The sequence below is a fragment of the Shewanella sp. NKUCC01_JLK genome (assembly GCF_019345615.1).
GTDB classification, from domain to species: Bacteria; Pseudomonadota; Gammaproteobacteria; order Enterobacterales; family Shewanellaceae; genus Shewanella; species Shewanella oncorhynchi.
Genome location: NZ_JAHKRD010000026.1, coordinates 1 through 49,573 on the forward strand (window position 1 = coordinate 1; position 49,573 = coordinate 49,573).

A 49,573-nucleotide genomic window follows, 5' to 3' on the forward strand; every position below is an offset into this window, starting at 1 on the left:
GTTGGTTAGAATACCGGCCTGTCACGCCGGGGGTCGCGGGTTCGAGTCCCGTCCGCTCCGCCAACATTAAGAGATAAGCCTCATCGAAAGATGAGGCTTTTTTCGTTATGGCGTCGCGGGTAATTCGTGTCAGTGACGCTAATGCTTCGAGCTCGAAGCACATGGTTATCCTCATACTCGGCTATCATGTAGATGAAATCTTTATCAGAATATGAAGCTTTCGCTTCAATGTTAAAAATCAAAACCTACTTTTTGCCGATCTTTATTCCACTTTATCAATATTGTTTCTTTCACGTTCTGAAAACCTCCTGTGCGCGACTTGGCAGTATTGACCTGTGACACTGATCTCGGACAAATTAAACGGTATAATGCCTTATGTCTTTCATGAGTAACGAAAATGAATTGTCGTCTTGGGTGTGGTGCTTGCTGTATTGCGCCTTCAATAAGCAGCGGTATCCCGGGTATGCCAAAGGGTAAGGCTGCGGGTGAGCGTTGTGTGCAATTGAGCGATGCCAATTTATGTTTGATTTTCGGCTCGCCCGATCGTCCTGCGGTTTGTAGTGATTTCGATGCATCTGAAGATGTTTGTGGTCATTCGAACGAAGAGGCGCTTTGGTTGATTACCCAACTCGAATCTCAGACCTCTCATTAAGTTTATCGCTGACAGGTGAAATATGCAGTTAACTCGTTATACCGATTTTGGCGTTCGTACCCTGATGTATTTAGCGGTTCAGCCAGATAGAACAACTTTATTTAGGATTGCTGAAATTACGCAGGTGTTTGATCTGTCACCAAATCATGTCTCTAAGATAGTGCATCATTTAGGCAAGATGGGTTACCTTGAAACCATCCGCGGTAAGATGGGCGGTTTCCGTTTGGGTAAGCCTGCGAGTGAGATTAACCTAGGCCAGTTAGTTCGAGTATTAGAAAACTCACTCGCCCCGATTGATTGCAGCAAACCTTACTGCCGATTTACACCAGCTTGTAAGCTTAAAGGCGTGTTAGCTCAGGCAGTTGAAGCTTATTTGAATGTGCTGGATCAATATACTTTGCTGGATATTGTGAGTAACCGTGATGAGTTAGTCGCCTTGCTGCCAGACTTTTCTATTTCAGTACTGCAACTGGATTAGTACCACTTTTAAGTGCAATACCGATGGGGAGCAAACTCGATGCTGGCACCAGATCAATCCCCTCGGTTTTAAGTCTGTGTAGGTTAGCCTCCAAGAAGCGCATAGTTTCTGGATAGGGATGGGCAATCGCCACCAAGCTACCTTGGGTATGTGCCTGACTTATCATTAAGTTAAATTGTCTCTCGAGTGCATTAGCACTAGTATCATTGTCTAGAAACAGTTGGCGTTTTAGTAAAGGAATGCCTAGCTTATCTGCGTTATCCCCTGCCTTAGTGAATCGTGTTGTCATGCTATCGACAAAATACAGCTGCTCTTGTTTGAGTGTTTCCATGACCCATAGCATGGGATCGTCCAGTTGAGTTAATAGACTCCCCATGTGGTTATTGGCACCTTTGGCAAAGGGAACGCTGTTAATCGCATCAATAACACTGGTGCGAATTTGTGCCTCAGTCATCGTATTGGTTAACCCCCCCAGCCCTAACGTCTTACCATTAAGCGCCTGCATGGGAAGATGTAGCATAATTTCGTGGCCTTTTTGGTGTCCTGCGTTAGCGAGTTCTTTGCCAAGTGGGGTATGGGGTAATACAGAGAGTGTTATTGTATTGGGCAGTGCCAGCACGGCTTTATCTGTATGACGATAACCTATGTCATCAATAATGAGTGCAAGCTGGGCTGCATAGCTTTGAGAAATGCTTAGGGCCAATAGGGCTAAGGAATAAAGTAAGCGCACAATTTCTTCTTATTCATCATGGTGCTGTATCCATGCAATGGCAGAGGTCACTTGATGATCTTGGGCCAGTGATGCATGGGCTGATAGGGCGTCGATTATAGCTAAATTACCAACGCCGGAACCAGTTTCGGCGGCAATTTTTATGTCGGGGATGATCCCTATGTTGTGAATGTTTTCACCTCTAGGAGTATTGTACTGGGCAATGGTGAGTTTAATCGCGTTACCATCTTCTAAAATGGGGATCAGGCTTTGTACTGTACCTTTGCCAAAACTGGTCTCACCTAAGAGTTTAGCACGACCATTTTCTTGTAATGCGGCGGCGAGAACTTCGGATGCAGAGGCCGAGCCTTTGTTGATTAACACTAGCATAGGCACGTTAGTCAGCATGGTTTGCGGTGAGGCATAGTAGTCAGAGTTGGCGTCGAAGAAGCGGCCAGAGGTTGAGACTATGCGTCCTTTAGCGAGAAATAGATCCGCAATTTTAACCGCTTGGTCGAGTAGGCCGCCGGGATTATTACGTAGATCTAAGATAAGTCCTGTGAGTGGTTTGTTTTGCCATTGGCTGAGCGAGCGCACCATATCTTCGGTAGAGTTTTCTTGGAAGTTGCTTAATCTGACATAGCCAATATTGCCATCAAGCAGTTGAGTGCTGACCGACTCTATAGTGATATTGCTTGGCTTGAGTGACACTTTAAAGGTGGCATCGTCATTACTGTGTTTTAGCTCTAAGTTAATACTCTGATTATTGAGACTATGTCTTTTTATTTCAGTAAGGATATCGGCTAGATTCGTTTCAGTCGCCAGGGTGTTGTTAAGTTTAATAATAATATCGCCCGCACGTATTCCCGCTTGCTCTGCGGGAGAATGGGCAAAGGGGGCTATGATGCTGATGTGGTCTTTTTGGGCCGCGACTTCGAAACCGAAACCAAAATACTCACCGCGATTAGAATCTTTAAGATCGAGTAATTCTTGATGATTCAAGAAGCTGGAATAGGGGTCGAGATGTTCAAAAATGCCTTTGATGGCGGCCTGCACTAGCTCTTCTTTGGGAACGGTTTTGATATAGTAAGTTTCAACCGTTTCAAGTACATCTTGTAGTAATGGATAGTCAAAGTTGTCGCGGTAGGATTTCGCGTTCTCTTGGCTGGAGAGGCTGATGGATAGGCCTAAAGTGAGACCTAATCCAACGCAACTGATATAGCGGATCATGTATTTCATAACGGTCCCCTGTGATAAGGGGACCGTTATGATTAGCGACAGTATTTCGCTGGATCGACGGCTTGCCCTTTATGCCTTATTTCAAAGTATAGGCCAGGCTCGCTCTGTCCACCTGAACGTCCGACTAAAGCAATCGCTTCACCGCTTTTTACCATCTCACCAGGGCTTTTTAGTAGGGTTTGAGCGTGACCGTAAAGACTCATATAACCTTTCCCGTGATCGATGACCATAACAAGACCAAAACCGCGTAACCAGTCGGCATAAATGACTTTACCACCTGAAACGGCTCGAATATTTTGCCCTTCTGGTGCAGACAACATAGTGCCTTTCCACACTACTTGACCGGAGCGTTGGCTACCAAAGCTAGCACTCACACGACCTTTTGTCGGCCATTTAAGTTTGCCACTTTGTTTACCAAAGCCTTCCATCGAGGGATTATCTTTCATGGCCCGCAGCGCTTGTTCAACGACGCGCTTTAAGCTGGCCTCTTCAATTTGCAACTGCTCAAGCTCTGCACCCTTAGAATTTAAGGTTCGTTGCAGCTCTTTGATGGTCAGTTGACGCTGATCTTGCTCTTGGCTCAAACGTTTAGCTTGTACTTGTTGTTCGGCGACGAGTTTGGTTAATTGCTTTTGCTTACTCGTTTGCGACACCTTGATCTCATCTAGCTCGGTCAAGGTTTGCTTTAATTCGTTGATTGACTTCATCCGCGCTTTATTGAGGTATTGGTAATAAGCCAACATACGCTCGATAGTGGCGGGACTTTGCTGATTAAGTATCATCTTAGTGTAATCGTGATTACCGGCAAGATAGGCGCTCGACAGCTGTTTCGACAGTGTTTGTTGTTGAGTCACTTTAAGCGTTTCTAACTCATCTTGACGTTGTTTTAGCTCGGCAAGTTTAGTGTCGATTTGCGCTAAGCTATTTTTGGTGCTGTTGACTTTTTTGGCAGCTGACGCAATCGCTTCTTCATCGCTACGCAGCAATGACAGCAGTTTTTCTCTTTGTTTACTGGTGGTTTTTAATGCGCTTTGTTGTTGATTTATTTGCGTTTGGATTGATTTTAACTCGGACTTACGCTTCTCCAAATCAGAAGCGTGTGCCGAGAAAGATAACATCATAAAGCCAGCAATAATGCTGGCTTTAACAAGGAGTCGAGTGCTCACTAGGTAACGGTTACTCTTTTATGTGGATTAAGGGTTTGCCCGTCATCTCAGCTGGAATGGCTTCGCCGATCAAGGTCAAGATGGTTGGTGCAACATCGCTGAGTTTACCACCTTCATCTATGGTCGCATCGCGTCCAACAAAGACGAAAGGCACGAGTTCACTGGTGTGGGCCGTGTGAGCCTGACCTGTGGTTTCGTCGGTCATTTGCTCGGCATTGCCGTGGTCGGCGGTAATAATACATTCTCCGCCCACTTTCGCCAGCGCATCAACCACACGGCCGATACAAGCGTCGACAGCTTCACAAGCTTTAACTGCGGCATCGAAATTACCCGTGTGGCCAACCATGTCACCATTGGGGTAGTTACAGATGATCACGTCGTACTTAGTTGATTCAATTGCTGCGACTAACTTGTCAGTCAGCTCAGCTGAACTCATCTCAGGCTGTAGATCGTAAGTTGCCACTTTAGGCGAGTTGATTAGGATGCGATCTTCTCCCTCGAATGGCTCTTCTTTACCGCCGTTAAAGAAGAAAGTCACATGGGCGTATTTCTCAGTTTCAGAGATACGCAGCTGAGTACGACCTTGTTTCTGCAGCACTTCACCTAAGGTATTCACTAAGTTTTCAGATGGATAAGCGATAGGTGCTGTGATGTCGCCAGCATACTCAGTCAAAGTGACGAAGTGCATTTTCGGCATAACAGCGCGTTCGAAACCATCGAAGTCTGGGTGAATAAAGCTACGGGTGATTTGACGGGCGCGGTCAGCACGGAAGTTCATAAAAATCAGGGCATCGCCGTCTTTTAAGGTCGCAACTTGACCGTTGGCATCTGTGATCGCAGATGAAGAGACGAATTCGTCGTTTTCGTTACGCTCGTAAGCCGCTTCTAATGCTGTAACGGCATTGTCGTATTGGAATTTTGACTTGCCTTGGGTGATTAAATCGTAGGCTTGTGACACGCGATCCCAACGATTATCCCTGTCCATAGCAAAGTAACGACCAATAATCGATGCGATACGGCCATGGCCTAATGTAGTAAACAGATCATCAAAATGGCTCAAGCTACCCTTAGCACTGCGCGGTGGCGTATCGCGGCCGTCGAGGAAAGCGTGCAGATAAACCTGAGTTGCACCGCGCGCAACGGCCATACGGCACATAGCTTCGATATGCTCTTCATGGCTGTGGACGCCACCGGGAGAAAGCAAGCCCATAATGTGCACAGCTCCGCCAGCTTTGATGGCTGAGTCTACCGCATCACATAGCGCAGGATTTTTTTCAAACTCATGATCTGCAATGGCTTTACTGATACGAGTGAGTTCTTGATAAACCACACGGCCAGAGCCTAAGTTAATATGGCCAACTTCAGAATTTCCCATCTGGCCATCAGGTAAGCCAACATCTAAGCCAGAACCTGAAATCAAACTATGGGGATATTTAGCGTTGAGACGGTCGAGTACCGGAGTCTTGGCGTGGAAAATCGCATTATTATGCGTGTTTTCACGGTAGCCCCAGCCATCGAGGATCAACAACGCGAGCGGACGTTTAGCAGTCGTCATAGTGATACCTTTAAGTTTTATAGAAGCGATAGAAATCTGAAATTGGTCAAATATTACTACGTTAGCGGGGTATGAAAAAGCGCTTTACCCCGATTAAGGTCATCGAATCACTAATTCGCCCGATTCTGTGAGTGGCTTGTGACAAGTACAGAGTCAATTGCACTAAAAGTGCGATCTCGAACTGTGACTAAACTGCTGCATTCTGCCAAGGCAATCGGTATACTCTGTGCCCTTATCGAATTTTCGCCATTTATGCGGGCAATCATCATGCAAGAATATATCGAATTTTTTAAAGCTCACTCAATGCTCAGTCTGGCTTGGGTGGGATTATTTGTTGTGCTTGTCGCGAGTATCATCAAATCGAGCATGTCAAAAATCAAAAGTATTTCTCATCAAGAATTAACGATTATGGTGAATAGACAGGATGCTAAAGTGGTTGATGTGCGCTCGAATGACGAGTTCCGCAAGGGCCATATTGTTGATGCACTTAACGTTACGCTCGCCGATATTAAAAATAATCAGATATCAGCCCTTGAAAAGTATAAAGCCAGTCCCATTATATTGGTATGCAATGCTGGCATGACCTCGTCTCAAGCCGCTCAGCTTTTGAGTAAGCAAGGTTTTGAAAACCTGTACAACTTGAAAGGTGGTATGGGTGAATGGCAGGCAGCAAATATGCCTGTTTCAAAAAGCAAAAGATAAGTTGTCGGCGGCAGTTATGATTTAAGCTGTACTCAATCCACAGGATAGTGCAGTAATAAAGTCATCATTGTTTGGCATACTGATCCTACGGTCGCTAAGGGCTTAATGTAAGTTTTTAGACTGGTTCGATCGATACCCGAATATGGGTACAAGTTGGGATGATACCGAGATCTGATATAGGCCTTGAGTAACATAAGCCCCGAGCCAATTTACGTTCAAATAGTAATTGGCTTTCAAATAATAATTGGCTTTCAACGAAAAGCCGATACAACATTGATAGGATAGGTAGGAAATTATGGCTGAAGTAGCAAACAACGAACAACAAGCCCCACAATTCAACATCCAACGTGTTTACACTAAAGATGTGTCTTTCGAAACGCCTAACAGCCCAGCGGTATTCCAAAAAGAATGGAACCCAGAAGTTAAGTTAGATTTAGACACGCGCAGCGCTAAATTAGCTGATGATGTGTATGAAGTTGTCCTGTCTTTAACTGTGACTGCACAAAATGGTGGCGACACCGCTTTCCTATGTGAAGTACAACAAGCCGGTATCTTCTCTATCACTGGTCTGACTGAGCCACAATTGGCCCATTCATTAGGTGCATACTGCCCTAACATCCTATTCCCATATGCTCGCGAAACCGTGGGCAGCTTAGTCGGTCGTGGTACTTTCCCACAACTGAACTTAGCACCTGTTAACTTCGACGCGCTGTTTGCCCAATACGTGCAACAACGTCAAGCTGCTGCGACTGCACCAGCTGCCGAAGAAGCTAACGCTTAATTACATGAAAAACTCTGCCGATATCACGGTATTAGGGGCGGGCTCTTATGGCTCCGCCCTTGCCATTTCTTTAGCCAGCAACGGTCATAAGACCTTGTTATGGGGACACGATCCTGTCCACATGCAAACGCTCGCTCAAGACAAGTGCAACCAAGCTTTTTTGCCTGGTATTGCGTTTCCTGATTGTTTACAGATCGAAGCCGATTTAGCCAAAGCCTTAGCCGCCAGCAACAATGTGTTAGTGGTCGTACCAAGCCATGTGTTTGGTACTGTGCTTGAGCAAGCTAAACCGTTACTCCGTAGCGATGCGCGCATCGTATGGGCAACGAAAGGGCTCGAGCCTGAAACCGGACGTTTGCTGCAAGATGTGGCCCGTGATGTGTTAGGTGAGCAATATCCGCTGGCGGTGTTATCTGGGCCGACCTTCGCGAAAGAACTCGCCATGGGTTTACCTACGGCCATTTCGGTTGCGGGCACTTGTCCTACGTTCACTAACGATCTCGTCGAGCTGTTACATAGCCCTAAACGTTTGCGGGTTTACGCCAATGACGACTTTACCGGACTGCAACTGGGCGGCGCGGTAAAGAACGTGATCGCGATTGGCGCGGGCATGTCCGACGGTATCGGCTTTGGTGCGAATGCCAGAACAGCCTTGATTACCCGTGGTTTAGTCGAATTGACGCGTTTAGGCGAAGCCTTAGGTGCCAATGCAGCCACCTTTATGGGAATGGCGGGGTTAGGCGACTTAGTGTTGACCTGTACCGACAACCAATCCCGTAACCGTCGTTTCGGTTTAGCCTTAGGTAAAGGCTGTGATGTGATGACAGCACAGGCTGAAATCGGCCAAGTGGTTGAAGGTTATCGCAATACCAAAGAAGTGTTTACGCTTGCGAAACGCCTCGGGGTTGAAATGCCGATCACTGAGCAGATTTACCAAGTCTTGTATCAAGGCAAAGCGCCAGTTGATGCTGCTAAAGAGCTGCTCAGCAGAGAAAAGAAATCAGAAACGCCTACGCAATAAACCGCGAGCCGTGATGATGCTGTATGCCGAATAAAAGAAAGGGTGCTAAAATAGCGCCCTTTTTTATGCTCGGACTTCTGGTGTGCAAGATGTATCCCCGGTCGCCAGGGCCCTTGATGTTCCCGACATCAGGCGGGCATTTCCTCCATCCCTGGAGGTCAGATGGTGAAAGAGGGGATTTGTGTCTAGCGTTTGAGCTTATCTTTGCTCCGTTTAGCTGTTGCATGACTTGCTTGCTAAAGGTTCGCAAGTCATCAAATTGCCTGTTGGCAGCCAATACCAATCAATTTATCTGTGTGGAGTAAGAGCGTGAAACATCATGATGTCATTATTATCGGAGCCGGCGCCGCGGGATTAATGTGTGCAGCGACCGCAGGTTACCGAGGCCGTGATGTACTCGTTCTCGACAATGCCAAGCAAGCGGGGCGTAAAATCCTCATCAGCGGCGGCGGGCGTTGTAACTTTACCAACCTTAAAGTCGAGCCCGCTAACTTCCTCTGTGGCAATCCCCACTTTGTTAAATCGGCACTCGCGCGTTATCCCTCGCAGCAGTTTATTGAACTGGTCGAGCGCCACGGCATTGAATACCACGAGCGCGATCATGGCCAACTGTTTTGCAATGACTCGGCCAAAGAGATAGTCACTATGCTATTGACCGAGTGTGAATGGGCGGGCGTGACGATTAAGCTGCGTACCGATATTCTGGCCGTTAAAAAGACGGAGGCTGGGCGCTTTGAGCTCAATACCTCTAACGGCGAACTAAGCTGCGACTCACTGGTTATCGCCACGGGTGGCTTATCCATGCCTAAACTCGGCGCCACGCCTTACGGTTATCAACTGGCCGAGCAATTTGGCCTCAAAGTATTGCCAACTCACGCGGGTCTGGTGCCTTTTACTTGGCACAGCGAAGATAAAATTCGCTTCGAGCCTTTGTCTGGCATCGCAGTGCCGAGCCGCATTACCGCCAAAGATGGCACTGCGTTCAGCGAAGCACTGTTATTTACCCACCGCGGCTTATCTGGCCCTGCAATTTTGCAGATTTCCAACTATTGGAAAGCGGGCGAAACCATAGAAATCGATCTTTTGCCGAATATGGATTTGGCGCAATTGCTAGAGCAACAGCTCGCCGCACATCCAAAACAAAGCCTGCGCAACACCCTCAGCCAGTGGTTGCCTAAGCGGCTGGTGGAAGTGTTATTCGCTGAAGCCCTGTTGAATAAAGCGTTAAATCAGCTAGTGCACGCCGAGCGCGCTAAACTGGTGGATGATCTCCACCGCTGGACAGTATTGATGAACGGCACCGAAGGCTACCGCACCGCCGAAGTGACCTTAGGTGGTATTGATAGTAATGAGTTGTCATCTAAAACCATGGAAGCCAGCAAAGTCGCAGGACTCTACTTTATCGGTGAAGTCATGGACGTAAGTGGTTGGTTAGGCGGGTTTAATTTTCAATGGGCCTGGGCATCTGGCGTCGCCGCTGGAAGGGTTGTGTGACAAACGATAGCCTTATATAGATTATGCTTTAGTGTAAGATTATTGCAGTTGTTGATCAAAGCATTTGAAGTAGGTGTACATTTTGTGGTCTAATCGACCCTCGGATTTCAACAAAAATGAAAAGTATGAACTTAGTTGAGTTGAGTGGTCTAAACTGATATCCGTAGAATATCTGTAAACGTTGATATTTTGCTGTATAAATGACTAATGCTTTTCTTCATTTCACTATAGATCTAAAAGGGCTGTTAAAATGACTAGAGAACAACGGAAGGTGACCCTCTGGACTAGCAACTACTCTGATCGTTCAGGATTAGAAAAAGTTAATGTTGAATTACCTATTAGTAATGAGTTGAAAGGAAAGATTCAGGCGGCATTCTCAAGTTCTTCATCTGATGAGCGCATTAAAATGTATGCATCGGTAACTGATAATGCTTCTTTAGCTCGAGTATTCGGCTAACATTTTCTGATAATAAGACATTTTAACCGCCCGATAGTAAAACTAGGAGGCGGTTTTTGTTTATGCAATGTTGCTACGCGGTCGATTGAATTGAATACAAATAAACCTTTAAGATTTTTTGATTTTTCTTCTGCAGATAATCCGCTCGTTGAAATTCAGAGGAGATTGGGATCTCAACAGTCTCGTTATGTATCTAAGTACTTGAATTTCTTGGGCGCAAAAAAAGTATTAGTTGAGGATAATTACTTCGACAGGGACTATCTTAATGAATTCTCGGCATTTTATAGTCTTAGTGCCAAAGGGTATCCAAATATTTGTCAACGCCTTCATTTTTTTTCTACTATGCGACTCGATAGAGAGTTGTTTGTTAGTGCGGTTGGAGGGGACGAAAGGGCTATTGATGAGCTTCAAAATGGTTATTTAGGGTTTATAGTTGTTAGGCCTATTACTGATTCACCTTTTGGTAGAACGGTGTTGAAGTGGTATCCAGATCAAACTCCGGGGACGCCGAGAGTTATACAACCATCTAGAGATTATGTATGCAATGTTGCTGGACTAGAGTTTTGTGTTCATGGATTGGCATGGCAGCAGCAAGATTCTGGCGTCGCTGCATGCGCTACAATTGGTATTTGGAGCATGCTTCACTCCTCAGCATTTAATGAATGTAATGCCATCCCAACAACATCAATGATAACTGAGGCTGCACATTCTTCTGCACTTGTAGGGCGTCCACCTTATCCATCGCATTTCCTTAGAATTGATCAAATACAACATGCGATTATTCAACTTGGTTTTTCACCAGCAATAACTAATGGTGAATTAGTTGGCCAATTCTTTACTACAGCTCGATTTGCAAATACTTGCGCAGCATATCTTCGATCTGGCTATCCTCTCCTAATTGGGGGAGTCCATGGTGATGGTGTACCAGTTGGTCATGCTGTTTGTGCTGTAGGATTTAGGGAGCCAGCTCCTCAACAAGGAGGTGGTATTGCTGAGGTATCTTTACAAGATGATAATATTTCATACCTCTATATTCACGATGATAATATTGGACCAAATGTTAGATTTAAATTAATTACACAAAAAGTCCATGAAGGAACTCCTGAAGAGTATGAACGCTGCGTTATGAAAATGGAGACTCCTGCTTACCTAAATGTTGGTGCGGTTGAAAACCTTGATAATACAACGATTATACCTCAATCCATTATTGCTGCTGTTCATCCTGATCTTAAAATAACTTCAGATAGTTTTTTCCGACATGGTATATCTCTAACTGGAAATTTACATGCCGCATTAAAGGAGTATACGGAAGGAATGAATATTGAACCAACGTCACTTGTTTTTAGCACTCGTTTTGTGATGTTGAAAGATTACTTATCAATTGAACTAAAGAGACAGTTAGGGATCGAGCCTGATTTATTATCTAACACTAGAATTCAGCTCCAAGAAAATGTACCACCAATGAGTCTACATTTAGCGTTACTTAGAATTGCGATGCCAGATGCATCTGTATTAATTGATGTTTTGTTTGATACAACAGATACGGACAAAAACAGATCTGTTTTTTGTCATGTCGTATATGACCTAACATTTGCGAATTTTCTAGACGTACTACAACCTCATGTAAGAGAACGATTTTTAGGGGTATTTGTGAAAGCATATAAATAATTGCAATCCCTTAATTTTATAGCGTTTGTAGGTAATAGAGTTTGGTTCGTTGTATATAAATTAATTCTGGATACTACAATCTATATTTTATAGTTAAATAAGTTATATTGATTATTATTTTTTATAAAATAACTAAGTAAAGACTTACATTAGGAATGAGGTCTAAATTTAAAAGGTATCAACCTTTCTGTTGTTCTTAAATAATGTGATTTACCCAATCGCCAATTTAGTTTCTGCGTAGCGCAGTTTTTTCACCCTTGGATTCGCGAGGAAGTAGGCGAGCATGAGTGGGCCGAGGCGACCCATGAACATTATAAAAATGATGATGGCTTGGCCTAGAGTCGTTAAGTTGCCTGTCAGACCTCGGGACAAACCGACTGTGCCCAGTGCCGATACGGCCTCAAAGACGATATCAATTAACGGTGCGTTTTCACTTAATACCAGTGCGAAGATGGCTAGCCAAGTGACGCCAATGGAGATCATGGTTAGCGCCAAGGCTTTGCTGACAGTGTCTTTGGGGATCTCGCGCTTAAACACATAAATGGCTTCATCGCGGCGTAAGTAGCCATAAGTTGCCAAAATCAGCACCATAAAGGTGACCACCTTAATGCCACTGGCGGTACTTAGGGATCCGCCGCCAATAAACATCAATACCAGCATGAGTAGCGTTGTACCATCTTCGAGTTGGTCAATTGCTAGTGTATTAAAGCCTGCGGTGCGCGGTGTAACGGCTTGAAACCATGATGCTAACCATTTACCGAGTTCGCTTAAGGGCGCCAAGGTATTGGGGTTGTTGTACTCAATAAAGTAAATCGCAATCACGGCGACGGCGTTGATAATCATAGTGCCTGTGATCATCATGCGGCTGTAAACGCTGAGTTTTGACCAACGCTTGTTCCTACGAAGATCTATCCACACCGAAAATCCGAGGCCACCTATGATGAGCAGGCCTGTGATGGTGAGATTAATGACAGGATCGGCAACATAGGGCATTAGGCTGTCGGCACTGAGGGCAAAACCTGCGTTGTTAAAGGCGCTGATGGTGTAGAAAAAACCGTGGAATAAGCTGGTTTGCCAACCGAGTTCCTGACTCCAGTGCACGGAAAGAATGGCCATGCCTACGGCTTCAACCAGCAGAGAAAACACTAACACTGATTTTGCCGTTGACACTAGAGTCGATGTATCTGTTTGATTAAAAGCCTCTTTTGCGACTGTTTGGTGTAAAAAACCAATTCTACCGCCAATGGCGATCAAGGTGACAATGGCGAAGGTCATCAGCCCAAGTCCACCGCATTGGATTAACAGCGCTATGACGATTTGCCCAAAGGGCGTAAAAACAGTGCCAGTATCGACAACAACCAGCCCTGTCACTGTTACCGCCGAGGTGGCCGTGAACAGACTTTGTAGCCAAGTAACAGACGATTCGGTTGCTATCGGCAGTTTGAGTAAGCAAGTGCCTAAGATGATCAACAATGCAAAGCTCACGCTTAGGATAAAGGGCGGTGCGCCTAACAACTTTTTACTCGATTTGGGTTTATGCTCAATCGCCATGATGGAGGGATGCCATTGAACCAAATTACACCAACCTTGGCGCTAGGTATTTGAGCTCAGTACGGCTACCGCAGAGCAGTAAGGCGTCATTCGCTTGTAGGATAAATTGACTATCAATTTTGCTGAAAACCGTCAGATCCCGCTTAACCATAATGGCAGCGACTTTGCCTTTAGGATTGCGTATCACATTGCTTTTTGCATCATCTTTAACATCATCCTGTGCAGCGCCGAGTAGTTGGCTGACAGTGGTTTGATCAAGGTGAGGCTTGATATGGATTTCGACCACATAGAGACCATCACCAATCGGCAGGAAATTGTTCACCATAGGATAGTTGAGTGACTGGGCGACACGTATGCCCATTTCTTCCTCTGGATGTATGATGCGGGCGACGCCGAGTTTAGAGACGATAGTGTGATGGGCTTTAGTGCTGGCCTTGACCCAAATGACTTCTACTCCCAGATTTTTCAGTGCCAAGGTGCACAGCAAACTCGATTGCATATCTTCGCCAATTGCGACCAGTACGGCTTCACTGTTTGCGAGGTCTAGCTCACGTAGTGCGGCTTCGTCGGAACAATCACAAATAACCGCTTCGGTTAAGTCTTCTACGTATTTTTCCACCATTTTAGGGTCACTATCCACGCCAGTGACCGTGTGGCCTAAGTGGATCAATTCTAGGCTAGCGGCGACACCAAATCGCCCTAAGCCAATAACGGTAAAATGTGCCATTAAAATATCCTTTTCTAATTTATAACAGATGCTTATCTATTGTTTGTTAAGCGATAACCTAGGCCCGCTTCTGTCTTAATGAGCTGCTGCTCGCTGCTGTCATTGAGTTTTTTACGTAACTGACTGACTAAGATCCGCAGATAATGACTGTCTTCTTGATGGGTTTTACCCCAAATATCCCGCAGTAATTCAGTTTGTTTAATGAGCTGACCAGGGTGAGACATTAAGGTCTCCATCAGGGCAAACTCCTTTTTGGTTAAGGCGATTTCTTGTTGATCGAGCCAAAGCTGGTGGGTACTTTTTTGCAACTTAAGTGCGCCAAACTGCAGTAAATCACTTAATGGCGGTTCATCGACTAAGTCGCGGACTAAAACCTTGATGCGAGCGATTAACTCCCTGATCCCAAATGGCTTGCTGAGATAGTCATTGGCGCCAGCTTCCAAAAGACGAATTTTTTCTTCCTCTTGATCGCGGGCGGTTAAGATAAGCACCGGCACTTTGTCACTCTGACGTAGGGTTTGCAGCAAGCTGATGCCATCACCATCGGGTAGGCCAAGATCGAGCACTAACACGTGTGGCTGCTGCGCATGATATTGCGCTAGGGCTGACGCAATCGAGGCGGCGCCATGATATTCGAATCCTTCCGCTTCTAACGATATCCGCATAAAAGTGTGGATTTGCGCTTCGTCATCGACGACCAGCACCTTATAAGCCATTTATTCCTCTCCCTTTTTTATTGGCAATGCGATACGAATAAGGCTGCCATGAGCGACAGGTTCGGCGCTGATCTGGCCACCATGGGCGGTAATTATGCCCTTAGCAACAGCAAGCCCAAGGCCAGAGCCACTATCGGTTGAGGGATGCTGGCGATAAAAGAGTTCAAAAATTGCCTGCGCTTGAGCGGGTTCTATGCCAAGACCCTCATCTTGGATATCTAACAGTAACGCATCGCCCTGCTGATACGCTTTTACTATGACTTGCTTATCAGAAGGCGAATAGCGCAGCGCATTATCCAATACATTAAAAATAGCTTGCTCAATCAATGAACTGCAGATCATCAGTGACGGTAGATCGGCGTCACTCTTGATGATAATACGCGGCTGCGTGGCTGGAAAACGGGCAATAGCTTGGTGCAATACATTCATTATGGCGTCTTCACTCAAGCTAAACTTGAGTGCGCCGTGTTGTAACTTAGTGGCTTGCAGCAGGTTTTCGATATATTGGTGCAGGCGATGGCTTTCGGCGGCCGCGCTATCAATCAACTCATCCTTTTGGTCTGGGCTGAGCTTAGGCATGTATTCCTTTAGGGTGGTGAGCGTGCCAATGATAGTGGCGAGTGGGGTGCGTAAATCGTGGGAAACCGACAGCAAAATACTGTTGCGTAACTGAGCTTGTTCGAGAGCATCTTGCTGACGGCGATAGTGTTCGGCTAATTTGCTGGTGGTGAGGGCGACAAGCAGAAACACACTGAGATTGAGAATGTCCTCAAGATTAAACATCTGGAGTGAATAACGTGGTGTGGTAAATAGAAAATTAAAGCTGGTCGCCTCAAACACTGCTGCAAAATAGGCCAAGTTGGCGTTGCATTGTAGGGCTACGGCCACTACGGCCAATTGTAAAATCAGCAGTACGGCGATAGTCGAGTTTGAAAAGTGATCGATAAAGGCGCTGCTGAAAATGGCCGTCACTAGCACTATGAAGGTAAATAAAGTCGGGTGCGAACGCCAGTATTGTGTCATGGGAGCCGCTATGGATGAAGTCATGAATAGAAAGACGCATATAAAGAAAGTGCCTGTACTTTAGCAAAGGCATTTTAAGATAGCGCGTAAAAATGCCGTAAAATTTGTAACCTTGTGAGTGGCTTAGCTTGCACTTAGCTTAGGCAAATCGAGCTTGTTCACATCACACTTTGGGTAAATGATAAGGCTTACCGCATACACTCATGTTGTAAGCCTTAACCCTTGCGCAGGCCATTACGTATGTTGCCAAAGCGCTTATCCAGCCGCTAACCCTGAATCATTGACCTGCCCGTCATTGAGTTGCCCGTCATTGAGCTAAGCATCACCAAGGTATTGGTGGGGGCACTAAGCGTTTGCCACTATAGCCAGTAACGGCGGCGAAGCGGGGATCTTCGGCTTCCCAATCTGCCTGTGCTTTGACTATTTCATCTTTGCTATGGCCAACAAAGTTCCACCAAATGCTGACAGGATCAGCCAATGGCGCGCCGCCAATTAGCAGTATGCGACAACCCGCCTCGAGTTTTATGGTGATGGTTTCGCGTAGCATGCCAAGGTAGGCGAGGTGGTTATTATCAAAACTGTCATCCTCGATTTGGAAGCGGCCTTCCAGTGGCATGAGGGCATATTCGAAACTAGGGTCGAGATTCAGAGTGAGTTCAGCGTCATGGGCGGCAAACAGATCGATGGCAACGATAGGTGAGAAGTGTAATGTGGGCGCCTGTTTATGATGCCAACTGCCAATCAGTAGGGTGAATTCGACGCCTGACTCGTGCCAAGTCGGCAGCTCTGGGTAGTGATCGAATCTCGGAGTGGTATCTTTGTGTTCCAGTGGTAAGGCTATCCATAGTTGGGCTGCGTGCATAGTGTGATGACCCGCTATCGACTCTTCGGTGTGGGCTATGCCGTGTCCGGCTGTCATCAGGTTAACTTGTTTTGGGCGGATCACTTGAGCACTGCCGAGGCTGTCCCTGTGCATGATTTCGCCTTCGAGCATCCAAGTAAAGGTTTGCAATCCAATGTGTGGATGTTGGCCGACGTTTAACTGCGGGCCGTCGGTGATTGGGCCAATATGGTCGAGAAAGCACCAAGGGCCGATAAGGCGGCGCTCTTTTTGTGGAATAGCCCGTGCGACAGGTATGCCGCCGACATCACTGATTTTAGGGGCTATCCGTTGAGCTTGAATGCGGCCATTTTCAATAGGACATTCCTTAGGGCCACCATAAAACTGTGCTTGTAGTTCACTCATGTTCGCTCCTTATTCCATTACTAGGGCATGCTCAGTTCAGTTTGGCTCGGTTCAGCGCAGCTAAGTGTGAACCTAGAATCTCGCATGGGGGCAGATCTCATCTTGCATTCGAGCCGAAGGTTTTAGCTTCGGGTATTCCGGTCAATTTTGCAAATTGTGGCAGTGACCTGATAAAGGGCAACTGCACTTTTTAGTGGTTAACTTAACGTGTCTTAGGTTCTTCAAATTGTCCTTCGATAGTCTTTGATAGCCTAATTCGAGTACGAATGTGTGACTGAGCCCGCGTGAATGGGACTTTTATCTGTCCTTTACTTTAGCAAGCCTGTATTTATGTGGGCATTAGCGTTTGATGTTTTACTCGAGCCTAAATACGAGTGTTTGACAAGTTTGGGGCTCGGTGATTTTTATCATCCACGCGTTAAGTCAGATCTGCAAAATCGAGTCTATCTTTTATGGGAGCTTGTGTTGGCGGCAAAGCCTGTCTTCACCCTAATCCATTCAGCGTACAGGCTTAACACTCATAAATATATCATTGGTAAATATAACGTTGGGCTGTGATTCAGCGTGATAGATCAAGGAGAAAGCGTGCTCGAAAATCAAATGATGTTACTGGCGGTATTTGAACGGGCGGCCTTGATGCTGATGACCTTGTTCTTTTTAACTCGCACTCGACCGTTTCAGCGTTTATTCCAAAAGCGTAATCATACCCCCGCAGAGTTGGTTTCTGTGGCGGCGATATTTTGCTTATTTGCAGTGTTTAGTACTTATACCGGCATTGAGGTTGAAGGCGCGTTGGTCAACGTGCGGATTATCGCAATTATTTCTGGCGGGATTCTATTTGGCCCTTGGGTTGGTATTCCTGCGGGCGTGCTGTCGGGGCTGCATAGATATCTTATTGATATGGATGGCGATACCTCTATTCCGTGTTTAATCGCTAGCATTATTGCCGGCCTTATGGCGACGTGGATTTATTACAAATGTCCCAAATCTAAGTTGTGGATTTATGGCATTGTGGCGGGCATGTTGTGCGAAACGCTGACCATGTTGTTGATTTGGTTGCTGACAGAGCCACACGAGGTGGGCGTTGAGATAGTAAGTCATATTGCCTATCCCATGATTGCGGGCACTGTGTGTATCGGACTGATTATTAAGTTAGTGCAGGACCTCGACGATGAGAAAGAGTTGATTGCCGCTAAGCAGGCCAAGCTCGCGCTGGATATTGCTAATAAAACCTTACCCTTTTTTCGCAAGATTGATCGCCATGCCTTAGAGCAAGTGTGCGCTGTGATCCGCAATGAAATCCATGCCGATGCTGTGGCGATTACCGATACTCGCGATGTATTAGCCTATATGGGCGTTGGTAAAGATTACTACGAGGTCGATGGTCATCAAGCGATTAGCGAAATGACTCAAAGGGCTATAGAGCAAGATCAAAACATTATTAACAATGACTTACGCCAATATCATTTATCGGATTTTCATTCGGTCATCATAATCCCGCTGCGCGAAAACGGCACTGTGAGTGGCACGCTGAAGATTTACTATCGCAATACCTATCGTATCACTAGCTCGTTGCGGGAGATGGCTGTGGGTTTGTCGCAGCTAATTTCGACCCAGATGGAAGTGTCGCGTATCGAGCAACTGCAAGAGATGACCCGCAAGGCGGAGTTCACTGCGTTGCAGAGCAAGATTAATCCGCACTTTTTGTTTAATGCCCTCAATGCGATTTCTTCTTTGATCCGTATTCGGCCACAGCAGGCGCGGCAGTTGATTGCTAATCTGGCCGATTATCTGCGCTATAACTTGGCTAAAGGCGATGAGCTGATTGATATCCAAGAAGAAGTGAAACAAGTCCGTGATTATGTGGCGATTGAGCAGGCGCGTTTTGGCGACAAGCTTGAAGTGATCTTCGATGTCGACGATGTGCATTTTTGTGTACCTTGCCTCTTGTTACAACCGCTGGTGGAAAACGCGATTTTGCACGGCATTCAACCGCGTAGTGCACCGGGCAGAGTGACCATAGAAGTGAAAAAACTCGATGCAGGCATTCGCGTCGCCGTACGCGATACTGGTTATGGGATCCGCCAAGAGGTGATTGATGGCGTAGCTGCTGGCCGTGTAGAAAGTAGCAGTATTGGGCTGATGAATGTGCACCAGAGAGTGAAGTTATTGTACGGCGAAGGTTTGCAGCTTAAACGGCTCGAGCCGGGGACTGAAGTCAGTTTTTACTTACCGGATAATGAGGCGCAAGTATGTTAAAAGCCATCATAGTTGAAGATGAATATCTTGCCCGTGAGGAGCTAGAGTATTTAGTGAAGAGCCACAGTGAGATAGACATAGTGGCTAGCTTCGAGGATGGCTTAGAGGCCTTTAAATATTTGCAGGATCAAGAGGTTGATGTGGTGTTTTTGGATATCCAAATACCGTCCATCGATGGCCTTTTGTTGGCGAAGAATCTGCATAAATCGACCCATCCTCCCCATGTGGTGTTTGTCACTGCCTATAAAGAATTTGCAGTAGAAGCGTTTGAGCTCGAAGCCTTCGATTATATTCTCAAGCCCTACAATGAACCGCGGATCATCAGCTTATTGCAGAAGATTGAACTGGTGGGGCGGCAAGCACCAAAGCCGCAACATGAGGCCGCGAGTAACACCAGTCGAACCGTGAATTTAGTCAAAGGTGAGCGGATTATCGTCACGCCCTGCGAGCAAATTTATTATGCCGAGGCCGATGAAAAACTCACTTATGTGTACACCCGCACCGACCGTTATGTGATGCAGATGACTATCAGTGAGTTTGTCAGCCGCTTGCCCGCTGAGGGCTTTTTCCGCTGTCACCGTTCCTATTGCGTCAATATCAACAAGATCCGCGAAATCGTGCCTTGGTTTAATAGTACTTACCTGATTAGGTTGCATGATTTGTCGTTCGAGGTGCCCGTTAGCCGTAGTAATATTAAGGCTTTTCGACAGCTGATGAGGCTGTAATTGTCATTCATTCCTGCAGATCTGTATTTCATGCCTTAATTGATCGGCGCGAATCGCATCTCTCTTATAGTGGACTCAATTCCTGATCCCCTAAAGCGAGATGCATCATGACTAAAGAGATGAACCGTACTCGGTACCTGACCTTAGTTGGTACTATTATCACCCAGTTTGCACTCGGCTCAGTTTACACTTGGAGCCTGTTCAATGCGCAGTTGGCCGTTAAGCTCGACGAACCCGTCAGCCAAGTGGCATTTGTGTTTGGTTTGCTGAGTTTGTCTTTGGCCGTGGCATCTTCCATGGCGGGCAAATTACAGGAACGTTTTGGCGTACGTAATGTCACCTTAGGCGCAGGCCTGTTACTCGGCGTTGGATTCTTACTCACTGCCCAAGCCAGTAACTTGATGATGCTTTACCTGTGCGCAGGGATTTTAGTGGGCTTTGCCGATGGCACTGGCTACTTGATGACCTTGTCTAACTGCGTGAAGTGGTTCCCCGAACGCAAAGGGCTGATTTCGGCGTTAGCGATTGGCGCTTATGGTCTAGGTAGCCTCGGATTTAAATACATTAACGTGCAGTTACTCGAAAACACTGGCCTTGAAACCACCTTCCAACTGTGGGGCCTGATCGCCATGGCGCTGGTGTTATGTGGCGGTATGTTGATGAAAGATGCGCCTGCACAATCAGCCGCAAGTCAGCAGGCCGAAAGCCGCGACTTCACCCTCGCAGAAGCCATGCGTAAGCCGCAATACTGGATGCTGGCGCTGATGTTCCTGTCGGCCTGTATGAGTGGTTTGTATGTGATTGGTGTGGCTAAAGATATCGGCGAGAAGATGGTCGACTTGCCTGTACTGGTCGCCGCCAATGCTGTTGCTGTGATTGCTATGGCGAACCTCAGTGGTCGTTTAGTGCTGGGTATACTGTCGGACAAAATCCCCCGCATTCGCGTTATTTCGCTGGCGCAGATCATCACCTTAGTCGGTATGGTGTTACTGTTGTTCATTCCTTTGAATGCTAACCTGTTCTTCGTTGCGGTCGCCTGCGTTGCCTTTAGTTTTGGTGGCACTATTACTGTCTATCCATCACTGGTGAGCGACTTCTTCGGTCTGAATAACCTGACTAAAAACTATGGGGTTATCTACTTAGGTTTCGGTATCGGCAGCATTATTGGTTCGATTGTCGCCTCGTTATTTGGTGGCTTTATTGCAACCTTTAACGTGATTTTAGTACTGCTGGTGGTGGCGTTAGTCATGTCATTAACCATTCGTATGCCAGAGCCCAAAACTCCAGCGTCAGCTAAGAGAGCGACTAAGAGTACGCCTCGCTTAGTGAATATGACGGCTGAATCTGCATAGGCGTAAGCTAAGCTTTTCCTCTTTAGCCAAAAGCTAACACAAAAAATCCGCAGCCAAATGGCTGCGGATTTTTTACTTTTTATCCCGCGTTTTATGGGCGAGGTTGTTATTCATTTAAGGCTCGTTGACTTATCTATGTGATTGCACTTTTGATGTTAGCTCAGTGCTGCCTCTTTTTTATCACACCAACAACAGGTAACTTGATAACCTTAAAGCGTTATTCAGGATGTGTTGATGTTAACGGACCCTCTTTTTTGGTTGGTGGCGATACCCGCAGTCTTGATTACTGGGATTTCTAAATCCGGTTTTGCGGGTGGCGTGGGCGGCTTAACTGTCCCACTATTGGCGCTGGCCATTAGCCCTGCTACAGCGGCGGCAGTCATGTTACCACTGCTGATTTATATGGATTTTTTAAGTGTACGTTCCTGGTGGGGGCAACATAATCCGCGTCATTTATGGATACTATTGCCCGCGGCGGTTGTGGGAGTTTTTATCGCTTATCTGTTGTTCGATCGATTAAACGAAGATTACTTACGGGTGATTCTAGGCTGTGTGTCCTTAGGTTTTGGTTTGTATGGTTTGATCCTTGGGGATAAAACTCAAGCATCACCTTCACCTCTGGTTGGGCGCTTGTGTGGCTTAACCGCCGGCTTTACGAGCTTTGTTGCCCATGCGGGCGGGCCGCCACTCAACGCTTATTTGTTGCCATTGCGTTTAGCTAAGACGGAGTTTTTAGCCACTGCCGTGGTGTTTTTTGCGGTGGTGAATCTGGTTAAACTTGTTCCTTACAGTTTGCTTGGGCAGATTAACCAAGAGAATATTATCGTTTCTCTGTTATTGGTGCCGCTTGCATGGTTAGGGGTAAAGTTAGGTTTGTTCATTCAAGATAAAATTGACGATAGGTTATTTAAACGCATCATCTTGATTTTAATGGTGCTGGTGGGTGTGCGTTTATTGTGGACGGCGTTATAGTTTTAAGCTTTAGGTTATATTAGTCTGCTAGAGTGCGCGGGTGTTGGGGCGTTTTGATCCCCAGCCGCCCTGAATTTACCTGATAAAAACTCAAAATTACGTTACTGTGAAATCTGCCTGCAATGAGTTTGAAGCTATGAAACGATTACTGATAGTTATCTTAGCCTTAGGCCTTGGCGCTTGTGCTAGCGCGCCAGAACCTAAGCCTGTGGTAAAGCAAGTTGAACCCGCCACGGTTTGGAATGATAGCAATATCTCCGAACTGCATTCTGAATGGCGTGGAGTACCTTATCGCCTTGGTGGTGGCACTAAGCGGGGCATAGATTGCTCGGCCTTTGTGTCTGTCGCCTATCAGAAGATGTTGGGTATGACCTTACCGCGCACAGTCGAAGAGCAACAAGCCTTAGGTAAACCCGTGCCGAGAAATCAACTGCGCAAGGGTGACTTGGTATTTTTCAAGACGGGCTGGAGCACACACCATGTCGGCATTTATGTAGGAGGCGATAATTTTCTACATGTTTCCACTAGCCAAGGGGTAAAGATTTCGAGCCTGCATAACAGTTATTGGGCGTCTAAGTATTGGAATGCACGGCGGATTTAGCCCTTTGATCGTTTTTATCTTTTGAATGGCTCAACTTGCAGTGTGAGTGCCTGAGCTAATCTCCCTTTATGGCATGTTTTTATCGGCCCAATGCTGCTTTGCTTTGGGGAAGGCGTTTGTCATCAATGAACAATTTTTAAATTCCGAGTGTCTAAACGGTGTTGCGCGAACTTCATCACGTTTTAGTCGCCCCCTTTTCCGAGCATTTATGCTATTTTAGCTGCGGCTTAAGGTCGAAGCTGTCGCGGCTTCTTCCATGCTTGATGTCGACAATTTTCACTTCGGCATGTTTCATTTCAACATCATTGGGGATTTCCTATGAGCAAAGCAAAAATCGGTATTGTTACGGTCAGCGATCGCGCCAGCGCGGGAATTTATGAAGATATCTCAGGCAAGGCGATTATCGACACGCTCAATGACTATCTCACCAGCGAGTGGGAGCCGATTTATCAAGTGATCCCCGATGAGCAGGATGTGATTGAAGCGACGCTGATCAAGATGGCCGACGAGCAGGATTGCTGCTTGATTGTCACTACCGGCGGCACTGGCCCAGCGAAACGCGATGTCACCCCAGAAGCGACAGAAGCCGTCTGCGATCGCATGATGCCAGGCTTCGGTGAGTTGATGCGCGCCGAGTCATTAAAATTTGTGCCTACCGCCATTTTGTCTCGTCAAACCGCAGGGTTACGTGGCGATTCATTGATTGTGAATTTGCCCGGCAAACCAAAATCGATTCGCGAATGTTTAGATGCCGTGTTTCCCGCCATTCCTTACTGTATCGATTTGATGGAAGGCCCGTATTTAGAGTGCAATGAGTCGGTTATCAAACCATTCAGGCCTAAGGCTAAGTAAGCTTCTATCTAGCTTGTAAAAACAATAAAGCCACTGAAAACTCAGTGGCTTTATTGTTTTGTTCGCTTAGGGGTCATAACTGATTAATCTGTTGCTTTAGCTCGTACTCTGGCTCTGTCACTATTTTTTCAAGCACTTGTACTCGCTCAATTAGTGTTTGGTTTTGTAGGCTGAGTTGAGTCACTTTGTCCTCAAGGTGGCTATTGTCTGCGGTGCCCACTCCAAGTTGGCGCGCCTTTAGATAGTGTTTAAACATTTCAGTGGCGCTGAGGCCAATAATGAAGCTGACCATAATCACCATTAAGATAAATTCGTTTTCCATAACAAACTCCCGTAGCTATTGAGGTTTTCAACTTGGGAGCGACCTAGTTATCGCTCCTCAAGTTTGTCGTCCCCAAGTTTATCAATTGAAGCGCCCTATAAACCGAAGATCACTTTTTCACTCTTGAGCGACCTTTCCATGCCAAAGGCGAGCAATACCGCAATGGCGAGTGTGCCTAAGGTCGAAACCAGTAACTGCAGCATGGGCAAGTCTTTACCTTTGATAAAGTCCATTAATGCCTGTTGCTGACCCGAGACGGGCAACCACTGCAGCATATCTGGCGCTATGTTGTAACTGGCGGCCATCGACAGGGCTAAGGGCACAAACAGCACCATAGTCAGATAGGACTGAGCTTCCTTAAAGGTTTTCGCCATAAAAGACACAAAAAGTTGCAGACAAGCGGCCATTAACGCGACGGGGATGCCGACCACTAACATCAGCAGCATAAATTCTGTGGTGATGTTGACGCTAAAGCCTAATTCCTGCCATGGCACGAAGGCGTAGGCGATTTTAGACACCAGCAAGATCAGCACTAAACCGAGCAGAGCGAACAAGCTCACCGCAATAATTTTTGACAGTACTAATTGGCGAGTGGTCAGCGGATGGCTCAATAGCAGGGCCAAGGAGTTACGTTCGCGCTCACCGGCACTGGTGTCGATAGCTAGGTTCATCCCCGAGATAAATACCGAGTAGATCATAGTGAAAATGGCGATACCTAAGATCATTCCACCCTTAGAGTCTGTGGTGGCTTTGTCTTGCACATTCACCTTGAGTGGCTGAACCACGCGCGGGTCGATACCGCGGGCAATTAAACGTAAACTGCCCATTTCAGCGCTGTAGGCCTGCAGTTGTTTCTCGAGTCTGCGAATCGAGTTCTGCAGTTTCTCCTCAGAGTTATCGGCCACGATAGTGATCTCAGCGCTTTTGCCTTGGTTCATTTGCGCGGCATAGTCGGTGTTGATGATCAGTTCTATTGCTTTAAGGTCTTTGGCGTCAGAGCCATCGGCTGCGCCTTGAGTGATGCCTTTATTCGATAAAAATCTTACTAAATCCGGTGCTTTATCGGGATTTTTAATGGTGATTTTCAAATCATCGGGGCTTGTTAATTGGCCAATTAACACCATAAATAGGCCGCACATGATCAGCGGCGTGCCTATGGCGTAGTAGAGACCCGCCATCACAGAGCGCTTATCGCGGGCGGCATCGATGAGTTCTTTACGAATCATAGCGATTATTTTATTCATGCTGTCATTCCCTTATCCATGATCTTATCTATCTGAGCTTGTACAGTATTGATGCTGCCTGCATTCTTGTTAGTTTGAGTCATCATGCCGCTATCCCTTCATCCGTGCCGATAAGTTGAATAAAGGCTTCTTCGAGCGAGTCTTTGCCTGTTTGAATGCAAAGCTCAGTTGGGCTGCCAATGGCGACGACTCTGCCTTGGGCCATAACGATCACTTGGTCACACAGCGCGGCGACTTCCTGCATCACATGGCTCGAGAACAGCACGCAATGTCCTTGATTTTTAAGATCGATAAGAATGTCACGCAGTAGGCGAGTGCTCATCACATCCAGCCCACGGGTCGGCTCGTCGAGGATAATATTGCTCGGGCTGTGGACGATTGCCTGTGCGAGAGCGGTTTTCATTCTTTGTCCTTGGGAAAAGCCTTTGCAGCGGCGATCGCTAATGTCCTCGAGGCGCAATTTCGCAATCACTTGGCGGGTGGCTTCCTTGGCCTCCTTGGATGATAGGCCGCTTAGCTCGGCAAAATAGCGAATGTATTCCCGTGGTGTTAAGCGTTCGTACAGACCAAAAGGGTCGGGGAATAGCCCGAGTTGCTGCTTAGCGCCAATAGGGTCGATGGCGACATCTATGCCTTCGATTTCAGCCTTGCCGTTATCGGGTTTCAGCAGGCCAAAGATAGTACGTAAACAGGTGGTTTTACCTGCCCCGTTCGGGCCGAGTAATCCTGTGATTTGGCCGTTTTGTGCGACAAAACTTAAGTCATTGAGCGCCTGCACGTCACCGATGCGTTTTGAAAGATTGGATACTTTGATCATGGCTTACTCCTTGGCCCCAGTGCTGGCTTTATCATCTGCGGTGGTTTTTTTGATGTTTGCATCAAGCGGTTCTACCGAGCTGGCATTTAAATAAAAGCTGCGGCGCACATCTTTGTTTAAACATTCGCCGTCGAGATCGTTGACTGAGCCCGAGCGGACGAGATCGGCAATCAGGTTATTAGCGCAGGATTGATAGGCCACGCCGTGGGTCGCGTAGGGCGCAATAAAGTGTTTGGCATTGGTGAGTTTTTCCATGGCTAACTCGCCCCAGCTTGGTGGGGTGGCGGGGTCGATTTCGCCGGATAACAACAAGGTCGGAATGTTGCTGTTGATGGGCTCGCTAAAGTTGTTATCGACCGCAGGGACTTTCCATATTGAACAAGTCGCCTCTAAGCCTTCGAGCATGGTTCTGCCCATAAAGGATTTTTTGGCCTGCTCGTGCATGGTTGGGGTAATGCGGTGCATATCTTCGCCACAGACCACAGAGGCGTGCATGCCCATCGCCATGCCTGCATTGTCGATAGTGAGGGCATAGAGGCCGAGTATAGGTTGGAAGTTGTTTTTCGATGCTTGATGAATCGCATGGGGCAAGAGGGCGCGCACATTGGCTTGATACAGCGCCATGCGGATCGAACCAGAGAATTTACCGCGCGTCATGGTCAACATGGTTTTTTCGCCCGTGACGGGATCGTAAACGTTTTCCATCACAGGGCCAGTGGCGAGCTTAGCGTCGACTCGCTCAAAGTCTGCTTTTAACTGGGGAAATTGACTGTTACAGGCGGCGGTTGCTTGGCAATCCTTAAACAATAAGTCGAAGCCACGATCAATCGCCGAGCCAATTTCTAATACGCTTTGCTGCATGGGCACTATGCCGTCTAAGGTCACTGTGGCTAAGTGCTCTGGATATAAACGCATGTAAAGTTGCGCCATGCGAGTGCCGTAGGAGATGCCGTAAATATGCAGTTTTTTATAGCCTAAGTGCGCACGTACGGCTTCGAAGTCTTTAATCGCATTGAGGCTGCCGTATTGAGTCACGTCGGCATCGATTTTGGCTAAGCATTTTTGCGTTTCGGCTAAGGTATCGACATTATCGTCATCGAAGGACAGTGGAGATTGAGCACCTTCATCGCAGGCCAGCACATTCGAACGGCCTGTGCCCCTTTGATCGATCAGTAAAATATCCCGCTGTTGGCGGACTTTGCTCAGCATGGCATCGAAACCTGCCGCGTTCTCTATGGCCGATTGTCCTGGGCCGCCGGCAATCGCTAGCAAGGCTTCTTCATGGTTGGCATTTTTCACCGCAGGCAAAACAACGTAATGCACTTGGATCTGTTTGCCATCGGGTTTGTTAGGGTTTTCTGGCACAGTCATAAAACCGCAGTTTAGGCGATCGGATACGCCTTCCACATAACAAGTGTCGGTCTTATTCGCGATATCTGCCGTCGCTTGTGTCTCTTGGCTTTTCACCTCACTCGCCCACGTCGCCGTACTTGCCATTGCCAGTATGAGTGCGCTCATTCTCAAAGTACGCGTGCGCCATGTGGCACCATGCCGTGGCTGAGTTGGCACAAGGCGTTGAACTGTGTTGCTTAACTTCCTGTGTGTCATGCTATATATCATGCGCGCTTTCCTTTTTGCATTTCAGGACGAGTGTGTTAATTTAAATACCAGTGTATCGGTGTATCAATGTATTAATACAGTGTGTAAAGGCTAATGTTAGAACTTTTAAATGTCAACCCCAGCAGTGGTGAACCCATTTACAAACAATTACACGAACAAGTCGTGCGTTTAATTGTGGGCGGTCAACTGCAAGTGGAAGACGTATTACCTTCAGTGCGCCAGATTGCCGAGCATTTAGCGGTAAATCCCATGACAGTTTCCCGCGCCATTCAACAGCTGGTTGACCAAGGTTGGCTCGAACGTCGCCGCGGCCAAGCGACAAAAGTTGCGTTGCGAACTGAGACTATGGCATCGGGTATTAGTCTGCTCGAACCCCAGATCTATGCTCTGTTGTCGCAGGCAAAGCAGTTAGGTGTCAGCTTGCCCGAGTTGCTGCAACGGCTAAATGAGCGCTGGCAAGATTAGAAAGTAATGTACCGATAAATAGAATAAAAAGGATGAAATTCGATGGACCCAAAGCGCACGCCAATACTTGAATTTAACCGAGTGAATAAAGTCTTTCGCGGTAAAGGCGCGGGCGAAAAGTGGGCGCTTAAGGATTTATCGTTAACTTTGTCGGCGGGTATGGTGGTGGGGTTATTGGGGCAAAATGGGGCGGGTAAATCGACCCTAATGCGCTGCGCCTTGGGTGTGCTCACACCGGATTCTGGCAGTATTGTTACTTTAGGCGAAACGCCCGAAAACTTAACCTCAAAGGCAAAGGAGCGTTTAGGTTATGTACCGCAGCAACCTTTTGGTTATGAAGGTTTTACTATTGAACGCGCCCTCGATTTACACCGCAGCTTTTATCCCAATTGGGACATGCAATTAGAGCAAGATTGGTTGGTACGTTTCGAGTTAGATGTGACCCAACAGGTGCAGCGTTTATCGGTTGGGCAAAGGCAATCATTAGCGTTAATTATGGCGATGGCCTATCGCCCTGAGTTGTTAATCCTTGATGAGCCCGTTGCCAGCCTCGACCCTATAGTCCGGCGCAAGTTTATGGTCGATTTGTTCGATCTTGCCCTCGAATCTGGATCTGCAGTGCTGTTTTCATCCCATATCACCTCTGATTTAGAGCGAGTTGCCAGCCATGTGGCATTGATTAAACAGGGTGAGTTAGTGCTGTTTAAGGAAATCGATGCCCTGCGTGAAGAAGTGCGTTTGTTAACACTCGCGCCCGAAACTGTTTTGCCCGAGTCAATTACAGTGCTGAGCCGTGTTGGCGATTCGGTGCTGGTGGATTTAGGTGAGCACAGCGCGTCAATATCATGTGTGTTAAAGAATGAAGCTTTAAACTTGGAGCAACTGTTTATGGAGCTACACAGATGAGTGTGGCGCACCATAAGCAGATACAAGTCGCGAAGGGCAAAAGAACGAGCCAGCGAATGAATCCTTTCAAGGGCATGCTGCGCTTTTGGTGTTTTGATATCGGCAGTGTGAGCTTTTTAGGTACGGCTATACTGGGGGTGATCTTAGCTTGTATCGCCGCGGTTTATGGTAAAAATGACAGTGCTGAACTGTTGTTTTCTATGGGGATTATCTCAAGCTCGGCGGCGGTTGCATGGCAACTCATACGTCTGATGGCGAATGAATGCGCACAGTTAATTCCCCATTATCGTCGCCATATCTACATTCAAAGTGTCACTGTTTTAGCTAGCGTTTTTGGCATAGGTGTCTTGTTCTGTTGGGCTTTAGGTTTGACGGCTAGCCTAGCGAGCTTAGTGCTGGCTTTGGTGATGAGTTTAACTTTTATTTGGCTTTGTTTACTCAGTACTCAGTGGTTTTATGCTTCGTTTTTACTTTTTGTCTTAATGCCGTTTATCCCATTGATTGCAGAGCACATTCCCCTTTGGCTAAGTGCTATTGCCCTGCTGATTTTAGGTATGCTGATTGCGCGTGCATGCGGTGTTTTACCTTGGCGCGCTGAGGCGAGGACGGTATATCTCAATGGTCTCGAAATGGGGTGGTTTTGGCTGCCGAATCTGCAATCGATGCGTATCTTGAGTCGCTTCGAGCGTTATTTGCATCCCACCAATTTTTTTATCGGCCCTATGCTCACCATTCTATTGTTATTACTGCCTATATTAGCCTTAGTGCTTGGGCTGTTGTCGCATCAATTTCATTTGAATATCCCTGTATTATTGTTTTTGGCGCAGTTCAGTGTGATTAGTTGTTCGCTGGTGCATTGGAGCCGAGTGCAACGCTCGCGCTCGACAGAAACCTTATTGTTGATGCCAGGGTTTGATGGTCGAAAAGGACTCATAGCGGCATTTTGCCTTGGACAGCAAAGACTCCTGAATGTGGTCGTCGGCATTATGCTGGCGTGTAGTTTGCTGTTGGGCTGGCTCAATGGTGATCTGAATATGCAGTTAGTGGGTCATCTCGTGTTGAGTACTTACTGGGCCTGCGCCTTGACGTTAGGTTTTGGCTGTATGTGTCGCCGAGTTTTGCATATCACGCTCACTATGATGGTCGTCGCGGGGCATTCCCTGTGGGTGTCCATCAGCCTTACGTCTTTAAGTGATGGCGGCAATTTAACTAATTGGTTGTTATGGGATCTACTCTTAATACTGCTTGGGCAAGCGGTGCTGATTTGGGGCAAGAAAACCCTCTGGAAGGGCGATGTTATGAGGGCATGTTGACGTTTCGAGATTAAATTTTGTTCGCTCTGGCAAGTAAGTGAAACTAAGAGTGGTACGTCGCTAAAGGCTATTTACAGCGTGATTTGGGCGACATTTGCACAACATTAGAGCAAAAACTCTTAGTTTTTATTTGGCCTTCAGGTAGAATGCTGCAAAAGCGGTACACTTGTAAGCTAAAAAGGTGAGTCTCTTATGTCTCTCGATCAATATCATGTTATTCGACTACTACAGCAGCAGAGCGAGTCTTTAAAAGACGCAGTAGCGCTGGAAGGTTTTGAAATGGCCGCTCCTTGGTATCAGGTGAGTTGGCAAGCCTTCGACCAAATCAGCAGTAAAATTGCACAAGTGTTGATCGAACTTGGCGTACAAGTGCAAGACCGTTGCGTTATTCTGGCGCAAAACTGCCCGCAGTGGACTTGTGCCGATGTCGGCACTCTCAAAACTCGCGCCGTTGTGGTGCCAATTTATCCCACCAGTACCGTCGAACAGGCGAGCTTTATCGTAAACGACGCCACCGCTAAAGTGATTTTTGTTGACGATGCTAAGCAATACGCCATGGCGTGTGAGTTGCAAGCCTTATGCCCAAGCCTAGAGCATGTGATTGTATTCGATGCCAGCGTGACACTCGCTGCCGATAAGGCCAATCAGCATTGGCATCTAGATACCCTACTGGCGGGTGACACTCAGTTAAACATTGAGCAAGAAGCCGAGCTTAATCAGCGTTTACACGCTGCAAATCTTGATGATTTACTGACCTTAATTTATACCTCCGGCACGACGGGCGATCCTAAGGGCGTGATGCTGGATTACCGTAATATGGCGTCTACCATACGCCAGCACGATCAAAAACTGGCCTTCCATTCTGGCGATGTGTCTTTGGCATTTTTGCCCTTGAGCCATGTGTTTGAGCGCAGTTGGAGTTTCTACGTCTTGTGCCGTGGCGGCCATAACGTCTATCTGCAAAATACCCAAAGAGTGAAAGAGGCGATTAGCGCCGTGCGTCCACATACCTTGTGTGTGGTGCCGCGTTTCCTCGAAAAAGTGTATAGCGCCGTACAAGATAAAGTTGCCAAATCAGCCGACGGTCGTAAGAAGTTGTTTGCATGGGCGATGCGCGTTGGCCAACGTCAGTTCGAAGTCGGCCAAGGTCGTGCTAAGGGCGGATTGTGGTTGTCGCTGCAATGGCGTTTGGCGCACAAGCTGGTGTATAGCAAGCTGCAAGCCGTGCTCGGTGGCCGTTTGAAGTTTATGCCTTGCGGTGGCGCAGCCTTAGATGTGAATGTCGGTAGTTTCTTCCATGCGATTAATATTCCAGTACTTTGTGGGTACGGTATGACAGAAACTAACGCGACTGTGACCTGCAATACCTTAGGTAATCGAGTGCCGGGTTCCAATGGACAACCTTTGCTGGAAACCGAAATTAAGCTAGGTAAGGACGATGAGATTTTAGTCCGCGGCGCGACTGTGATGCGGGGCTATTACAATCGTCCTGAAGATACCGCCGCTGCGTTTGAAGATGGTTGGTTAAAAACCGGTGATGCAGGGCGTTTCGATGCGAACGGCAATTTATTTATTACCGATCGTATTAAAGAATTGATGAAGACCTCCAACGGTAAATATATCGCGCCGCAAAGGGTTGAGGGCGCCGTTGGCTGTTGTCCTTTTATCGAGCAAGTGGCGATTATTGCCGATGCGCGTAATTATGTGACCGCTTTGATTGTGCCAGCGTTTGAGTCACTGGAAGCGTGGGCGAAGGACAAAGGGCTGAAGTATGAGTCACCTTTAGAATTGCTGCGCCATAGTCATGTGGTTGAGCATTTTGAGCAACGCTTAAAGCAGTTACAGCATGAGTTGGCCGGTTTTGAACAGATTAAAAAGTTCACTCTGTTGCCTGAAGCGTTTTCGATGGAAGCGGGTTTAATCACCCCAACGCTCAAGCTGCGCCGCAAGATGATTTACCATAAATATGCCCATGAAATAAATGCTATGTACAACAACTAATTGTTAACTTGTTGTTGCTAAAGGCCGCAGAAGCGGCCTTTTTTTTATCTACTACTTCCTGAAGTGCTTTTCTTCGCTTAAAATTCGCCCCGTTTACTGGTGCGCATGAGGCGCGAGGCGTCGGTATAAAAGGTGTAGTTAAATGGAACTTTCGATTCGTAGTTTATTCACTGCAGCGAGTGCGGTGTTGTTATCTTCTTTAACTGTCATTCCTGCAGCTGACGCTGAGGATTACGACAAAATCGTCCATGGCCCAGTGGACTTGCCTAACGGGCAATGGCTCAATTTCTATCAAAAAGATCATAAAGTGTGGGGCGAAATGCTCTATGGCGATGCGCCCGGCGTGCGTCTTGATGATTATGGTTCTGCTGAAGTGGTTGCGGTTTTTTACCTCGATTTTGATAAAGGTGGCACCAAAGAAGTGGTTGTCATGCTTAAAGATGCCGATGGTCAGCATTTACGGGGCTATGGTTTTGAAGGGGATGATCTCACAAAACTCCCCCGTCTACAGGTTGTGCTCGATGACGTGGCACCAACCTTAACCTCGTTTACCGTGGGTAGCGTTCGTAAAGTACTAAGCCAAATTCCGCCGCAACAATACCGTATGACCTATGATGTTGACGCGATTGAAGATCCCGCCATTAAAGCGATTGTCGATGGTTCTACTAAGCTCAAGCCGACCTTAGTGGGTTATCGTAATTCCGAAGGTTCACCCGTCGATGTGAAGACCGCCGTCGAATATAAATTACGTTATCCACTGACTCGTAAAGATAAAGATGCCCAAGGTAATGAGCATCAATATAGCCTTGTGACCACCTTTGATCGCAGTGGTTATAGCGAAGAAGACGGCAGTTTTGTATTGGTGAGCGTGGCCTTTGAGGCCGATGACTTTGATTGGCTTAAAAGTGGTGGTGCCGTGATCCCTAAAACTGGCCCATCCTACGATTTTATGAGTATGGGCATGGGGAGCACTTGGGCAGGGCTTGCCAGTGAAAGTCATTATGCCCAAGGCGTGCTTGATGGCCCGTATGCGGCCTACGATGGTCGCAATGGTAGCGTGGTTTACTCTGGTAACTACAAACAGGGCAAAAAAGTCGGTAAGTGGATGGAGACAGAGAACCAAGCCATTTATTGGGAAGGCGAATATCTTGACGGTAAAAAGCAAGGTAAATGGATTGCACAGTCGATGTTCGATGAGGCCGATAGCTTTGGTTTTGCCCATTACAATCAGGATGTGCTCGACGGCCCCTACGAAGTCTATGAGCCCGATTATGACTCCAGTGCAGAAGGCGATAAGCGATTAGTGGCAAAAGGCATTTATCTTAATGGCGTAAAAGATGGCGAGTGGCTTGAGGCTGATGGCAGCAAAGGCCAATATCAAAAGGGTGTGAAGCAAGGCGCTTGGGTCGATAAAGTGACGAGCGGACATTTCCGTGATCAAGTTGGTGAAGGCGCCTATCTTGCAGGAAAACGCACTGGCCTTTGGGTATTTAAAGCCGAAGATGGGACTCGTACAGAAGTGAACTATGTCAATGGCTTACGTCAAGGAGAGTCTAAATCATTCGACAAAAATAATCTGATGTTTAATACCCGCCATTATGAACAAGGTCGCCTTAATGGTCAGAGTATTTGGTATTCAAGTCCGAATGTCGTGGTGGATATCGCTAACTACCGCCAAGGAGAGTTTGATGGTCAGCAAATGCGCTTTAATCCCCAGAATGGTGAGCTGACTGAACTCACGAGTTATAAATTCAATGAAGCGGTGACGCTTAAGCCTTCGCACGATGAATGTATTATGCGTGAGAATCCCTACTCAGATGATTGTGAAGGGGTGATTAATGGCAAAAATGAAGCAATTTCATCGATAAAACACGGTGAGCAGCGCGAATATCATAGCAGCGGCTCCCTGTATAAATTGGCTTATTACACCAATGGCGCTGTAGATAAAGAATATCAGTTTGATTCCAATGGCCGTTTATTAAATTTAAAAACGTACAAAGCGGGTAAGGAATACGGCCCAAGCATCAGTTATTCCACTGATGGTGGTTACTCACTCTCCCGATATGGTCACCAAGTGAATAACCGTGTCTCTGGCCCCCATTACAGTTTCTATCCTAATGGCCAATTAAGAAGCCTGTGGAACTACTGCCAGCAAGAAGGCGAAACCTGGAACGGTGAACCTTATTTCTGGGATAACGCCATTGCGCGCTGCGGTATACAGCGCGAGTACTTTGATAATGGTGCCGTGAGTTGTATTGAAGACCTCGATAGCAATTATGCCGTGGATAAAGTGTGTTACGACATGAATGGCAAGATAGCGAATGAAATGCTGCGTATCGATGAACAGCATGTGGTACACAAGCGCTACATTAACGGTGTCATCTATTCCGAAGAGCCGGGTTTTGCCGATTACTCACATATCACTAAGGGCCGTAAGATTTATCACTTAGAGAACCCAAAAACTCATGGGGTGTATAAGTCTTATAAAAATGGCAAGTTAGAATACGAGAAAATGTATGATATGGGTAAGGCTGGATGCCTTAAAAAGTACGATGCTAACGGCAAGCAAACCCCAGAAACGGCGAGTTGCCAGTTTTAAAATGCTGGTTTGGGCTAGTGGCTAGAACCTGTTTGGCTTAGGATAATGGATGAGTTTGGTGGTGTGGTTTCATTGCGATAATCACCACGCTCTTCCATTCATAAAATAATAAAAAGGAAGTTTGCATGTCAGCCACAGAATACAGTCTCGAAATCAATCCAAGATTTACTGAAACCGACGGCCTAGGTCATATCAACAACACTGTTATCCCCGTATGGTGTGAAGCGGCGCGCACGCCAATCTTTGAGATTTTTAATCCTGAGCTGGATTTACATCAGTGGAACTTAATCGTCGCGGGGTTTACCGTGGCATTTATCGCGCCGACTTACTATGGCAAGAGTGTCACAGTAAAAACCTATGTCAGCCGTATCGGTAATAGTAGCTTCGAGCTGACCCAAACCTGTTGGCAAGCGGGCAACAAGACCGCCGAAGTAAAAACTACACTCGTACATTACGATTACAGCAGTGAAAAAAGCCGCCCGATTCCTGAAGATATCCGCGAAATGCTCGCTAATCTGAATGGTGAAGGTGCTTAGTCTGCTTACTCTTTCGGTCAGCGTAATTGCAATTGCGCTGCTGAAGGGTTAATTTGTCGGCCCGCTAACTGTGATGCAGATCACTTGTCTGTATCGCTTAATTTTTATCGGTTCGGATTAACCATGAGATTCTATTTTACCCGCATGCGATCGAAGGACATTTGTCCACCAAGACAGCCACTTAAAAAGATTGTGTGGTCATGGATTGGGGCTTTCTGTGGCATTTACTTGGTCGCGAGTCTCGCAAATTATATGAGTGAAAACCTCGTCGACACTATGTTTGTCATTGGCTCGTTTGGTGCGTCGGCTGTGCTGGTGTACGGTGCACCGCTGGCGGAGTTTTCTCAGCCGCGTAACTTGATTGGTGGCAGTGTGTTATCGGCCTTAATTGGGGTCGCAGTGTACCAAGTGTGTGGCGATTATGTGGTGCTGGCGAGCGCCTTAGCGGTATCCCTGTCTATCGCATTCATGTACCTGACTCGTACTCTTCATCCTCCGGGCGGCGCAACGGCATTGATTGCCGTGATTGGCGGTGAAAACGTGCATCAACTCGGCTTTCTTTACGCGTTAATGCCAGTGTTCCTCGGCTCAGTATTACTCTTACTGGTCGCGCTGGTGGTCAATAATCTCTCCACCGATCCCAAGCGCCATTACCCTGTTTATTGGATTTAGCTCTGTACAGTACAAGTGTTTTTAAATGTAAAAATAAAGGCTTAAGCTCGGATACGGCTTAAGGTTCTACTCAAGATAGATAAGCAAAAAGGTGCAGTTAAGCACTTTGAAATTAGAATCTTGGATTGGCGTGTAGATATCCGCAGGGCTGAGACCACGCCAAATAGGCCTTTGCTCGTGGGTTAACTTAAACACCTGCTGGGCTCGGTTTAATGTGACACTGAGTTGCGCACCATCGAATTGCCAAGTTCCTGTGTGTTGTTCTAATTCAAAATTATCATTAATGGGCCTCTCATATTCGAGCACGGCTTGGCCTTGAGGCGAAAGATTCAGGGTTGCATCACCCGCAGCACAATGATCTGTTCTGATAAAGTCTGGTGGTAAAGGTTGCAAAGCCTGTTCACTGTTACGTAAGTAAATACCGATATTATTCATACTGAAAAAGTGCTTACCTTCGGCAAATTTATACTCTGTCGGTTCGGCAAAACCTTGGCCTTTGAGGATATTTTCTATCTCAGTGATGGCTTGGGAATCGCGATAAGCGGGATTGGTGGCAATAGCCGTATTAGGGAATTCCGCCGGAATGGCAATGGTACTCTGACTTACTTGCCAGCCAGATTGGATCAAGGCGGTTTCAATGGCTTTTACCTTAACGGGTTCAATACCTTGGGTAATCAGAATGGCTTGGCGTTGTTGGCAGGCGGACAAGATAAGTAAGCTTACAAGCAGTAAACTTTTACGACATATGGTGACTGTCATTTAGCGGCACTCCTTTGCTGCGATGGGTTTGCTTATGTTTTAAGCCTAGTTTTTCAAAAACTTCTGCACATACCAGCAGCTGGCTTGGATAGCCAAATCTTGGCTTTTGGCCCATTTAAGCCCGTGGCGCACTAAGCGTTCGGCAAGGCCTTTACCGCGCAGTTCGTTGGGGACAAAGGTGCGGCTAAAATCGATATCCTTGCCTGATAATCGGTATTCCAATACGGCTTCATAGCCGTCGACAGGTATAATAAAACGCTGTCTATCCTGTTGATGTTCAATGGCTATCTCGATATTTTCGTTATCTGACATACATGCTTCCCTCAAGGTATGGCCTAAAGTGTGATGGCAATTCGTTATCGATTTGAATAGCTTAAGCGACTTCGTGCTGTTTGAGAATCGCCAGCAGTTCTGCCGGTAACTCGGCTTTTTTGCCCGTTTTAAAGTTAAACATTACGGCGACTGAAGTGCCTAAGGTGGTTACTGCCTGCTGCTGTTTACTAAAAGCCTGATAATGCATGGTAAATCTATCGCTGTGAATATCGCTAATACTGACACTCACCAATAAAGTATCGGGGAAAGTCACTGGGCGTTTATAGCGAGCCTGATTTTCGCTGATTACGGGGCCAATACCTGATTTATACAGGGTATCTAGCGGGAAGAGACGATTGAAAAAGTCGATACGTGCCGTTTCAAAATAGCGGAAATACACCACATTATTAACATGTTGTAGGGCATCCATTTCACCCCATGCAACGGGGATTTGGGTAACGATAGGGTGCTGTGCGAGAAACTTTTCCATTGCCTGTTCTTGTACACCTTCTTGCAACTGTTGTTTAAATCCCATGATAAAAATCCCAAATTAAAACGCTCGTTTAAGCGGCCAGACTAGCAGCATAAGATTGCTGCGACAAGTCTTGGCCTAAGCTGATACTGTGGCTGATAATGGCAAGCAATGCAGATATGAGTAATGTCTTTAAAGGGTTAGGTTGAGCTATGTATATTGGACAAGCGGCAAAGCAAACAGGGCTGTCGATAAAAGCGATTCGCTTGTATGAGGAGTGGGGGCTCATCGACACTCCCGCACGTCAGGGGCGTTATCGTATTTATAGTGCGGCGGATATTAGGCTGTTGTTGCTGATCAAAGAGGCCAAAGCCCTCGGTATTAAGCTTGTCCAACTAAAAGATTTACTCGAACAAGGCGATAAGCATGCTCAGTTAGCCACAGTGCAGGCTTTTTTGTTGGGTATTAAAGCGGATTTTTTACGCCAGATAAGTGAGTTAGAACATAAAGTCACTCAGTTAGATGCCTGTATTGATGGGCTCACCTCCTGTGAGTCGCAGCTGTTACCTTAGGTCTTGACTCTCCCCTTAGGGGCAGAGTTTATGCTATTTGCCATATTGACTGTTATGGAGTTTCATCGTGGCAAAAAAGATTTTAGTGATCTGTGGTAATCCTAAGGCGCAGAGTTTTTGTGAGCATCTGGCTGAAACCTATGTCCAAGCGGCGGTAGATAAACACTCAGTGAGAATCGTCAAACTAGCTGAGCTGAATTTTGACCCGAATCTGAGCTATGGTTATCGTCAACCTCAGCCACTCGAAGCCGATTTGCAGACGTTTCAAGCGAATATCCAGTGGGCGGAGCATGTGGTGATTGTCACCCCGATTTGGTGGGGCGGTATTCCTGCTAAGTTTAAAGGCTTAATCGATAGGACATTTTTATCTGGGTTTGCATTTAAATATGAGAAAGGTAAATTGATACCCGCTAAGTTGCTGCGCCATAAAACCTCGCGAATTATCATGACTATGGACACGCCGCCTTGGTATTACAAGTGGTTTCAAGGCGCTCCCGCGCTCAAACAGCTTGATACCGCCACCTTAGTATTTAGTGGTTTTAAGCGGGCTAAGTCCAATATGTTGGGACCAGTGATGAGTGCTAAGGAGCCGCAATTGCAACAATGGCGAGCGTTGGTGCAGCGGCTGGGGAATTTAGGTTTATAGAATCTAGGCGACACAAGGAGTGGGGTGTGATTAAACAAGTGGGCAATACTCTTATTCAGCCAAAACACAGAGCGTCCTGCCATTGCGGTGCCGTGGTATTGGCGCTGTCATTGCCTAATGGCATCGAAAATCCACGCCGTTGCGATTGCTCTATCTGTCGCCGTAAGGGCGCAATGGTTGGCTCTGTGCCGCTGGCGGGGATTAAGATCCTCAAGGGTGAGGATATGCTGAAACTCTATGAATTCAATACCAAAACTGCCAAACACTACTTCTGCTCTATCTGCGGTATTTACACCCATCACCAGCGGCGTTCCAATCCCCATGAGTATGGTTACAACATTGGTTGCCTCGAAGGGGTTAACCCATTCGATCTCGAAAATGTGCCCACGAATGATGGCGTTAATCATCCTGCGGATCGTTAGATTATGAATATAGGTCAGTTTGCTGCACTCACAGGGCTGTCGGCGCATACGCTCAGATATTACGAGAAAATTGGCCTACTGCAGTCTGTCGTTCGAAATGGCAGCGGGCATCGTGATTATGCTGCGAAAGAAGCGGAATGGATTGGGTTTATCAATCGCTTAAAAGAAACGGGCATGCCGTTAAAGCAGATATTGACCTATGCCGAGCTGCGTGTCCAAGGCGATGCAACCGCTGGCCAGCGACAGCAGTTGCTCGAGCAACATGCAACACAATTGGCTGAGCGTATTCGCCAAGAGCAGGAGCATTTGGCTGCTCTTAAGCAAAAAATTCACTATTACCAAACTCATTTTTAGTGGCTAAGCTCAGTCGCTAACATTTGTGGTTAAATGCTAAAAAGCTAATATTATTTACTTTTCTATTTGCTTGCTTGTGCCTCTAGTCGGCGAGTTAAACAGAGGGTTAGTTTTACTGATCCGCATTGCCTGTGTCATCCATCAATGAACCATTGACTTAGAGTTAACTCTAAGGTTTAGGCTGCTTGCTGTGATTTAATCCAACAGGAGCTAAAAATGAGTAATCAAAGATATGTGCAGGGCCTCGCTAAACTGACTGAAATCGACGGTGAGGCGGGGGAGAAAGTCATCCGCAGTCTTGCCGATATTTGCCCTGACTTAGGCAAGTACATTATTGAATATCCTTTTGGGGATATTTATCAGCGTGAAGGGCTCGACCTTAAGACGCGGGAGCTAGCGACAGTTGCCGCACTCACGGCGCTAGGGCATTGCCAGCCACAGTTAAACGTACATATTAATGGCGCATTGAATGTGGGTTGTACGCCGCAGGAAATTGTTGAGGTGATATTGCAAATGTCGGTTTATGCTGGCTTTCCTGCTGCACTTAATGGCATGTTTGTCGCTAAAACCGTATTTTCTGAGCGGGAGTTAAGCGTCGTTTAGTTAGTCCTGAGTCAGGTTTATCGATTTGCAAAAGTGACCATAAGGCCGCTTTGATTTCCTCTCTCAAGTTCATTTTAGTTGGATTTAAACGGGCGATGGGGTGTTGCAGAGCTTTCATTCGACTCTAAACAGAACGTTCGACTTTGGCTAGAGATAGCCAAAGTGACCAATATACCGAGATTGAGTGGCACAGTTGCCAACACTGTGCTTTGCACATTACAGTGGCAAATGTTGCCCGTCTTACTATTTCAATGGAATGTAAAAGAATAATGAATTTAATCAGTTACATTGAATCTGCTCGCCAGTACTTGCGAAAGCTCAGCTTACCATCACTGAGTGACATCCGTTTAGGTTTGGGCAAGTTCTGGCGCTGTCTTATCCTAGGGGTTGCTAAGTTATCCTTTGCGCAAAAGCTGTATCTTATTGCTTTGATATTGGCTTTTAGTAGCGAGTTAATGGGGTTGGTCGCTGTGATTGCCGTAATCGCTATGGCCATCGAGTTTTGGCCTGTGTTCGAGCGGGTTTGGCACAGTTTGGCGGGCAAAGCTGTGTTGTTGCTGTTTTATGCGATGATTGCCAACTTTGCTTTGGGCTGGTCTGGCGCGATAGTCAACGAAGTGGTTGGGGTCTCAGCAAGCGATCTCAATTACACCCATAACTTAGCGATTTTACTCTATATGCCCGCTTGGTTTTTGATGGTAAGCGCGATCGTGCTGCTGGCATTACAGTTGATTATTCCTATCTATTTAATATTGATCTTTTTGCTTAAACCTTTAGGTGTCAAATCGTTACGGCTTACCTCGCATACTTCATTCCGTAAAACGACTTTTTTGATCCGTATCGTGCTAGCGACTGTAGTTTTGTATCACTTGAGCCTGTTAATTGATTTAGAGACTCGCATTGAAACCTCGTTTGGCAACTTTATTACCTCTCCCCAAGAAGCCGCTAAGCATGCGCCTCGCGAGCCTAAATCGGGACGGTTGCCGGATGCGACCGATGTGCTGACGGTACCGATTGTAGAGCTAACTCAGACTGCTCTTGACTCTGAAAGCGATAAATCGAGCAAGGCTGAGAATAGTAATGATGACGACGAGCTGGAAGAGGAAGATCGCAAAAAGGCCTACGCCTCGGTGCGAACTCAATATCAGTACTTAGTGCGGCAATGGCTAGCTACGTTCGCATTTTCACTTGAAGCCAATGGCCGCTCGCGTTGTAAAAAGCCTGCCGAGTCGAATGTGATTGAATTAAATGATTACGAGATTTTGTTGATCACACCCGATAAGAATGCGGATTATGGTTATCGTTTTGAGGTGGAAAAATGTATCTCGGCTGCGTTTCCGCTGGCGGTGAAGGGTAATTGAGTCAATTAATAAAAAAGCGACCACAAGGTCGCTTTCGTTTTATAGGCTAAATCAGCTTGAGCTGACTGAGTCGGCTATCGTGTTATTCAACAACCATCACGTTATTCAATAATCGCATTATTCAATCAGCAGCTCATCGAAGCTGCTGATTTTGCGGAACTCGCCAGTGCGTTGCTTGCTGTCGCGAACCATTTGGCAGGTCATCATGCCCGCAGCGTCGGCAGCTTTTAATTCTTCAATAACATCAGACACAAACAGTACTTGTTTGGGGCTTAAACTGATAGTGTTGAGGATATTGCAGTAAGCCTGCTTATCTAATTTGTTGCCCGTGCGGGTGTCGAAATGGCCGTTAAACATTTCAGTTAAATCGCCGCCGTCACTGTGGCCGAACAACAGTTTTTGCGCGTCGACAGAGCCGGATGAAAAGCTGTAAATACGCAGGTTTTGTGCGCTAAAACGTTTCACCGCTTCAATAAAGTCCGGGAAGATATGGCCCTTAAATTCACCGTGGGCATAGCCTTGTTTCCAAATTAACCCTTGTAAGGTTTTAAGTGGCGTAGCTTTACGGTCTTCGTTGACCCACTGTTGCAGGATCTCAGTTACACGCGCTAAGTCAGCCTCGGGCTCTAGGGCGATATCTTTAGTGTCACAAATACAGTTTTCAACCAATACATTGTGTTGGTTCTGTTCTAAAAAGTCTGGCAAGGCTTTGACAGAATAGGGGAATAGTACATCTTGGATAAAGTTTAGGTCTGTCGTGGTGCCTGCTGTGTCTACGACTATGGCTCTGATACCCATAATGTTTTGATACTCCACAATATGTTGGCTAAAAAATGCAACTCCGATCCTAAGCGTTATTGGTGAAATTGGCTAGTCTATTTCACCCAAACACATGGGCAAATTGTGGGTGATATCACTAAGCGATAAGATTGAAATTTGATTAATCTAGTAATTTTAAAAGCTTATCCACTGATTATCCGAGAAAACACTAACTTGATACTGGATTTCATCTCGTTTATTGCGCACAAGTTTGTGGTAGACATAAGACTATGGTCTTAATAGCTAAGGGAAATTTAGGCTGCTATTGTAGTTAATGTCTCTTTACTCCTTTATACCTTGCATGCTGTGGTTTTCGGGAGACGAGACAGCATATTTCACCTGCGAATAGAGAGACCTTACATGAAATATTTACCCGCACTTGGCTTTGGTATCCTATTAGCCTTATTGAGTTTTATCAGCTTCTCATTGGTCGCCAGCGCGGGTTATATGTTGGACATGTTGAGTGCGGTGCCTCACATCTCGCATAACAGTGTGGAGTATCTTTTGTTGGCGGCTCATGATGCGAGTTTGCTGATATTGCTTGCAGGTTTAGTGCTTTATGCTTACCACAGGATCTTTCCTAAACTTCCCTTCGATTGGTTTACCGCTGTGCTTATCCAAATGCCCCTTGGCTTGGCGGTACTGGTATTAGATGGTTTTACTTTAAACCTGTTTTCATTCAAAGGTTTTGCACTAACGCTGACCACTTTAGCCGCTTCATTTGGGGTGTTAAGCCTCTTTTGGTTGCTTCAACGCAGAGCTAAGCGCTCCGAGGCGAGGTTGAGCTAAAAAATTGAGAAGACCAAAAAATAAGGCCATTAAAGTTGTTTTCAATGGCCTTGATTTTGTGAATTTACAATTTAGTCAATAGAGAGTGTTCGTTGATGTATGTTCTAGAATTGATAGCTGAGGGCCAGTTTGTAGTTACGTCCCGGTAAGGTTTTTTCTTCATCATCAGGCCAAACCGAGTAAGTCTCATCCTGAGTTCTAGGCTCGCTAACCAAGGGGCTTGATATGTGAGATATACGCTGTGAAGTTGATAGCCTTCTGCATCCATTCCTCTTTTGAGCTGAGCCTCCGGAAGACGGGTCATATCCATGGCAGTCGTAATGCTGAGATCAGCTGCCAGCTGATCCCAAGATTGATTTTATCTTGTGGAGCACTGTTATAGGGCTGGCGAATATCTTCAATAGTGCCAAGGTAAAAGTTGAGCATGCCCTCGACATCCATTTTCACTTTGCTGTAATTAGCAAATAGATCAAGACTGTTGTATTGATAGGTTAATTCTGCTTCGATACCGCTCGAATAGAGCATGCCAATATTTTTACTGGAATAATCTCTATGTGTGGCTTCTGTTGGGGAAGCTGGTACTTTTTGACCATCGACAATGTTGTACATATAAGGTGCGGTGTCGATATAATTTTGCATTATGGCGGTGCCGGGCAAACAGCTGAAACATTGGCTGGCGAATTTGCAAAATAACAATGCCCAGGGTGAGTTTTATCTAACCGATATTATTGCGATGGCACATCGGGATGGCGTTGAAATCGCTACTGCCCATCCAGCCATGTCGGTAACTTTGTTGAACTGAAAAAAACCGTGTTAGGCCAAGGTTCTAAAGCCAATCATCTGACTTATCTGGGGGATGCGGTGATCGGCAGTAAAGTGAATGTCGGTGTTGGCACTATCACCTGTAACTACGATGGCGCCAACAAATTCCAGACCACGATTGAAGATGGTGTGTTTTTTGGTTCCAACAGTTCACTGGTGGCGCTGGCTCTGTGGTGACACATGACGTCGCTGCCGACGAATTGGTGGTCGCACGGACCAAACAACAGCATATCAGCGGTTGGCAAAGACCGGTCAAAATCAAAAAATAAGCTGATTTAAGCGCTATCGTAGCAGCACGACTGGTTTAGCGTGCTGTTCCTTCTTTGATGCCTGCTTCCGGCCATTCCTGCACTAATAAGTAGCCCTGATTACGGTAAGTCACCAGCAGTTCTTCCGCTTGACCACTCAGCTGCACTAACTTTTTCCGCAACCGGCTGATGGCAATATCCAGTGCCCGGCCTGCCAGATAAGTATCTGTTTCACCCAATGCCAGCGCTAATTCTGTTCGGCTGATAATTTTTCCCTGATGGGCAATCAGTTTAATCAGCAACTGTTGCTCGTTTTCACTCAATTGCAGTGCATGCTGTTGATAGCACAGCTGACGATTTTCCAGATTAAGCCGGAACTGTAAAAACCGCAGATCGGGTACAGTCACAGCGTGCGGCGGCAAGCGACGCAATAAACCCTGGATGCGAAGCAATAACTCCTGCGGAAATACCGGCTTGCAAATGTAGTCATCAGCACCAGCGCCCAGCCCTTGCACCCGGCTTTGTTCCGACGCGTTGGACGAGATCAAAATTTTACCGATGTGGGGTTTGCATAGCTGGCGGCACAGTTCAATACCACAACCATCCGGTAATTGCACATCGGCGATCAGCAGTCGTAAATCTGGTTGTGACAACATGGACATGGCGGCAGCCAGCGAATGTGCCAGGCTGACCTGGAAACCTTGTTGTTGCAGGAAGGCACTGAGCGCCAACCCAAGCCATTCGTCGTCTTCAACCAACAACACCCGGATTTGTTCAGTCATGCCGCACTCCTTCGATTTTTTGCCGTAGCAACTGCGCACTGCGGCTGGCAAGCTGACTTAATGGCTGTTGTGATGCGGACACTCGACTGAGCTGGGTTTCTAGTGCTGCCAGCCGCTCCGCCAGCAATTCCAATCCCAAAGTAGCTGCCATACCACGCAATTGATGCAGATTGGCCTGCAGTTCAGCGCCATGCAAACTGGGCCACTGGCTGATCTGCTGCTGTAATTCGGCAGCCAGCCCGGCTAATTTTTGTTGCACCAGTTGCGCCGGTAAATAACAGGCGAAACTTTGAAAGGTCAGGCTGTTGGCTATTAACGGCCAGGGCAACAATTGACGAATACTTTGTTGTAACTGTGCCAGCTCTACCGGCTTAGTCAGCACTTGTTTAATGCCTGCAGCCAAACAATCCTGCTGCAATTGCCGGCTGGTATCGGCGGTTAATGCCAGCACAGGTGGCAGTGTGCTTAGCAGGGGGCCAGCCAGCTGTTGTTGCAACTGACGGAACAAACTCAGGCCATCACTGTCTGGCAGATTCATATCTAGCAATATCAGCTCAAAGCTGTGTTGCTGACAGAGACCAAGCGCTTCTGCCGCAGTGGCGGCCACCAAAACCAGATGACCATCGTGTTGTAGCAGTGCTTTAATGATCTGCTGATTTAATTCAACATCTTCTACCAGCAAAATATGCAGAGGTGGTATGGTACTGCTGGCGACTGTCGCTATGGAATCCGAAGCGCTGATCGGTGTCAGCGGCAACTGAAAGTAAAAACAGCTGCCAACACTGGGCTGGCTGGTAAATTTTAATTCCGCCCCCAATAACTGCAGTGCTTTTTGACATAAAGATAAACCCAGGCCAGTACCTTCCCGCAGTTCCTGCTGCGAAGCCCGGATAAAAGGCGTTAGAATATCGCGCTGGTCGTCAGGGTTGATGCCAATACCACTGTCTTCGACCGCAAAGTGGATGCTGTGTTGTGGTCCGGTCTGATCCGTCAGTTGCACCTGCAGCCGGACAAAGCCATGATCAGTATATTTAATGGCATTCCCCAGCAAATTGATTAGCACCTGCCGTACTTTGCCCTGATCAAAACTATAGATTTGCTGCGAACTCAGCTGTTCTGTTTGCAAACTCAAGTGTAATTGCCGTGATTGCGCCAGTGGCTGCATACTGTCGACGATACTGTGCAACCAGGGAATTAATAAGGTGTCCTTTGATTGGATTTGCACCTGACCATGCTCCAGACTGGCATGCTCCAGCACTTGTTGCGCCATCGTCGATAATGCCATGCCTGCGTCAATAATAATGCTGCAGTCCTGCTGTAATTGCTGATCCTGTTGCCGCAATTTCATCAGTTGTGCTTTGCCGACAATGGCATTTAACGGGGTGCGTAATTCGTGGCTCAATGACGCCAGAAAGCGGCTTTTTAACGCGGCTTCGGCTTTGCTTTGCTGTTGTAAAGTATCCAACATCTGAATGCGTCGTTCGGAACAGAGCAGAAAATAACTCAGTGTCAAACCATAGACCACAAAATATGATAAAGCCGCCACCGCCACATTTAACAGGTTGAGGCGAAAGATGCCGCCTAAGTCACCGACCAACAGGATATATGCAATACGATAGCTCATCAGCATGATTAATAACATCAGGACCGCCTGAAACAGTTTGACTCCTAACGAAAACCCTGTTTTTTGCTTGGCTCTCAGCACCCGGATACTCAGCAAGCTACAAAGGGAAAACATCAGACTGACCAGGATAATGCGGCCATCGGTATAAGGCGTGATATAGGTGAAATACAAAAAAGTCAGGCTAAAGCTGAGCGTGAGTACGGTTAACAAGCTTTTGTTGCGCTGGTAGCCGAAGAATAAGCGGGTGCCCCATAAAATGGCTAACACTGCGGCCAGCAAAATATGGTTGGCTAACACCACTCCCAGCCAAACCGGTGTCTTGCTTTGAGTACTGAGTAATAACAACCCTAGCGGCAGCAGGCTATTGCCAATCGCCCACTGTTTCGGGCCAGCAAAATCTTTATTCAGCAGATATAACGGCCAGATAAATAAAGCACAGGCCAAAGTCACCATGACCGAAGCTAACGAATGCGCGAGCGGATCCAACATTACCACACCTGGAATGCCTTCAATCGGCATCTCTGACTACTACAACCTAGCTATTTTACCCTGTTTAGTGAGGAATCATAGGGTAACTTTCGTACCTATTGCGGGTTTAATAACAAATCAGCGCTGCCGTTACTTTTCTACTTTCCCGATTGCTACATCATCGACAGCTGTTACATGACGTTACACAGCATCTGGCCTTTTTGTTCAGAAATTGGAACCAACATGTTAGCATCCGGCGATTTTTTATTCTGGTGAATGACTCACCACTGATTATTACTTTGCTATGGAGCAGATATGATTCGCCTCTTGCAGTTAGCTATTTTGTGTATTGCCCTGACCGCATGGCCCGGCTGGGCGATGCAAATTTTTGTTGAAACGCCGGCTGGCAAAACTATTACGCTAGATGTGGAAGGGTCTGACACAACTGAAAATGTGAAAGCTAAAATTGAAGATAAAGAAGGTTATCCGTCTGACAGTTATGCTTTGTTTTTTAAGCAAACTAAAATGGCAAACGACGTTTACACTTTAGCTGATTACAACATTGGCAAAGACAGTAAATTAATCATGCTGTTGCCTGATAGTTACCTTTTTCAAGGTCCGGCCGCCGTAAACGGTTACTGTTCCAGCGGTTTTTATCCTTCGATCCCGGGCGGCGGGGTTTTAATTTTGGCGCTATCGGGACCAGGCGGTTATTGTGCAATCAATGAAGAAGGGTTGGTGAGTCATTCAAATGCGTTCAATACAACTGGATTTCTCATCAGAAATCTCAGGGCCACATTTACCCCGAAAAATATTATGTTAGTTAACAAAGCAAATAAGCCGCTCGTTGCTACTGTTACCTCTCTGGACAAAGATAATACTGAAATTTTTCATGAAAATTTTACGATTGAGCCCGGGACTAATGGACTGAGTTTGGACGCTGCCCATGGGTATACAGGCGAATTATCGATTAAGTTTAATCAGGGCGCCGAAGTTTATTTAAAAGGTTTTGGTATTATTTTTAAACCAGTCAATACAGCGCCGACTATTTCAGGTAAGCCAGCAACAGCGGTGTCTGCAGGCAGTTTGTATAGTTTTACCCCAACAGCATTCGATGCTCAGGGAGATAAACTTACATTTTCAATTGTCAATAAACCAGCATGGGCAACCTTTGATACAGCCACTGGCAGTCTATCTGGTAATCCTGGTTTTGATGCAGTTGGTGACTATAGCACTATAAAAATCAGCGTCAGTGATGGTTTATTGAGTGCGTCATTGGCGCCATTTTCTATTCAGGTGACTGCTCCTGCTTACCAGGTTAGTTTTATCGATGCCGATGGCAAGCCATTATCGATCCAGCAAATCATTCATGGTCAAGCGGCGATAGCGCCAGCTGTGCCGACGCGGGAAGGGTATACCTTCAACGGTTGGGATGTCAGTTTTGCTAATATCACTTCAGCTTTAACAGTGACGGCGCAATACAGCCAGAATGTGTATGTCGTCAGCTTTGTTGATGCTGAAGGTCAGTTGTTATCAACCCAGCAAATTACTCATGGCCGAGCGGCAACAGCGCCAGCTGTGCCAGCGCGGGAAGGGTATACTTTCACCGGTTGGGATGTCAGTTTTGCTAATATCACTTCAGCTTTAACAGTGACGGCGCAATACAGCCAGAATGTTTATGTCGTAAGCTTTGTTGATGCCGAAGGTCAGTTATTATCGACCCAGAAAATCATTCATGGCCAAGCGGCGACAGCGCCAGCTGTGCCGACGCGGGAAGGGTATACCTTCACTGGTTGGGATGTCAGTTTTGCTAATATCACTTCAGCTTTAACCGTGACGGCGCAATACAGCCAGAGTGTGTATGTCGTAAGCTTTGTTGATGCTGAAGGTCAGCCATTATCGACCCAGCAAATTACTCATGGTCAAGCGGCGACAGCACCAGCTGTGCCAGCGCGGGAAGGGTATACCTTCACCGGTTGGGATGTCAGTTTTGCTAATATCACTTCAGCTTTAACAGTGACAGCGCAATACAGTCAGAATGTGTATGTCGTAAGCTTTGTCGATGCCGAAGGTCAGTCG

49 protein-coding genes and 1 pseudogene are annotated in these 49,573 nt (G+C 46.6%); 30 read left to right on the top strand and 20 right to left on the bottom strand.

Annotated elements, in window-relative coordinates; genetic code table 11:
- Positions 1-397 precede the first annotated feature (397 nt).
- Both KO537_RS21745 and KO537_RS21750 read left to right on the top strand, forming a co-directional pair.
- Positions 398-652, top strand: coding sequence for a YkgJ family cysteine cluster protein (locus KO537_RS21745; RefSeq protein ID WP_105250837.1), 255 nt, complete (start codon positions 398-400; stop codon positions 650-652).
- A gap of 22 nt (positions 653-674) precedes the next feature.
- A complete protein-coding gene (locus KO537_RS21750; protein WP_105250838.1) occupies positions 675-1,130 on the top strand; it encodes an Rrf2 family transcriptional regulator in 456 nt (151 codons plus the stop codon).
- On the opposite strand, the gene KO537_RS21755 is transcribed toward KO537_RS21750, so the two are convergent.
- Genes KO537_RS21755 through gpmM form a run of 4 tightly spaced genes read right to left on the bottom strand, consistent with a single transcriptional unit; the run spans position 1,105 to position 5,799 of the window.
- Complete coding sequence (locus KO537_RS21755) at positions 1,105-1,860, bottom strand: divergent polysaccharide deacetylase family protein (protein ID WP_219235772.1); 756 nt, start codon at positions 1,858-1,860, stop codon at positions 1,105-1,107. The two genes, KO537_RS21750 and KO537_RS21755, sit on opposite strands and share 26 nt — an antisense overlap.
- 9 nt (positions 1,861-1,869) lie before the next feature.
- A complete protein-coding gene (locus KO537_RS21760) occupies positions 1,870-3,078 on the bottom strand; it encodes a S41 family peptidase (RefSeq protein ID WP_219235774.1) in 1,209 nt (402 codons plus the stop codon).
- Between the two features lie 32 nt (positions 3,079-3,110).
- The gene (locus KO537_RS21765; protein WP_219235776.1) at positions 3,111-4,244 is read right to left on the bottom strand and encodes a peptidoglycan DD-metalloendopeptidase family protein; all 1,134 of its coding nucleotides are present in this window, start codon (positions 4,242-4,244) and stop codon (positions 3,111-3,113) included.
- Between the two features lie 10 nt (positions 4,245-4,254).
- Positions 4,255-5,799 carry a 2,3-bisphosphoglycerate-independent phosphoglycerate mutase gene (gpmM, locus tag KO537_RS21770; protein ID WP_105250842.1) on the bottom strand — a complete coding sequence of 515 codons (1,545 nt, stop codon included), beginning with the start codon at positions 5,797-5,799 and terminating at the stop codon, positions 4,255-4,257.
- Between the two features lie 267 nt (positions 5,800-6,066).
- Between gpmM and KO537_RS21775 the strand changes: the two genes are divergently transcribed.
- The 6 genes from KO537_RS21775 to KO537_RS21800 all read left to right on the top strand — a co-directional run bounded on the left by KO537_RS21775 (position 6,067) and on the right by KO537_RS21800 (position 11,922).
- On the top strand, positions 6,067-6,501 hold the full coding sequence (locus KO537_RS21775) for a rhodanese-like domain-containing protein (RefSeq protein ID WP_105253030.1): 435 nt from the start codon (positions 6,067-6,069) through the stop codon (positions 6,499-6,501).
- Between the two features lie 295 nt (positions 6,502-6,796).
- On the top strand, positions 6,797-7,282 hold the full coding sequence (gene secB / locus KO537_RS21780; RefSeq protein WP_006083777.1) for a protein-export chaperone SecB: 486 nt from the start codon (positions 6,797-6,799) through the stop codon (positions 7,280-7,282).
- A gap of 4 nt (positions 7,283-7,286) precedes the next feature.
- Positions 7,287-8,303, top strand: a complete 1,017-nt coding sequence (gpsA, locus tag KO537_RS21785) for an NAD(P)H-dependent glycerol-3-phosphate dehydrogenase (RefSeq protein ID WP_105250843.1) — start codon at positions 7,287-7,289, stop codon at positions 8,301-8,303.
- Between the two features lie 309 nt (positions 8,304-8,612).
- Complete coding sequence (locus KO537_RS21790) at positions 8,613-9,797, top strand: NAD(P)/FAD-dependent oxidoreductase (RefSeq protein ID WP_219235778.1); 1,185 nt, start codon at positions 8,613-8,615, stop codon at positions 9,795-9,797.
- 250 nt (positions 9,798-10,047) lie between these two features.
- Positions 10,048-10,254, top strand: a complete 207-nt coding sequence (locus KO537_RS21795) for a hypothetical protein (RefSeq protein ID WP_157037018.1) — start codon at positions 10,048-10,050, stop codon at positions 10,252-10,254.
- Between the two features lie 90 nt (positions 10,255-10,344).
- Positions 10,345-11,922 carry a hypothetical protein gene (locus KO537_RS21800; protein WP_219235779.1) on the top strand — a complete coding sequence of 526 codons (1,578 nt, stop codon included), beginning with the start codon at positions 10,345-10,347 and terminating at the stop codon, positions 11,920-11,922.
- Positions 11,923-12,132: 210 nt separating this feature from the next.
- Here KO537_RS21800 and KO537_RS21805 read toward each other — a convergent pair whose 3' ends face one another.
- The 5 genes from KO537_RS21805 to KO537_RS21825 form a co-directional block, all read right to left on the bottom strand.
- The gene (locus KO537_RS21805; protein WP_219235781.1) at positions 12,133-13,497 is read right to left on the bottom strand and encodes a TrkH family potassium uptake protein; all 1,365 of its coding nucleotides are present in this window, start codon (positions 13,495-13,497) and stop codon (positions 12,133-12,135) included.
- 1 nt (position 13,498) lies between these two features.
- Entirely contained in the window at positions 13,499-14,200 is a 702-nt protein-coding gene (locus KO537_RS21810; RefSeq protein ID WP_168826833.1) for a TrkA family potassium uptake protein, read from the bottom strand.
- Between the two features lie 32 nt (positions 14,201-14,232).
- Complete coding sequence (locus KO537_RS21815; RefSeq protein ID WP_219235783.1) at positions 14,233-14,916, bottom strand: response regulator transcription factor; 684 nt, start codon at positions 14,914-14,916, stop codon at positions 14,233-14,235.
- Positions 14,917-15,963 (bottom strand): ATP-binding protein, encoded by a 1,047-nt coding sequence (locus KO537_RS21820; protein WP_113941211.1) that lies wholly within the window; start codon positions 15,961-15,963, stop codon positions 14,917-14,919.
- A gap of 298 nt (positions 15,964-16,261) precedes the next feature.
- Positions 16,262-17,185, bottom strand: coding sequence for a pirin family protein (locus KO537_RS21825; protein WP_198573897.1), 924 nt, complete (start codon positions 17,183-17,185; stop codon positions 16,262-16,264).
- Positions 17,186-17,770: 585 nt separating this feature from the next.
- Between KO537_RS21825 and KO537_RS21830 the strand changes: the two genes are divergently transcribed.
- From KO537_RS21830 to mog, 6 genes are all read left to right on the top strand, one after another.
- The gene (locus tag KO537_RS21830; protein WP_346729658.1) at positions 17,771-19,444 is read left to right on the top strand and encodes a sensor histidine kinase; all 1,674 of its coding nucleotides are present in this window, start codon (positions 17,771-17,773) and stop codon (positions 19,442-19,444) included.
- The gene (locus KO537_RS21835; RefSeq protein ID WP_219235785.1) at positions 19,438-20,169 is read left to right on the top strand and encodes a LytTR family DNA-binding domain-containing protein; all 732 of its coding nucleotides are present in this window, start codon (positions 19,438-19,440) and stop codon (positions 20,167-20,169) included. Before KO537_RS21830 ends, KO537_RS21835 begins: the two co-directional genes overlap by 7 nt.
- A 107-nt stretch (positions 20,170-20,276) precedes the next feature.
- The gene (locus KO537_RS21840) at positions 20,277-21,521 is read left to right on the top strand and encodes an MFS transporter (RefSeq protein ID WP_219235787.1); all 1,245 of its coding nucleotides are present in this window, start codon (positions 20,277-20,279) and stop codon (positions 21,519-21,521) included.
- A 234-nt stretch (positions 21,522-21,755) separates the two neighbouring features.
- Positions 21,756-22,493 carry a sulfite exporter TauE/SafE family protein gene (locus tag KO537_RS21845; RefSeq protein WP_219235789.1) on the top strand — a complete coding sequence of 246 codons (738 nt, stop codon included), beginning with the start codon at positions 21,756-21,758 and terminating at the stop codon, positions 22,491-22,493.
- A gap of 136 nt (positions 22,494-22,629) precedes the next feature.
- Positions 22,630-23,094, top strand: coding sequence for an NlpC/P60 family protein (locus tag KO537_RS21850; RefSeq protein WP_105250911.1), 465 nt, complete (start codon positions 22,630-22,632; stop codon positions 23,092-23,094).
- Positions 23,095-23,412: 318 nt separating this feature from the next.
- Positions 23,413-23,946, top strand: a complete 534-nt coding sequence (gene mog, locus KO537_RS21855; RefSeq protein WP_106648670.1) for a molybdopterin adenylyltransferase — start codon at positions 23,413-23,415, stop codon at positions 23,944-23,946.
- 73 nt (positions 23,947-24,019) lie between these two features.
- Here mog and KO537_RS21860 read toward each other — a convergent pair whose 3' ends face one another.
- The 4 genes from KO537_RS21860 to KO537_RS21875 all read right to left on the bottom strand — a co-directional run bounded on the left by KO537_RS21860 (position 24,020) and on the right by KO537_RS21875 (position 27,949).
- Entirely contained in the window at positions 24,020-24,268 is a 249-nt protein-coding gene (locus KO537_RS21860) for a hypothetical protein (RefSeq protein WP_173497263.1), read from the bottom strand.
- A gap of 95 nt (positions 24,269-24,363) precedes the next feature.
- Positions 24,364-25,512 (bottom strand): ABC transporter permease, encoded by a 1,149-nt coding sequence (locus tag KO537_RS21865; protein ID WP_219235791.1) that lies wholly within the window; start codon positions 25,510-25,512, stop codon positions 24,364-24,366.
- An 82-nt stretch (positions 25,513-25,594) separates the two neighbouring features.
- The gene (locus KO537_RS21870) at positions 25,595-26,329 is read right to left on the bottom strand and encodes an ATP-binding cassette domain-containing protein (RefSeq protein ID WP_219235793.1); all 735 of its coding nucleotides are present in this window, start codon (positions 26,327-26,329) and stop codon (positions 25,595-25,597) included.
- 3 nt (positions 26,330-26,332) lie between these two features.
- The gene (locus tag KO537_RS21875) at positions 26,333-27,949 is read right to left on the bottom strand and encodes an alpha/beta fold hydrolase (protein WP_219235795.1); all 1,617 of its coding nucleotides are present in this window, start codon (positions 27,947-27,949) and stop codon (positions 26,333-26,335) included.
- 93 nt (positions 27,950-28,042) lie between these two features.
- On the opposite strand from KO537_RS21875, the gene KO537_RS21880 reads away from it, so the two are divergent.
- The 7 genes from KO537_RS21880 to KO537_RS21910 all read left to right on the top strand — a co-directional run bounded on the left by KO537_RS21880 (position 28,043) and on the right by KO537_RS21910 (position 36,441).
- Positions 28,043-28,414, top strand: a complete 372-nt coding sequence (locus KO537_RS21880) for a GntR family transcriptional regulator (protein WP_173242485.1) — start codon at positions 28,043-28,045, stop codon at positions 28,412-28,414.
- A 42-nt stretch (positions 28,415-28,456) separates the two neighbouring features.
- Positions 28,457-29,320 (top strand): ABC transporter ATP-binding protein, encoded by an 864-nt coding sequence (locus tag KO537_RS21885; RefSeq protein WP_173497265.1) that lies wholly within the window; start codon positions 28,457-28,459, stop codon positions 29,318-29,320.
- Positions 29,317-30,633 carry an ABC transporter permease gene (locus tag KO537_RS21890; RefSeq protein ID WP_173242487.1) on the top strand — a complete coding sequence of 439 codons (1,317 nt, stop codon included), beginning with the start codon at positions 29,317-29,319 and terminating at the stop codon, positions 30,631-30,633. Before KO537_RS21885 ends, KO537_RS21890 begins: the two co-directional genes overlap by 4 nt.
- A 192-nt stretch (positions 30,634-30,825) precedes the next feature.
- On the top strand, positions 30,826-32,634 hold the full coding sequence (locus KO537_RS21895; protein WP_173242490.1) for a long-chain fatty acid--CoA ligase: 1,809 nt from the start codon (positions 30,826-30,828) through the stop codon (positions 32,632-32,634).
- Between the two features lie 142 nt (positions 32,635-32,776).
- Complete coding sequence (locus KO537_RS21900) at positions 32,777-35,233, top strand: hypothetical protein (protein WP_219235797.1); 2,457 nt, start codon at positions 32,777-32,779, stop codon at positions 35,231-35,233.
- Positions 35,234-35,358: 125 nt separating this feature from the next.
- On the top strand, positions 35,359-35,769 hold the full coding sequence (locus KO537_RS21905; RefSeq protein WP_219235799.1) for a thioesterase family protein: 411 nt from the start codon (positions 35,359-35,361) through the stop codon (positions 35,767-35,769).
- Between the two features lie 123 nt (positions 35,770-35,892).
- Positions 35,893-36,441 (top strand): HPP family protein, encoded by a 549-nt coding sequence (locus KO537_RS21910; protein ID WP_105250927.1) that lies wholly within the window; start codon positions 35,893-35,895, stop codon positions 36,439-36,441.
- A 66-nt stretch (positions 36,442-36,507) separates the two neighbouring features.
- Here KO537_RS21910 and KO537_RS21915 read toward each other — a convergent pair whose 3' ends face one another.
- From KO537_RS21915 to KO537_RS21925, 3 genes are all read right to left on the bottom strand, one after another.
- Positions 36,508-37,200: a hypothetical protein gene (locus KO537_RS21915; protein WP_219235801.1), complete on the bottom strand. Its 693-nt coding sequence runs from the start codon at positions 37,198-37,200 to the stop codon at positions 36,508-36,510.
- A gap of 45 nt (positions 37,201-37,245) precedes the next feature.
- Positions 37,246-37,512, bottom strand: a complete 267-nt coding sequence (locus KO537_RS21920; RefSeq protein ID WP_219235802.1) for a GNAT family N-acetyltransferase — start codon at positions 37,510-37,512, stop codon at positions 37,246-37,248.
- Positions 37,513-37,573: 61 nt separating this feature from the next.
- Positions 37,574-38,002, bottom strand: a complete 429-nt coding sequence (locus tag KO537_RS21925) for a thioesterase family protein (protein WP_105253036.1) — start codon at positions 38,000-38,002, stop codon at positions 37,574-37,576.
- Between the two features lie 194 nt (positions 38,003-38,196).
- On the opposite strand from KO537_RS21925, the gene KO537_RS21930 reads away from it, so the two are divergent.
- From KO537_RS21930 to KO537_RS21955, 6 genes are all read left to right on the top strand, one after another.
- Positions 38,197-38,556, top strand: coding sequence for a MerR family transcriptional regulator (locus KO537_RS21930; RefSeq protein ID WP_105250930.1), 360 nt, complete (start codon positions 38,197-38,199; stop codon positions 38,554-38,556).
- Positions 38,557-38,623: 67 nt separating this feature from the next.
- Positions 38,624-39,202, top strand: a complete 579-nt coding sequence (locus KO537_RS21935; protein ID WP_219235804.1) for an NAD(P)H-dependent oxidoreductase — start codon at positions 38,624-38,626, stop codon at positions 39,200-39,202.
- A gap of 26 nt (positions 39,203-39,228) precedes the next feature.
- Entirely contained in the window at positions 39,229-39,624 is a 396-nt protein-coding gene (locus KO537_RS21940) for a GFA family protein (protein ID WP_219235806.1), read from the top strand.
- Between the two features lie 3 nt (positions 39,625-39,627).
- Positions 39,628-39,978, top strand: coding sequence for a MerR family transcriptional regulator (locus tag KO537_RS21945; RefSeq protein WP_113941230.1), 351 nt, complete (start codon positions 39,628-39,630; stop codon positions 39,976-39,978).
- Between the two features lie 216 nt (positions 39,979-40,194).
- Positions 40,195-40,581 (top strand): carboxymuconolactone decarboxylase family protein, encoded by a 387-nt coding sequence (locus tag KO537_RS21950; protein WP_105250934.1) that lies wholly within the window; start codon positions 40,195-40,197, stop codon positions 40,579-40,581.
- 269 nt (positions 40,582-40,850) lie between these two features.
- The gene (locus KO537_RS21955) at positions 40,851-41,942 is read left to right on the top strand and encodes a hypothetical protein (protein ID WP_219235808.1); all 1,092 of its coding nucleotides are present in this window, start codon (positions 40,851-40,853) and stop codon (positions 41,940-41,942) included.
- 117 nt (positions 41,943-42,059) lie between these two features.
- Here KO537_RS21955 and mtnC read toward each other — a convergent pair whose 3' ends face one another.
- The gene (mtnC, locus tag KO537_RS21960; protein ID WP_105253037.1) at positions 42,060-42,740 is read right to left on the bottom strand and encodes an acireductone synthase; all 681 of its coding nucleotides are present in this window, start codon (positions 42,738-42,740) and stop codon (positions 42,060-42,062) included.
- Positions 42,741-43,121: 381 nt separating this feature from the next.
- Between mtnC and KO537_RS21965 the strand changes: the two genes are divergently transcribed.
- Complete coding sequence (locus KO537_RS21965) at positions 43,122-43,550, top strand: hypothetical protein (RefSeq protein WP_173242501.1); 429 nt, start codon at positions 43,122-43,124, stop codon at positions 43,548-43,550.
- 300 nt (positions 43,551-43,850) lie between these two features.
- On the opposite strand, the gene KO537_RS23205 is transcribed toward KO537_RS21965, so the two are convergent.
- A complete protein-coding gene (locus KO537_RS23205) occupies positions 43,851-44,189 on the bottom strand; it encodes a TonB-dependent receptor (protein ID WP_309247071.1) in 339 nt (112 codons plus the stop codon).
- On the opposite strand from KO537_RS23205, the pseudogene KO537_RS21975 reads away from it, so the two are divergent.
- Positions 44,188-44,641 (top strand): annotated as a pseudogene (locus KO537_RS21975) (hypothetical protein); the annotation flags it as partial. The gene KO537_RS23205 and the pseudogene KO537_RS21975 overlap by 2 nt on opposite strands.
- 35 nt (positions 44,642-44,676) lie before the next feature.
- Here the strand turns inward: KO537_RS21975 and KO537_RS21980 are convergent.
- Together KO537_RS21980 and KO537_RS21985 are read right to left on the bottom strand one after the other, a co-directional pair.
- A complete protein-coding gene (locus KO537_RS21980) occupies positions 44,677-45,402 on the bottom strand; it encodes a response regulator transcription factor (RefSeq protein WP_173242503.1) in 726 nt (241 codons plus the stop codon).
- Complete coding sequence (locus KO537_RS21985) at positions 45,395-47,515, bottom strand: ATP-binding protein (protein WP_173242505.1); 2,121 nt, start codon at positions 47,513-47,515, stop codon at positions 45,395-45,397. The genes KO537_RS21980 and KO537_RS21985 overlap by 8 nt, the downstream gene beginning before the upstream one ends.
- Before the next feature lie 294 nt (positions 47,516-47,809).
- On the opposite strand from KO537_RS21985, the gene KO537_RS21990 reads away from it, so the two are divergent.
- Positions 47,810-49,573 (top strand): InlB B-repeat-containing protein (locus KO537_RS21990; RefSeq protein WP_219235811.1); only part of this gene is annotated, 1,764 nt, incomplete at its 3' end.

Excerpts from the sequence above, each read along its gene's own strand:
- KO537_RS21745 (WP_105250837.1), top strand. The coding sequence starts at position 398 with ATGAATTGTCGTCTTGGGTGTGGTGCTTGCTGTATTGCGCCTTCAATA.
- KO537_RS21750 (WP_105250838.1), top strand. The coding sequence starts at position 675 with ATGCAGTTAACTCGTTATACCGATTTTGGCGTTCGTACCCTGATGTAT.
- KO537_RS21760 (WP_219235774.1), bottom strand. The coding sequence starts at position 3,078 with ATGAAATACATGATCCGCTATATCAGTTGCGTTGGATTAGGTCTCACT.
- gpmM (WP_105250842.1), bottom strand. The coding sequence starts at position 5,799 with ATGACGACTGCTAAACGTCCGCTCGCGTTGTTGATCCTCGATGGCTGG.
- KO537_RS21775 (WP_105253030.1), top strand. The coding sequence starts at position 6,067 with ATGCAAGAATATATCGAATTTTTTAAAGCTCACTCAATGCTCAGTCTG.
- secB (WP_006083777.1), top strand. The coding sequence starts at position 6,797 with ATGGCTGAAGTAGCAAACAACGAACAACAAGCCCCACAATTCAACATC.
- gpsA (WP_105250843.1), top strand. The coding sequence starts at position 7,287 with ATGAAAAACTCTGCCGATATCACGGTATTAGGGGCGGGCTCTTATGGC.
- KO537_RS21795 (WP_157037018.1), top strand. The coding sequence starts at position 10,048 with ATGACTAGAGAACAACGGAAGGTGACCCTCTGGACTAGCAACTACTCT.
- KO537_RS21810 (WP_168826833.1), bottom strand. The coding sequence starts at position 14,200 with ATGGCACATTTTACCGTTATTGGCTTAGGGCGATTTGGTGTCGCCGCT.
- KO537_RS21815 (WP_219235783.1), bottom strand. The coding sequence starts at position 14,916 with ATGGCTTATAAGGTGCTGGTCGTCGATGACGAAGCGCAAATCCACACT.
- KO537_RS21820 (WP_113941211.1), bottom strand. The coding sequence starts at position 15,963 with ATGACTTCATCCATAGCGGCTCCCATGACACAATACTGGCGTTCGCAC.
- KO537_RS21825 (WP_198573897.1), bottom strand. The coding sequence starts at position 17,185 with ATGAGTGAACTACAAGCACAGTTTTATGGTGGCCCTAAGGAATGTCCT.
- KO537_RS21835 (WP_219235785.1), top strand. The coding sequence starts at position 19,438 with ATGTTAAAAGCCATCATAGTTGAAGATGAATATCTTGCCCGTGAGGAG.
- KO537_RS21840 (WP_219235787.1), top strand. The coding sequence starts at position 20,277 with ATGACTAAAGAGATGAACCGTACTCGGTACCTGACCTTAGTTGGTACT.
- KO537_RS21845 (WP_219235789.1), top strand. The coding sequence starts at position 21,756 with ATGTTAACGGACCCTCTTTTTTGGTTGGTGGCGATACCCGCAGTCTTG.
- KO537_RS21850 (WP_105250911.1), top strand. The coding sequence starts at position 22,630 with ATGAAACGATTACTGATAGTTATCTTAGCCTTAGGCCTTGGCGCTTGT.
- mog (WP_106648670.1), top strand. The coding sequence starts at position 23,413 with ATGAGCAAAGCAAAAATCGGTATTGTTACGGTCAGCGATCGCGCCAGC.
- KO537_RS21860 (WP_173497263.1), bottom strand. The coding sequence starts at position 24,268 with ATGGAAAACGAATTTATCTTAATGGTGATTATGGTCAGCTTCATTATT.
- KO537_RS21865 (WP_219235791.1), bottom strand. The coding sequence starts at position 25,512 with ATGAATAAAATAATCGCTATGATTCGTAAAGAACTCATCGATGCCGCC.
- KO537_RS21870 (WP_219235793.1), bottom strand. The coding sequence starts at position 26,329 with ATGATCAAAGTATCCAATCTTTCAAAACGCATCGGTGACGTGCAGGCG.
- KO537_RS21875 (WP_219235795.1), bottom strand. The coding sequence starts at position 27,949 with ATGATATATAGCATGACACACAGGAAGTTAAGCAACACAGTTCAACGC.
- KO537_RS21880 (WP_173242485.1), top strand. The coding sequence starts at position 28,043 with ATGTTAGAACTTTTAAATGTCAACCCCAGCAGTGGTGAACCCATTTAC.
- KO537_RS21885 (WP_173497265.1), top strand. The coding sequence starts at position 28,457 with ATGGACCCAAAGCGCACGCCAATACTTGAATTTAACCGAGTGAATAAA.
- KO537_RS21890 (WP_173242487.1), top strand. The coding sequence starts at position 29,317 with ATGAGTGTGGCGCACCATAAGCAGATACAAGTCGCGAAGGGCAAAAGA.
- KO537_RS21895 (WP_173242490.1), top strand. The coding sequence starts at position 30,826 with ATGTCTCTCGATCAATATCATGTTATTCGACTACTACAGCAGCAGAGC.
- KO537_RS21900 (WP_219235797.1), top strand. The coding sequence starts at position 32,777 with ATGGAACTTTCGATTCGTAGTTTATTCACTGCAGCGAGTGCGGTGTTG.
- KO537_RS21905 (WP_219235799.1), top strand. The coding sequence starts at position 35,359 with ATGTCAGCCACAGAATACAGTCTCGAAATCAATCCAAGATTTACTGAA.
- KO537_RS21910 (WP_105250927.1), top strand. The coding sequence starts at position 35,893 with ATGAGATTCTATTTTACCCGCATGCGATCGAAGGACATTTGTCCACCA.
- KO537_RS21915 (WP_219235801.1), bottom strand. The coding sequence starts at position 37,200 with ATGACAGTCACCATATGTCGTAAAAGTTTACTGCTTGTAAGCTTACTT.
- KO537_RS21920 (WP_219235802.1), bottom strand. The coding sequence starts at position 37,512 with ATGTCAGATAACGAAAATATCGAGATAGCCATTGAACATCAACAGGAT.
- KO537_RS21925 (WP_105253036.1), bottom strand. The coding sequence starts at position 38,002 with ATGGAAAAGTTTCTCGCACAGCACCCTATCGTTACCCAAATCCCCGTT.
- KO537_RS21930 (WP_105250930.1), top strand. The coding sequence starts at position 38,197 with ATGTATATTGGACAAGCGGCAAAGCAAACAGGGCTGTCGATAAAAGCG.
- KO537_RS21945 (WP_113941230.1), top strand. The coding sequence starts at position 39,628 with ATGAATATAGGTCAGTTTGCTGCACTCACAGGGCTGTCGGCGCATACG.
- KO537_RS21950 (WP_105250934.1), top strand. The coding sequence starts at position 40,195 with ATGAGTAATCAAAGATATGTGCAGGGCCTCGCTAAACTGACTGAAATC.
- KO537_RS21955 (WP_219235808.1), top strand. The coding sequence starts at position 40,851 with ATGAATTTAATCAGTTACATTGAATCTGCTCGCCAGTACTTGCGAAAG.
- mtnC (WP_105253037.1), bottom strand. The coding sequence starts at position 42,740 with ATGGGTATCAGAGCCATAGTCGTAGACACAGCAGGCACCACGACAGAC.
- KO537_RS21965 (WP_173242501.1), top strand. The coding sequence starts at position 43,122 with ATGAAATATTTACCCGCACTTGGCTTTGGTATCCTATTAGCCTTATTG.
- KO537_RS23205 (WP_309247071.1), bottom strand. The coding sequence starts at position 44,189 with ATGCAAAATTATATCGACACCGCACCTTATATGTACAACATTGTCGAT.
- KO537_RS21980 (WP_173242503.1), bottom strand. The coding sequence starts at position 45,402 with ATGACTGAACAAATCCGGGTGTTGTTGGTTGAAGACGACGAATGGCTT.
- KO537_RS21985 (WP_173242505.1), bottom strand. The coding sequence starts at position 47,515 with ATGTTGGATCCGCTCGCGCATTCGTTAGCTTCGGTCATGGTGACTTTG.